We start from the raw sequence: 57,671 nt of genomic DNA on the forward strand, positions 1-57,671 counted from the left end.
GTCGGACATCAGGCGCTGCCTGGGATACCTACTGCGCAGCTGGTCGAGGATGTCGAAGATGATTTGCCAGTGAGTGCGGCGTTGCGGCGACATGCAGATCTGCCCCCCGACGATCTCGGTCTTGTATCCCTCGGGGATGGGCATCTTCTCCAGCCACCCGAACATCGTGTCGAGTGTGAGCTCGTCACTGCTTTCGGCCATCTCGATCCTGTCGTCAAGGACGGTCATCGTGGCGCTCCTCCCCGGCTGCCGCTCGGTCACGGTCAGCCGCGCAGTACAACGATACGCACAGTGACCGGGACACGGGTGGGCGTACATGTGTTCGGCAGTGAGACTGGACGCATGAGACTCTTCGCCGCCGTCCTGCCCCCCGAGGAAGTGATCCAGGAACTCGCCCTGGAAGTGGCCGCGCTGCGGAAGCTCCCCGGCGCGGACGGACTGCGCTGGACCGGCCGCCCGGGGTGGCACTTCACCCTCGCCTTCTACGGCGAGGTCGACGACGACGTCGTACCGGATCTGTCGGCCCGGCTGGAGCGCGCCGCGCACCGTACGCCGCCCTTCCGGCTGGCGCTGCGCGGCGGCGGCCAGTTCGGGCACGGGCGCGTCCTGTGGGCGGGCGCGGAGGGGGACCTGGCGACCGTGCGCCTGCTGGCCGACCGGAGCGAGGCGGCGGCGCGGAAGGCGGGGGTGGACATGGGGGAGCACCGCCGTTACAAGGCCCACCTCACGGTGGCCAGGAGCCGGTCGGCGGTGAACGTACGGGCGTATCTCGCGGCCCTCGCCGAGTTCACGAGCCGTACCTGGACCGTGGGCGAGCTGGTGCTGATGCGCAGCAATCTGCCGACGTCCGGGATCGCGGGTGAGCAGCCCCGTTACGAGGCGGTCGCCCGCTGGCCGCTCGGGGCGCCCGGTTAGGCTCGTACCCGTGGACCCGAAGACCCGGAACCGGATCATGGCCGGTGCGCTCGTGCTGATGTTCGTCGTCGTCGCCCTGGCCTCCGCGCTCGGCAGGTGAGCGCGGCGGCCCGCTCACGCGGTGCCGAAGACGCCGTCCGGATCGACGCGGCGGCGCAGTTCCGTCAGCCGGGCATGGGTCGGGGTGTCGTACGCCTCGGGCAGGCGGCCCCGGTCGTCCCGGTCGAGGAAATTGACGTACACCCCCTCGCCGTACGGCGTGAGGGCGGCGACGAAGTCCCGCGCCCAGGCCCGCTCGACGGCGCCGAGGGAGTCGTCCTGCCGGGGCAGCCACACCGCGTTGACGTTGAGGTGGTGGGGCACGGCCCGGTGGGCGAAGGAGGTGGCGGCGGGGTCGGTCTCGGCGACGGCGCCGCCGAGGTGGAAGAGGATCGCGTAGCTGCGCGTGGAACGGGCCCGGGCGGCGTGCTCGGTCATGGTGTCGATCACGTCGTCGTCCAGCTCCCGCAGTCCGGTCGACTTCCAGTAGTAGTGCCAGCCGGCCGGGACGACCGTGTCGAACATCGACTGGAGTGCCGTATAGGGGCGTCGGCGGACCAGGTCCAGCAGCGGGCGGCCCAGAGCGCGCAGCGGGGCCAGCAGTCGTTCCGCCGCGTCCCCGTCGGCCAGCGCCAGCATGGTGATCATGCAGACCGGGCGGCCGTGCGTCTCGACCGGCAGGAAGGGCGCGGCGGGCGCGCGGCGCAGCGTCACGACGGTGGCGACCTCGGGCGGTGCGCAGGCGGCGTGCTCCCGGTAGGCGCGCAGGACGGCGGGGGCGTCCTCGAGCGGCCACAGGACCGGCCCGGCGAGCACCTCCGGGCCCACCGGGTGGAGCCGGTACGTGAAGGAGGTGACCGCGCCCAGCCCGCCCCCGCCGCCCCGAAGTCCCCAGAACAGCTCCGGTTCGTCGTGCTCGTCGGCGGTCAGGGGCCGTCCGTCGGCGGTGATCAGCTCGGCCCGCGTGAGGTTGTCGACCGTCAGACCGTGGCGGCGCATCAGCCAGCCCAGACCGCCGCCCAGGGTGAGCCCCGAGATCCCGGTGTGGGAGACGACCCCTCCGGTCACCGCGAGCCCGAACGCCTGGGCGGCGGTGTCGAGTTCGCCCCAGAGCGTGCCGGGCCCGGCGGTCGCCGTGCGCCGGGCCGGGTCGACGCTCACGCTCTTCATCGCGGAGAGGTCGACGACCAGCCCGTCGTCGCACAGCGCGTTCCCGGCCACCCCGTGCCCGCCGCCCCGCACCGTGACGGCCAGCCCCCGCTCGCGGGCGAACCCGATGGCGGCGGCCACGTCGGAGGGGGAGAGACAGCGGGCGATGAAGCGTGGGCGGCGGTCGACGGCGCCGTTCCACACGGCGCGTACGGCGTCGTAGTCGGCGTCGCGCGGGGTGACGAGGCGGCCGCTGAAACCGGGGACGGTGGTGGAGCGGGTCCGTGTGCGCACCGTGCGCCAGGGCGGGTCGCGCCGCGGAGCCGTGGCGGACGGCACCGCCTCCGGGGGCAGCGGCTGCGGGCCGCCGGGCGCGCGGCGGTGTTCGGCCCGGCGCCGGGCCCGTGTCTGCGGGTAGGAGTTCCAGGTGGGCAGCGCCCGGCGCAGGTCGCGCGGGCCCTCGACCCGGATCGCGCCGGACTTGAGCGCCGTGGACCACTCGACCAGGCCGAGGTGCCAGCGCGCGAAGGCCAGCGGGTCGTCGACGGTGACCACCAGGTCGTCACCGAATCCGGGGTCGAACCCGCAGACCTCGCCCCGGCCCCGTTCCAGGAGCAGCCATACCCGGGTGAGGGCGCCGGGGGACCGGGAGCTGTGGGCCGCGCCTGAGCCGTCGGCCGCTCCGGAGCCGTCGGGCGCGAACTCGAACCGCACCACCACCCGCCGCTCGGGCAGCAGGTCGCGGCGCAGCGACGACTGGCACCAGGACCACACCACCAGGTCCGGATCGGCGTCCTCGGCGGTGACGTCCATCCAGCGCTCCGCCCAGTCACCGAGCGCCTGGAGCACCGGCCACAGCTCCCGGCCCGACGGGGTGGGCAGGTAGTACGAGCCCCGGCCGTCCGGCTTGGGGCGGACCGTGACGACGCCGGCGCGCTCCAGCTCCCGCAGCCGCCGGGCCAGCAGCGCGCGCGACAGGCCGGGGGCGCCGGCCGCGATCTCGTTGAAGGTACGGCAGCCCAGCAGCACGTTGCGCAGGATGATCGGCGTCCACCGCTCGGCGATGAGCCCGGAACCTCTCGCGATGGGGCAGAACTGCCCGTAGCTGCGCACGACACCAGTGTCGGGCCGGGGGTGCGCGACGACCAGTTCTGTTTGTGAACCGCGGGGGTTCACAGAGTGTCCTGGCCCGCTCCCGCCGCCCGGTCGACGCTCGAAGGGAAGCGGGGGAAGCGGGGGAAGCGGGACAGCGCGAAAGCGCGAATGCGGGAAAGGGGTGAACGACATGACCACACGCATCGAGGCCGCCTGGGAGAAGTCCACCACCGCCGAGAACTACGAGCGCCACCTCGTCCCGGTGCTCTTCGAGCCGTGGGCGCGGACGCTGGTCGACCTCGTCGGCCCACGGCCGGGTGAGCGGGTGCTCGACCTGGCCTGCGGGACGGGTGTGGTGGCCCGGAAGGCGGCTGCCGCGGTGGGGCCGACGGGCAGGGTGACGGGCGTCGACCTGAACGAGGACATGCTGACCCTGGCCCGCCGGCACACCCCGTCCGGCGGCGCTCCGATCACCTGGAAGCAGGCCGACGCGCTGGACACGGGCCTGCCCGGCGACGCCTTCGACATCGCGTTCTGCCAGCAGGGGCTGCAGTTCTTCCCCGACCGGCTGCTGGCCCTGCGTGAACTGCGCCGGGTGATGGCTCCCGGCGGCCGGGTCGCGCTCAGTGTCTGGTGCGACGACCGGTCACCGGGGTTCCACCCCTTCGAGTCCGCCTTCGAGGAGACGCTGACGACTCCCGGTCCGGCGGTACGGTTCCTGCACGCGATCTTCGACCTGGCCGACCCGGCGGAACTGCACCGCCTGCTCACCGAGGCGGGCTTCACCGACGTGCGGGTCACCCGGGTCACCCGCACGGTCCGCTGCACCTCGGCCCACGCCTGGGTCGAGGCCTTCCTGGACGCGGCGCCGCTCCCGTCCATCCCCGGGCCCGAACGGGACACCGTCGCCTCGAAGGTGACGGGGCGTCTGACGCCGTGCGTGGCCAACGGGTTGGCGTTCCCGGTGGCGGCGAACGTGGCGCTGGCGGAGCGCCGAGGATCTTGACGCTAACTGGAAGTTAGTGCTTTCCTGTGGGGAGCGTCAGCTTGAACTTTCAATATCTATCGAGAGTGAGCACCCGTGACCCCCACCACGCCTGCCCGCAGGGCGCTCGTAGCAGCCGTCCTGGTGTCCACGGCCCTCCTGGGCGCCGCCACCGTCCCCGCCGCCGCGGCACCTTCCGCATCCGCCGCGTCCGACTACGCCGGTTACGCCGGCTACGGCGATCACGCCCGCCTCGGCTACCAGAAGGCCGTCACTGAGCGCGTCCTCAAGGGCGTGTTCGAGCAGGGCGACACCGAGGTCGTCGACCGCTACGTCCGCCCCGACTACATCCAGCACAACCCGCTCGCGCCGGACGGGGCGGAGGCGCTGAAGAACCTGGGCGTCTCGATCCACCAGCAGTTCCCGGACGCCGAGTACGACATCGAGCGGGTCATCTCCGAGGGCGACCTGGTGCTGGTGCACTCGAACGTGGTGATGACTCCGGGCACGCGGGGCATGGCGGTCTTCGACATCTTCCGCTTCCAGGGCGGGAAGATCGCCGAGCACTGGGATGTGGGGCAGGCGGTCCCCGAGACTTCGGCCAACGGCAACGACATGTTCTCGACGGAGAGCTGGCCGCGGACCCAGCGGCCGGGGCCGGGGTGGCTGACGGCGTACAACAAGCGGCTCGTCACCGAGGCCTTCGACCAACTCCTCGTCCGCAAGGACCTGTCCGCGATCGACCGGTACTGGGGTCCCGAGTACCACCAGCACAACCCGGCCATCGCGGACGGCGTGGCGGGCGTGAAGGCCGGGCTGGGCGGGTACTTCGAGGCGTTCCCGCAGCTGACGGTCACGCCGAAGCGGGTGATCGCGCAGGGCGACCTGGTGGCGGTCCACAGCCACTATGTGAACGCGCCGGGGGAGCGGGGGCAGGCGATCGTGGATCTGTTCCGGGTGCGGGGCGGGAAGATCGTGGAGCACTGGGACGTGATCCAGGACGTGCCGGCCTCGTCGGCGAACGACAACACCATGTTCTAGTGCCACAAAAAAATGTGGGTGGATGTCGATCCAGGGAGGCTCTGTACGACGCACAGGTGAGAGAAGGACACCCACACGAGAGGCGAAGGCCATGCCCAAGGTCCGGGTACACAACGTGACGATCTCCCTCGACGGCTTCGCGGCCGGCCCGAACCAGCGGCTGGACGCTCCGTTCGGCGACGGCGTCGGCTGGGGCGACGACCTGCACAGCTGGTTCATCTCCGCGACGCAGGACGCGGCCGCGGGGAAGACCGGGATCGACGTCGACTACTTCGTCCGCGGCGATCAGAACATCGGCGCCACGATCATGGGGCGGAACATGTTCGGGCCGCAGCGCGGGCCGTGGCAGGACGAGTCCTGGCAGGGCTGGTGGGGCGACAACCCGCCCTACCACCACGACGTCTTCGTGCACACCCACCATCCGCGCCCGGCGCTGGAGATGGCCGGCGGAACCACCTTCCACTTCACCGACGAGCCGCTGGAGACGGTGCTCCGGCGCGCGTTCGACGCCGCGGACGGCAAGGACGTCCGGATCGGCGGCGGAGCGGCGGTCATCCAGCAGTATCTGCGCGCCGGGCTGATCGACGAACTCCACCTGGTGATCGCGCCGATGCTCATCGGGCGCGGGGAGCGGCTGCTCGACAACCTGGGCGACGGGATCGACGGCTACCGGGTGTCCGAACTGGTCGGCTCACCGAACGTCACACACGCGGTGCTGGTCCGCCGCTGAGAGCGCCGACGGGGAGTCAGGCCGCGTAGGGCTCGCCCAGGTCCCACGCCTGGTACATCGCCTCCGCGAACGCCTCCGCGATCCTGTGCTCGCCGCTCGCGTTCGGATGGGTGCCGTCGTAGGTGTCGAGATGGATGTCGTACGACGGTGGCGGCGACGCCAGGAGCAGGGGTGAGCGGGGCTCGTCCAGGTCCGCGACCGCCTTCGCCAGCAGTTCGTTGAAGCGGGCGACCTCGGCGGCGAAGGGCGCGTCCGACTCGGCGCGCACGTTCGGGACGACGGGGAGGACGACCATGCGGACGCGTGGGTTCGCCGCGCGGGCCTCGGCGACGAACTCCCGCACGTTCCCCGCCGTCTGCTCGGCGTTCGTGTAGAAGCCCAGGTCGATCAGGCCCAGCGACACCAGCAGCACGTCCGCCCGGCACGACCGCACCGCCTCGCCGATGAGCGGCGCCATGTGCAGCCAGCCCTCGCCCCAGCCGGCCAGATGGGCGCGGGGGAAGGCGGGGTCGGCGTACTCGTACGACGTGGGTGCGTCGGTCGCCTTGTCGTACAGCGTCTCGCGCGGGCCGACGAGCGCGAAGGGGCCGCCGTACGTCTCACGCAGGTGCCGCCACATGCGGTAGCGCCATGTGTGTTCGCCGGCGCTGCCGATGGTCATGGAGTCGCCGACGGGCATGAACCTGAGCATCCGCTCATGATGGACGATCGCTACCGGGCGGTAGGGGCGGGAGGGGTGTGAAGCGCGCCACGCTCCGAGAGGTCCACCCGCTCCGAGGGGCCGCCTCGCCGCCCGCCTCGCCGCCGAACCGCCGAATCGCCGGGCCGGATGGCAGTCTTGGGTCATGCGTCGACCGTTCGCCCTTATCGCCGGGATCCTGCTCGTGGGCACCTGTGCCCTGCCCGCCTCCGCCGCCGACGGCGACGAGGGCTTCACGATCAAGGACCCGCGCATCACGGAGTCCAGCGGCCTCGCCGCCTCACGTCAGCACCCGGGCATCTACTGGACGCACAACGACCAGGACAAGGGCGCCTACCTCTACGCCGTGGACAGCGGCACCGGCGAGACGGTCGCGACGATCACCATGACGGGCGTCGGCACCCCGCGGGACGTAGAGGCGATCTCCATGGGCCCGAACAACGAGCTGTGGGTCGGCGACATAGGCGACAACGACGGTGTGCAGTGGCCGTATGTGTGGATCTACCGCCTCCCCGAGCCCAAGAACCTCAAGGACCAGACGATCCGGGCCACGCAGTACGTGGTGAAGTACTCCGACGGCACCCGCGACGCCGAGTCGATGGCCGTGCACCCCAAGACCGGCCGGGTGTACCTCATCGACAAGCAGGAGGAGGGCGGCCACCTGTACGAGGGACCGGCCGAGCTCTCCCCCTCGGGCACCAACGTCTTCAAGCCCACGGTCCCCGTCGACCTGTGGGCCACCGACGCCGCCTTCTCCCCGGACGGCGACACGCTCGCCGTACGCGGCTACCTCGGCGGCATCGCGTACGACTGGAACGGCGGCGAACTCAAGCGCCTGGAGCGCATCAGCGTGACCCTCGGCACCCAGGGCGAGTCCGCCACCTACACCCCCGACGGCACCAAACTCCTGCTCGGCAGCGAGGGCGCCGACAGCGAGGTGGTGGCCAACGACGCCCCCGGCGCCGCGGGATCCTCCGACTCCTCCTCCGGCAACGGCAGTTCGGCCTCCTCCGACGACGACGACAACGGCCCCGCCGGCGACCTCAAGGTCGGCGCCGTGGCCGTGGTCGTCGCGTGCGTCGTCCTGTTCGGTCTGCGGCGGCTGTTCCGGCGGGGGTGAGGGGGCGGGCCCTGATAGCTTCACCGGTGCCCAGGACGCGATCTTGCACGAAGGTTCAACCGTCTCCCCATGGACAATCCACCCATAGCCCCCGAAGCCGCGCTGGTGCTCAGACACAACCGCACGCTGCTCCACCGGCACATAGCTACGCGCCTCACGCTGGCCGTCGCCCTCTTCGCCGTGCCGTATGTGGCGCACCTGGTCGGTTATGACGCCGCCCTGCCCGCGTTCGCCGTCCCGGCCGGTTTCTTCGTGCTGATCTTTCTCCTGCTCCGGTTGCGCCACGGGGCGCGGCTCAAGGTGTGCGAGAAGGTACTGCGCACCTACCCCATGGAGTACCGCACGCGGGTGTCCAAGAAGGGCTCGGAGTGGAAGTACCTCGGGGATGTGCACACCGTCCGGCTCTCGGTGCGCGGGCAGCACGGTGCCCCTTCGCTGCGCGCGGTCAACGCCTCGACGGTGCGCCGCTGGCCGGAGGAGGCCGAAGGGGGCGGCTGTTGGTTCGCCGGTGACCCGGCCTTCGGCGGCGTCATGATCGTGCCGGGGAGCAACGCCATGCTCTTCGTGCAGCCCGCGCCCTGGGCGAAGTACGAGCAGGAGCGCGCGCAGGCCGGTCCGCAGCGCAGGGCGCTTGCCGAACAGGCCGGAATCTCCCGGCTGCTGGAGAAGGAACCGAACATCATGGTGGGCGGATGAAGCGCGTCCTCGGGTGGGTGTGCGGTGTCGCTCTCGCCCTCGTCGGCACGTTCTGGCTCGTCACCGCCACCGCCGACCTCGCGCTGTCGGCCGGGATCTACGGCACAGCGGGCACGTACAAGGTGGAGCGCTGCTACGACACCGACCTCAGCGGCAAGAACTCCGACTACGACTGCCACGGGAACTTCACGCCGGACGGCGGCACCGCTGCCGGCGCGGAATACGTGCGCCTGGAGAGCACCGGACACGACTACCCCGACGGCTACGAGTTCGACGCACGGCAGGGCATCGAGCCGGACACGGTTCAGCGGTTCGGGTTCTGGGGCGTCGTGGGTGAGCTCTGGCAGGTCGCGGTCTGTGTGGTGGTCCTCGCGGTTCTCGCGTACCAGGCGATCAAGCCGCGCGGCCAGGCCGCCCGCCGCGAGTCCCACCGCCGGGAGCCGTCCCGGCGCCAGAAGGTGGCCGACCGAGTGGGCTACGCCGTCGTGGTCGCCCTCCCCGTGGCCGTCCTGAGCTGGATCGCCATGGTCGCCGAGCCGATGCCCTAGCCCACTTGGCCCTGTCCCTGAGCAGGACCCTCCAGCGGCCGTACCTCGTAGTGCAGCGTCGGTGTCCCCATCAGCCGGTGTGTCAGCGGCACCACCACGCCCTGCAGGACGGGGTGCTTGTGGCGCAGGAGCTTCGCCGCGTGCTGGTCCTCCGCGCTGCCGGGGGCCAGCAGGCGGGCCCGGGCGTGGATCTCCGGGCCGGTGGGGCGGCCGCGGAAGGTGGCGGGGGCGACCTCGATCTCGGGGTCGCGGCGGAGGCGTTTGACCTTGCCCGCCTTGCCCGGGGTGCGGAAGTACGCGTGGTCGCCGTCGACGGCGATGTTCACGGGGGTGCCGACGCCCGTGCCGTCCCTGCGGTGGCTGGTGAGCAGGACGGCCCACTGCTTGACGAAGCGGGCTAGCTCGGGGGCGGGCTCTGTGCGCGGAGTGTCCATGTCTCCATGGAGGCACCGTCCGCCCCGCTTGTCATCCCTCCCCGCCGCGCTCCTTGGCCCGTCGGGCGGCGAAGACCTCCAGCCCGTCCAGGATCCGCTGCAACCCGAACTCGAAGTGGTCGAAGTCGGGACCCCAGGTGTTCTCGTCGAGGGAGGCCATCAGGGGGTAGCGCCCGGACGCCAGGACCTTCTCCAGGACCGGGGCCTGCGCCGCCCAGAACTCCGTGTCCGTCAGGCCCGTCCGGCGCTCCGCCTCCCGCTGGTACAGCTGGGTGCGCGCCGCGCCGACCACATAGCCGTCGATCATGATGATCGCGGAGACCAGCTCGACGTCGCTCAGGCCCATCGGACGGATGAGTGAGAGCACCTTCTCCATGCCGTCCAGCGCGCTCGGACCGAGGATCGGGCGGGACTGGTTGACCTGGAGCAGCCAGGGGTGGCGGCGGTAGAGGTCGAGGCTCGCGCGGCCCATCGCCTCCAGCGCCGAGCGCCAGCCGCCGTCCCCGAGGTCGGCCGGGTTCTCGGAGGGGCGCTGCACGCGGTCCAGCATCAGGTCGAGCAACTCGGCCTTGCCCGGCAGATAGCGGTACAGCGACATCGTGCCGGTGCCCAGCTCGGCGGCGACCCGGCGCATGGACACCGACTCCAGGCCCTCGGCGTCCGCGACCCGGACGGCCGCCTCCACGATCTTGTCCAGGGTGAGCGTCGGCTTCGGCCCCCGGCTCGGCCGTCGGCCCGTGTCCCACAGCAGCTCCAGCGTGCGGACGATGTCGCCGCTGCCACTGGTCTCCGTACCGCCGGTGCCGCCCTTGCCGCTCGTCATGGGCCTCAGCTTAAGTCCTCGGGAAAAAACTGGGTACGGTGTACTCGCAATCGGGTACGCTGTACTCAGTTTATGGAGAGGGGGACCGTCCATGGGTGACGACGGATACGGCGACGGATGCGCGGTACGGGCCGAGGGACTGGAGAAGCGCTACGGCGACAAGCGCGCGCTCGACGGCTTCGACCTGACCGTCCGCGAGGGCACGGTGCACGGCCTGCTCGGGCCGAACGGCGCGGGCAAGACCACCGCCGTACGCATCCTGTCCACGCTGATCAGGCTGGACGGCGGCCGCGCCACGGTGGCCGGCCTGGACGTGGCCCGGCAGTCGCGCGAGGTGCGCGCGCGGATCGGCCTCACCGGGCAGTACGCCGCGGTGGACGAGGTGCTCACCGGCCGGCAGAACCTGGAGATGTTCGGCCGGCTCTTCCACCTCGGCGGCCGGCGGGCCAAGCTGCGCGCCATCGAGCTGCTGGAGCAGTTCGACCTGACCGACGCCGCGGACAAGGGAGTCGGCAAGTACAGCGGCGGCATGCGGCGCCGCCTCGACCTCGCCGCCTCGATGATCCTCGCCCCGGCCGTCCTCTTCCTGGACGAGCCGACGACGGGGCTCGACCCCCGCAGCAGGGGCGAAGTCTGGGAATCGGTACGGGCGTTGGTGGCGAGCGGCACGACCGTACTGCTGACGACCCAGTACCTGGAGGAGGCCGACAAGCTGGCCTCGCGCATCACCGTGATCGACCAGGGCCGGGCCATCGCCGACGACACCCCGGACGGGCTCAAGGGCCTCGTCGGCGGCGACCGTATCGAGGTCGTGGTCGCCGAGCGGTCCGACATCCCGCGCGTGGCGAAGGTCGTGGCCCGGGTCTCGGACGGCGAACCCGAGGCGGACGAGGAGGAGGCGCGGGTGCACGCCCCGGTCGTCGACCGGGTCTTCGCCCTGACGGAGGTCGCGCGCACGCTCCAGGACGAGGGCGTCCAGGTCGAGGACATCGGGTTGCGCAGGCCGAGCCTCGACGACGTGTTCCTGCGCCTGACCGGACACCGCACCGAGAAGACCGACCAGACCGAGAAGGGGGCCGTCGCATGACCGCCGTCGACCTGACCGTCCCGGCCGAGCGCAGCCGCCTGTACTGGACCCTCGCCGACGTCTGGAACGTCGTCCGCCGCGGTCTGACCCACTACCAGCGCCAACCGGTCAACATCGCCTGGCAGCTGGGCTTCCCGATCCTGTCCGTCCTGCTCTACGGCTATGTCTTCGGCAGCGCCATGAAGGTGCCCGGCGGCGGGGACTACACGCCCTACCTGATGCCGGGCATGTTCGTGATGACGATGGCGTTCGGCTTCATCAACACCGCCACGCTCGTCGTCTACGACTCGACGAAGGGCGTCATCGACCGTTTCCGCTCCATGCCGATGGCCTCGTCCGCGGTGGTCGCCGGGCGCGGCATCACCGATCTGCTCGCCGCCTGCGCGGAGTTGGCGATCATGATGCTGACCGCCCTCGCGATGGGCTGGCGGCCGGACGGCGGACTCGGCTTCCTCGGCGCCTTCGGTCTGCTGCTGTGGCTGCGGTTCGCGCTGATCTGGATCGGGGTGTGGCTGGGCCTGCTGGTCCCCAACCCGGAGGCCGCGGGCGGCCTGTTCGCCGTCGCCTTCCCACTCACGATGATCTCCAGCATCTTCGTCGCGCCGGTGCTGATGCCCGACTGGCTCGGCTGGGTGGCGGCCTGGAATCCGATCTCCTCCACGGCGGCGGCCACCCGCGAGCTGTTCGGAGTGCCGCCCGGGGCCCTGGCCGGGGACTCCTGGGTCGAGCAGCACGCACTGCTGATGGCGGGGGTGTGGCCGGTGATCCTGACGGCGATCTTCCTGCCGCTTGCGGTGCGCAGGTTCCAGAAGCTGAGCCGGTGACGTCGTAAAGCCGCCGTAGTTCTTGACGTGTTCATGTGACCCGACTTCCATGGAGGTGCGGGAGGTGGGAGCGCTCCCATCGGTTCCGGGCCCGCGCCTCCGAGAGGAAGCAGCGACATGTTCCGCAGCTTGCGAAGAGCGCTGTGCGCGGTGGCGGCGCTCCTGTTACCGCTGGCCGGGGTCGGCGCACAGCCGGCCCACGCCGCCGAGCCCGGCGCCGCACCGGCCGTTGAGGCGGGCGCCGGCTACTGGCACACGAGCGGCCGGCAGATCCTGGACGCGGCCGGGCAACCGGTCCGTATCGCCGGGATCAACTGGTTCGGCTTCGAGACCGGCAACCACGTCGTCCACGGCCTGTGGACGCGCGACTACAAGAGCATGCTCGACCAGATCGACTCGCTGGGCTACAACACCCTCCGCGTCCCCTTCAGCGACGACATCCTCAAGCCCGGCACCATGCCGGACAGCATCAACTTCGCCGACGGCAAGAACGCCGATCTGCGAGGGCTGACGTCCTTGCAGGTGATGGACAAGATCGTGGCGTACGCCGGTCAGGTCGGTCTGAAGATCGTCCTGGACCGGCACCGGCCGGACGCGGCCGGGCAGTCGGCGCTCTGGTACACGGCATCGGTGCCGGAATCGACGTGGATCGCCAACCTCAAGGCGCTGGCGGGCCGTTACGAGGGCGACAGCACCGTAGTGGGCATCGACCTGCACAACGAGCCGCACGATCCGGCCTGCTGGGGCTGCGGCGACACCACCCGCGACTGGCGCCTCGCCGCGCAACGCGCCGGGAACGCCGTCCTGTCCGTCAACCCCGACCTGCTGATCATGGTCGAGGGCGTCCAGTCGTACGACGGCGCCAACGGCTGGTGGGGCGGCAACCTCATGGGCGTCGCCCAGTACCCGGTCCAGCTCGACGTCCCGAACCGGCTGGTCTACTCCGCCCACGACTACGCGACCAGCGTGGCCCAGCAGCCCTGGTTCAGCGATCCGTCGTTCCCCGACAACATGCCGGGTGTCTGGGACAGGTACTGGGGTTACATCTTCAAGCAGAACATCGCGCCGGTCTGGCTCGGCGAGTTCGGTACGACACTCCAGTCGACGGTGGACCAGAGGTGGCTGGCCGCGCTCGTGAGCTACCTGCGGTCCACGTCGACGTACGGCGCGGACTCCTTCCACTGGACGTTCTGGTCCTGGAACCCCAACTCCGGTGACACGGGCGGGATCCTGAAGGACGACTGGACGACCGTGGACACCGTGAAGGACGGGTACCTGGCGAGCATCAAGGCGCCGGGCTTCCCCGGGGGCGGGGGCGGCGACCCGGACCCCGACCCGGGCGGCGGCACGGCGGCCTGCAGCGCCGCCTACACCGTCGGCGGCGACTGGGGCGGCGGCTTCAACGCCGAGGTGAAGGTGACCAACACGGGGACGGCGCCGATCAACTCCTGGAAGGTGACCTGGACGTGGTCCGGGTCCCAGCAGGTGACGTCCATGTGGAACGCGTCGTACACGCAGAGCGGGGGGACGGTGACCGCGTCCAACGCTGCGCACAACGGGTCGGTGCCGGTGGGTGGTTCCGCGACCTTCGGGTTCGGGGGCGCGCCTGGGGGTGGGGGTGTGCCGGGTGTGAGCTGTACGGCCGGCTAGGGGGTGTTTGGAAGGTCCAGTGCGGTGCCCGCGCCCGCCGCGGCGAGGGTGCGTGCCGGGCGTCGCGGGTGCCGTGCGGGACTCTCACAACACCCCCTGGTGCCGTGGTGGTGTCGGCCGGCCGTCTCCCGGGATCAGTGCGCCAGCGCGATGCCGAAGGCGTCGCCGTCGCTGCCCGCGGTGAAACCGAGGTCGGCTTCGGCGAGGGCCGTGGCCGATTCCAGGGTGCCGGGCCTGACCTTGAGCACGGTGACCGTGCCGGCCGCGTTGCCCGGGGCGCCGACCAGCGGTTCGACGCGGCCGTTGCCGTCGGTGTCCAGGGCGCCGACCGTCCAGCCGAAGTGGTCGGCGGCGGCCACGGCGCCCGGAACTCCCGCGGTGTCCTGGTCGATCCACAGCACGCCCTTGGTGGTGATGCCGCCGGTGGCGTTGCCGAAGAGGATCATGGCGGCGCCGGAGCCGGTGGCCGAGCCGGCGGCCTCGTTGCGCATGCCGATGACGAGGTCGTCCACGCCGTCGCCGTCGAAGTCGCCCGCGGCGAGTGAGGAGGCGAAGGAGTCCTCGGACTCGGGTCCGCCGGAGACGCCGGGCGAGGACTGGTCGAAGAGCTTCACGCGGCTGGTGGCGGACAGTCCCTGGGAGCCGCCGTAGAGGACGGCGAGCCGTCCGGCGGCACCCTTGGCGCCGACCTGCTGGTCGGAGACGCCGACGGCGACGTCGGCGTATCCGTCGTCGTTGAAGTGGCCGACGGCCAGCGCGCTGCCCGCGAACTCGCCGATGCCGGTGACGTTTCCGGAGTCGACGTATCCGCCGGATGCAGGGGCTCCGCTCTTGATGGGCCCGTACAGAATGTGCAGTGAGCCGCGGTCCGAACTGCCCGAGATCTGTTCGCCGATGGTGGCGGAGATCAGGTCGCCGACACCGTCGCCGTTGACGTCCGCGACGGCGAGCTGCTCGCCGAAGCGGTCCTCGGCCTCGGGGACGCCGGGGACGTTGGCGGTGGTCTGGTCGATCTGGACGGTGTCTGCGGCGTTGAGTCCGCTGGACGTGCCCAGCATGATCTTGACGGTGCCGGCGTTCGACGCGCCGTCGGCGCTGTCGAGGGGCTGGCCGACGGCGAGGTCGCAGTAGCCGTCGCCGTTGACATCGCCGGCGGCCAGCGAGTGGGCGAGGATCTCGTCCTTGGCGACGGAGCCGGGGTAGCCGGTGGTGTCCTCGGTGAAGACCTCGCTCGGCGAGTTGTAGATCCCGCCGGAGCTGCCGTAGTGCACGCTCAGCAGGCCGGCGCCCTCGGTGGTGCCGACGGCCTCCAGGGGGACGGAGACCGCCAGGTCGGCGTAGCCGTTGCTGTCGAAGTCGCAACTCGCCACCGACTGGCCGAAGCTGTCGTCCGCCTCCGGGTCGCCGGAGACGCCCGGGGACGCCTGGTCGATGCGGACCGCGCTGCTCGCCGGGCCGGTCGAGGTGCCGTTGGCGATGATGACCGATCCCGCGCGCGCGTGACCGCCGACGGTGTTCCCGGGCAGGCCGACGGTGAGGTCCGGCTTGCCGTCGCCGTTGAAGTCGTACGGCGCGGCAGCCCCGCCGGATCCGGCGACGAGCGCGACCGTGGCCGCCGCACCCGCGCACACGAGCAGGGCGACGGCCGTGTGCCATGCCCTGGGCCGACGTCTGGTTGCCTTCTCTTCGGCCATGACTGCCCTTCACTTCTCTGCGGCCGTACGGGAGTCCCCGTGACGGGAAATCGCTGTGGAGACCCGTGACCGGAGGGTGCGGACCACTGTCACGGAGACCCGGCCGCGCGGTCGACGACGCAGGTTATCCCGGCTTTCATCTCGACTTGATCACGGCTGGAAGCATGCCGGACGAGCCGATCTGGTGCTGGCCGAAAACGTTTGTGCCTGATCAGAGGGGGCAGTCACCTGTCTGGAGATCCCGTGACCACCGTGTGCGGGGCGGACGTAGCGGGTGATCTCGTTATAAATCCGTTGTCATGGGCATAGTCAGGGCGCTTCTGATCATCTACCGTGTACGCCGCTCGGGTGCGTCTGCCCTCCGGTACCGACCGCATCCGGCTCCCCTGCTCCCGGCCGATCGTCTCCACGCGGGCGATCGGCCTTGTGGTTTGAAGGAGTGCCGTGCCCAGCCCCTCTCGCCGCCGCTCGCTCGCGGGTGTCCGGCGCCATCGCGCCGGACGTCCCGCGCGTGCCGTCGCCCTGACGTCCGGCAGTGTGCTGCTGGCACTGTGCGCCACCTTGTTGCCGTCGCCCGTGCTGACGCCGTTCGCCCAGGCCGCCCCGGGCGTGTCCGGGGACGACAGCGCCCCGCCCGAGCAGCGCACCGGCACCGCGGCGGGCCGGGGCCACGAGGTGGGCGCCGGGCGCACCGACGCCACCGGAAGAGACACGCTGGACGCCGAGGACCTGAAGGCGGCCAAGGGCGCGCTGCGGCTGCACGAGTCCGGCCCCGGGTTCACTCCCGTCGAGCCGAAGGTGAAGACCCAGAAGCTCGAACCCACCACCACGGGCGGCTCGGACGGCTCCACGGGCTTCGACGCGGGGCGCAGCGTCGAGCTGTCCGGGGAACGGACCGCGAACTCCAAGGAGTTCCGCAACCCCGACGGCACCCGCACCACCCGCGTCTACACCGAGCCGGTGCACTACCGGGACGACTCCGGGACCTGGAAGGAGATCGACACCTCCCTGGTCCCGGCCGCCAGGGCCGAGGGCACGCCGGAGGAGGCGGGCGGCGACCGGCTCGCCGCCAGCGCCGACGACACCGGACTCACCCTGGCCACCCGTGGTGACGACGCCGCGCTGGCCGAGCTGAAGGTCGACGACGGCCGGCACAAGGTCGGCTTCGGACTGGCGGGCGCCTCCGGCAGCACCGCCGAGGTGCACGACGACGCCGCGCTCTACGAGGACATCCGGCCCGACTCGGACGTGGTGCTGGAGGCGGCGCACGGGGCCGTCAAGGAGACGATCGTCCTCAACTCGCCCGACGCGCCGCGGGACTGGACCTTCCCGCTCGACCTCGACGGGCTCACCCCGTCGCTCGACGAGCACGGGGCCGTGCTGCTGAAGGACGCCCGGGGCAAGGCCCAGGCCGTCATCCCGAAGGGGTGGATGGAGGACTCCGGCCACGACCCGGAGACCGGCGGCCCGGCCCTCTCCGGGGACGTCGACTACCGCCTGGTGAAGCGCGACGGCCGCTGGTCGCTGAAGGTCGAGCTGGACGACGCCTGGCTGGACGCGCCGCAGCGCGTCTACCCCGTGCGGGTCGACCCCAGCGTCGACGACATCGACACCAACGGCGACTCCTTCGTCCAGGACACCTGGCCGGACGGCAACTTCGCCGGTGACGACGAGCTGAAGATCGGCAGCTACGACGGCGGCACCAACCGGGCGATCAGCTACATGCGGTTCGACAACGTCACCAGCCAGCTGAAGAATCGTTACGTCCTCAACGCCGACCTCGGCCTGTACAACGTCTGGTCCTCCAGCTGCACCGCGAAGGAGATGACGGTCAACCAGGTCACCGGCTCGTGGAGTTCCACCACGGTCACCTGGAACAACCGTCCGCCGAGCGCCGCCAACGTGATCGCCTCCGACTCCTTCGCCTACGGCGAGAACTGCGGCGGCTCCAAGTGGCGCGTCATCGACCTGGGCAAGAAGGGCACCGACCTCGTCGAGGGCTGGGTCAACGGCTCGGTCACCAACCACGGCCTGGCGATGTGGGCCGACTTCGCCTCCTCCGGCCCCTGGAAGCGCTTCGGCAGCGCCAACTCCGCCAACAAGCCCTACCTGGCCATCACACACAGCGCATACGGCGCCCAGTACAGCGTCGGCTCACAGACCGCCCCCCTGACCGGTGGCCAGAGCGGCGAGGTCACCGTCAACGTCAAGAACCTCGGCGACTTCACCTGGGAGCCGCTCGGCTGGAACGAGGTCCGCCTCGGCGCCCGGGTCCGCGACTACGCCACCGGCGCGCTGAAGAGCCAGGTCGCCTTCACCCGTCTCAACGAGCGGCTGACGCCCGGTGACGACACGACCCTCAGCGCCCGCATACCCGCGCTGCCACCGGGCCAGTACAAAATCAACTTCGACATGCAGCGGCTGCGGGACCAGAAGTGGTTCTCCAGCGAGGACGTCCCCGTCGCCACGGTCACCGTCACCTCGCAGGACGTCGGCCCGCGCATCACCGACGTCTACCCGAACCCGGGCGGTCAGGTCGGCAGCCTGACCCCGGCGCTGTACATGTCCGCAGAGTCCATCGACGACTACCCGGCGGGTGCCGCCCTCAACTACTACTTCGAGGTCTGCGAGGGCACCGCCGGCACCCCGACCGGCTGTGTCAACTCCGGCTGGCTGACCAAGCGCACCTGGAACGTCCCGGCCGGCAAGCTGACCTGGGGCAAGCAGTACATCTGGCGCGTCAAGGCACGCGAGAACGGCCTGGCGACCCCGCTGAGCCCCTTCTACACCTTCACCACCGCCGTCGAGCAGCCCGCGATCACCTCGCACCTGGGCGGGCAGGGCCTGTCCGGTTCAGGCCGTGAGGTCGACCCGGGCATCGGCAACTACACCACCACCGACACCGACGCCACGGTCGCCACGGCCGGCCCCGGCCTGACCGTCACGCGCACCTACAACAGCCGCGACCCGCGCTCCGACAACGCCTTCGGCGCCGGCTGGTCCACCCGCTACGACATGCGGATCGAGCCCGACGCCGACGGCACCGGCAACGTCGTGGCCACCCTTCCGACGGGCCGTCAGGTCCGCTTCGGCAAGAACCCCGACGGCAGCTACGCGCCCCCGTACGGCAGCTTCTCCACCCTCACCGCCGTCACCGGCGGCGGCTGGAAGCTGACCGACAAGGAGCAGACGACCTACGCCTTCGACGACGGCGGCCGGCTCACCGGGGTCACCGACTACCGGGGCCGCGAACAGACCCTCACCTACAACACCTCCGGCGAGCTGACCACCGTCACCGTCACCGGCGGCCGCGCTCTGCACCTGACCTGGTCGGGCGGCCACGTCGCCACCGTCACCACCGACGCCCCCGCCGCCGGCGCCGACCCGCTGACCTGGTCGTACACCTACGACGGGGACAAGCTCACGCTGGTCTGCGGCCCGGAGGACAGCCTCGGCGCCTGCACCGCGTACGGCTACGGCGACGGCTCCCACCACCGCACGGTCGTCCGTGACGCCGGGCCGTTCTCCTACTGGCGCCTGGACGAGCAGGACGGCGCCACCGACGCCGCCAGCGACCTGCCGCTGGACCGCGACGCACACGCCGGCACCTACCGGGACGTCCAGCTCGGCACCGCCGGCGCCCTCGCGGGCAGCGCGGACACGGCGGCCACCTTCAACGGCAGCACCTCCTATGTGCGGCTGCCGGACCAGCTGGTCACCGACACCCCGTATCTGACCGCCGAGCTGTGGTTCCGCACCACCGGCAGCGGTGTGCTCCTCAGCTACCAGAACCACACCCTGGAGGAGGCCACCACCGGCAAGTACACCCCGGCCCTGTACGTGGGCACGGACGGCAAGCTGCGCGGCGAGTTCTGGAACGGCGCCGCCGCACCGATCACCTCCGGCTCCGCCGTCAACGACGGCACCTGGCACCACGCGGCCCTGGCCGCCGCCGGCAACACCCAGACGCTGTACCTGGACGGTGCGAAGGTCGGCAGCCTGACCGGCGACATCACCCAGGACGACCAGCGCTTCGTCTACCTGGGCGCCGGCTACTGGAACAACTGGCCCGCCACCACCGGCACCATCGGCCACTTCACCGGCGACATCGACGAGGCCGCGGTCTACAGCCGCCCCCTCGGCGCCCGCACCGTCGCCGAGCACCACGCCGCAGCCCGGGTCGCCCAGCAGCTCACCAAGGTGACCCTGCCCAGCGGCCGGGTGCATGCCCAGGTGGCGTACGACACCGTGCACGACCGGGTGTCGTCCTACACCGACGCCGGCGGCGGCACCTACGCCCTGTCGGCGCTGAAGGTCACCGGCACCGAGGCCAAGCCCGCCACCGACGACGCTCCGGCCGTCGCCGGGACCACCACCCTCACCGCCACGGTCACCGACCCCGACCAGCGCAAGTCCAGCTACACCTACGACCCGTTGCAGGGCAACCGGCTGATCGAGCAGACCGACGCGCTCGGCAACACCGCGCACTTCGCGTACGACACCGGCGGCTTCCTGGCGGCCACCACCGGCCCCGACGGCTCGGTCACCCGCCTCGGCCACGACGAGCGCGGCAACAAGATCTCGCAGACCACGTGCCGCGACACCGCTGACGAGAACACCTGCCGCACCTCGTACTACAGCTACCACCTGAACACCGCCGACCCGCTCGACCCGCGCAACGACCAACTCACCGCCGTACGCGACGCCCGTTCGTCGAGCGCGAGCGACGACACGTACCGGACGAGCTACGGCTACAACGCCTACGGCGACCGGACGTCCACCACGACCCCGGCCACCGCGGACTTCCCCTCCGGCCGCACCGAGTCGTTCACCTTCACCGACGGCACGGAGACCGCGGTCGGCGGCGGCACGGTCCCGGCGGGCCTGCTCGCCACCAGCACCGACATGCGCGGCAAGGTGACCACGCGGCAGTACACGGCGGCCGGCGACCTCGCCAAGGTGACCGACCCGGCCGGTGTCGTCACCGAGTACACCTACGACGCGCTCGGCCGGGAGACCGGCAACAAGGTGATCTCGGACGCGCACCCCGACGGCGTGGCGTCGGCCACGACGTACGACGGCGAGTCCCGCCCGGTCACGGTGACCGGTCCGGCCATGGCCAACGCGGTCACGGGCACCGATCACCAGGCGCGCACCACGTACACCTACGACGAGGACGGTCGCGTCCTGACCGAGTCCGTCGCCGACCTCCTCGGCGGCGACCAAACGCGCACCACCACCCGCACGTACGACACCCACGGCCGCCTCGCCACCCGCACCGACCCCGAGGGCAACCAGGAGACGTACGCCTACGACGTCTACGGCCACCAGACCAGCCGCACCCTGCCCGGCCAGGGAACCTTCCGGTACGCCTACACGGCCCTGGGCAGACTGGCGACGGTCACCCTCACCGGCTACACCGGCGACCCGAACAACCCGGCCGCGGCGAAGGACGTGGTGCTGGACTCCTACGCGTACGACCCGGCCGGCCGCCTGGCCGAGCACACCGACGCGATGGGCCGCACCACCCGCACCACCTACTACGACGACGGGCTGGAGGCGCAGCGGATCCTGGCCGGCTTCCACAACCCGGACGGCACCACCCGCGACCTCGTCCTCAGCGACCGCGCCTACGACGCGGCGGGCCACCTGACCCGCGAGACCACCGGCAACGGCAAGGTCACCACCGCCTACGAGATCGACGCGGCCGGCCGCACCACCGCCGAGGTCCTCGACCCGTCGGGCCTGGCACACCGCACCGCCTTCACGTACGACGCCGACGGCGCGGTGCGCTCCGAGACCCGCACCGGCGCGGGCGGCACCCGCGCCGAGAAGGTCACCTACGAGCGGCACGTCACGGGCGCGGTCACCCGGCAGACGGTCGAGAACGGCACCGACGACCTCGTCACGACCTACACGGTCGACGACCGGGGCCTGGTGGTCGCGGAGACCTCCCCGCGCGGCAACGCGACGGGCGCCGACCCGGCGGCGTACACCACCGACCACACCTACGACGCGCTCGGCCGCCTCACCGAGACGCGGCTGCCCCCGGTGACCGCCGAGACCCGGCAGTCGGCGGCGGCCACCGTCCGCCCGACGAGCACCGTCGGCTACAACGCCTTCGGCGAGGTGACCGACGCCCGCGACCCGAACGGCAACGTCGCGCACACCGCGTACGACCGACTGGGCCGGGTGACGGACACGACCCTGCCCGACTACACCCCGCCCGGCGCGACAACCCCGCTGACCAGCACGGTCTCCCGCAGCTACGACGCGGCGGGCAACCTGGCCGGCGAGACCGACGCCCTCGGCAACGTCACGACGTACACCTACGACCAGCTCGGCAACCTCGCCAAGGTGACGCAGCCGGCCCCGCAGGACGGCGCCGCCGCCCCGGTGTCCACGTTCACCTACGACCTGCTCGGCGAACAGCTGTCGGCCACCGACCCGACGGGCGCCCGCACCGAGGCGACGTACGACGACCTCGGCCGCCAGATCACGGCCACCGTCATCGAACGCCGCCCGGCACAGGGCGTGTTCACGACGACACTGCGCTACGACGACGCCGGCAACCTGCTGTCCACGAACAGCCCGACCGGCCTCACCACGTCCGGGACCTACAACGCGGCGGGCGCCCCGCTCACCGCCACGGACACCGCGGGCGGGGTGACGGCGTACCGCTACGGCCCCACGGGCCTGCCCGAGTCGGTGACGACCCCGCAGGGCCGCACCAGCCGCACGACGTACGACCTGGCGGGCCGGGCGACGGCGACGAGCGACGAGGACAGCGCCGGTACGGTCCTGCGCGCCGCGGACTCGACGTTCGACGCGGACGGCAACCCGGTCGCGGTCACGGACGCGCTCGGCCACACGGCCACCCAGACGTTCGACGCGCTGGGCCGTCTGACGAAGCTGGCCGAGCCGGTCGACGCCGACACCTCGATCACCACCACGTACGGCTACGACGCCGCGGGCCACCGCACGCGGCTGACGGACGGACGGGGGAACACCACCTGGTACGACTTCACGTCGCACGGCCTGCTGGAGTCGGTGGTGGAGCCCTCCACCACGGCCCACCCGGACCCGGCGGACCGCACCTGGACCACGGTGTACGACAAGGCCGGCCGGCCGGTGAAGGAGCTCCAGCCGGGCGGCGTGACGGTCGAACGCAGCTTCGACGCGCTGGGCCGTCTGGCGCGGAACGCGGGCGCGGGCGCCGAGGCGGCCACGACCCCGGACACCTTCGGCTATGACGCGGTGGGCCGGCTGACCTCGGCGAGCGCTCCGGGCGGCACCGACACGTTCACCTACGACGACCGCGGCAACCTGCTGTCGGCGGGCGGCCCGTCCGGCACCGCCACCTTCACCTACGACGAGGAGAGCAGGCTCACCGCCCGCACGGACGCGGCCGGCCAGGCCACCTTCGGCTACGACACGGCGGGCCGGCTGAGGACGGCGGCGGACCCGCTGACGCGGACCACGCTGACGTACGGCTACGACACGGCCTCGCGCCTGACGTCGATGGCGTACGGCGGCGCGGGCGCGACCCGCACCCTGGGCTACGACGTCCTGGACCGTCCCACGTCGGACGAGGTGAAGTCCCCCTCCGGGACGACCACGGCGTCGGCGGCCTACACCTACGACAAGGCGTCCCGCCTCGCCGAGAAGACGACGACGGGCACGGCCGGCGCGGGCACCCAGTCCTACGGATACGACTGGGCGGGCCGCCTGACCAGCTGGACCGGCGTCGACGGCACGGTCACGTCGTACACCTGGGACGAGGCGGGCAACCGCACCGGCGCGGGCGGTGCGACGGCCGTCTACGACGAACGCAACCGGCTGCTGTCGGCCGGGGGCACCACCTACACGTACTCGGCGCGCGGCACCCGCACCGGCAGCACGGACGCGAGCGGCACCCACACCGCGGCCTTCGACGCGCTCGGGAGGATGGTGTCGGCGGACGGCACGACGTACGCGTACGACGCGCTGGGCCGCCTGGTCCAGCAGGGTGCCGACACGCTCACGTACGCCGACCAGTCGAACAACCCGGTCGCGACGGCCGCGGGCCTGGTCTTCCGGGACCCCGCGGGCGAGGCGCTGTCCTCGGCGGCCGGCGACGGCACCGACGCGCGCGGGCTGCTGTCGGACGTGGTGCACGACGATGTGACGGGCGCCCTCGATACGGCGACCGGTGCGCTGGGCGCATCGACGTCCTACTCCCCGTTCGGCGAGATCACGGCTCAGTCGGGCACCGCCGGACCGCTCGGCTACCAGGGCGAGTACACCGACCCGGCCACCGGCCGGGTGAACATGCACGCCCGCTGGTACGACCCGGCGACGGGCGGCTTCTCCGCGCGGGACTCCTGGACGCTGAACCCGGTGCCGTCGATCAACGCGAACCGGTACGGGTACGGCAACGGCGATCCGCTGCGCAACACCGACCCGAGCGGACACGACGTCTGTCTGTTCGGCGGCTGCATCGACACCGACTGGGTCGACAAGGGCATCCGGGAGGCCGAGAGGTACGCCAACAAGGGGTACAACGCGGCCAAGAAGGGCGCCCGCTGGGTCGTCAGGAACCCCGGCAAGTCGCTGCGCTTCCTCGGCAAGAGGGCGCTCGGCCCGATCGGCTGGGCGTGGGACGCCTACGACCTGTACAAGCAGCTGAGCAACCAGCAGACCCGCTTCGAGACGCTGCCCTACGCCACCCCCATCCCCTCGAACCCGAACAACTACAGGACCGGCCCCTACCGTGGCCGCGTCATCACCACGTCCTCCGGTTACGGCGGTGGCGGTGGCGGCGGTGGTGGCGGCGCCGCCGGCCCGTGCGCGTTCCGCTGCGTCGACGTGGGCCCGCCGCCGCCCCCGCCCCCGCCGCCGTGGGCCGAGCTGATCAAGCAGGCCCTGACGACCAAGACGGCACGCCCGACCTCGGGCAACCAGGTCGACAAGGAGCACCAGAAGTACGTCGACGACGCCTTCACCCGGGTGCAGAAGGACCTGAAGCTCTCGGAAGACGAGCTGCGCGGCTTCTTCAAGATGTTCCCGCGTCCGGCGGAGGGCTCGTCCTACCAGGAGGAGTTCGCCAACTTCGTCAAGAACTGGCAGGACCAGGAGGAGAACTGCACCTCGGGGAACCAGAGCTCGATCTACTACCATCCGCTCGACGACCTGGACCGGGCCAGGGGCGCGGTCGGGTGCCTGCAGAAGGACGCCATCAAGCTGACGGGGCGCGGTGCCGAGCCCGACGACAAGGACACCGACCTGGTCGGCAGTGACACCCGCCGCGACGGCAAGCACGATCCGGCCGGATACCAGAAGGGCAAGGGTCTCGCCAGGGGCCACCTGATCGGTCGGCAGCTCGGCGGCAGTGGGACGGAGATGCGCAATCTCGTCCCGCAGTACACGATCCCGAACTCCGTCATCCAGAAGGGCTTCGAGGACCGCATCGCCAAACGCATCGCCGGCGGCGAACGGGTCTACTACCTCGCTGTTCCGCTGTACGACGGCGATTCCGTGATCCCGTACGAGACCCGGCTGTACGCGATCGGCAATCAGGGCACGAACGACTCGCTCGTCGTGAAGAACACGCCGACGGGGAGGTAGACGGCGGCCGGGGAGGGGCAACCCCTCCCCGGCCGCTCAACGCACCAGCGGGAACCGGTCCCTGACCGCGGCGAGCAGCCGGCGGTGGCTCGCGGTCCAGTCGGGCGGGGTCACCACGGGCACCGTGACGAAGACCTGCGAGCCGGTGACGTCGTAGACGCTCACCTCCGTGCATCCGCTCTCGGTCTTCTCCGTGGGGTCGATCATGATCCGCGGGGAGCGTCCGCTCTCCAGCCAGGTCGCCTTCCGCCCGGCGTCGGCGGAGTCCAGCACCTCGGCCCAGCCGTCGAGGTCGTACGCGTTGAGATACAGCTCGACGCGACCACTGACGAACCCGGTGTCGACCAGGATCTCGGCCTGGAGGGCGTCGTAGTCGTCGGAACCCGAGAGACTCAGGCCATCGATGACGCGCACCGAGACGCTCTGCTCCTCGTCCGAAAGGTGAATCAGCTCGACAGGGCTGGAATCGGGCATGGCGTACTACCTCTTTCGATGACACGGGCGAGTGAGCGTCCGGAAGTCTACGGACGGCAAAGGGCGCCCGGTGTTCGCCGGGCGCCCTTCACCGTCGTGCACGAGACGACTACAGCTTCTCGATCACGTGGTCGACGCACTTCGTCAGCGCCTCGATGTCCGCCGGGTCGATCGCCGGGAACATCGCCACGCGCAGCTGGTTGCGGCCGAGCTTGCGGTAGGGCTCGGTGTCGACGATGCCGTTGGCGCGCAGGACCTTGGCGACGGCGGCCGCGTCGACCTCGTCCGTGAAGTCGATCGTGCCGATGACCTGCGAGCGCTTGGCCGGGTCGGTGACGAACGGGTTGGCGTACTTGATGTCCTCGGCCCAGCCGTACAGCGTGCGGGCGGAGGTGGCGGTGCGGCGGACCGCCCAGTCGAGGCCGCCCTGGCCGTTGATCCACTCGAGCTGCTGGTTCAGGAGGAAGAGGGTGGCGAGGGCCGGGGTGTTGTACGTCTGGTTCTTGCGGGAGTTGTCGATCGCCGTGGGGAGGCTGAAGAACTCCGGGACATGGCGGCCGCTCGCGTGGATGCGCTCGGCGCGCTCGATCGCGGCCGGGGAGAAGACGCCGATCCACAGGCCGCCGTCGGAGGCGAAGGACTTCTGCGGGGCGAAGTAGTAGACGTCGGTCTCGGCGACGTCCACCGGGAGGCCGCCGGCGCCCGAGGTGGCGTCGACCAGGACCAGCGCGCCCTCGTCGGCGCCGGCCACGCGCCGGATGGGCATGGCCACACCGGTCGAGGTCTCGTTGTGGGTGAAGGCGTACACGTCCACGCCCGCCTGCGCGACCGGCTCCGGGTGCGTGCCCGGGTCGGCGGTGATGACGTCCGGCTCGGCGAGCCACGGGGCGAGCTTGGCGGCCTTGGCGAACTTGGAGCTGAACTCGCCGAAGGTGAGGTGCTGCGACCTGTTCTCGATCAGGCCGTGCGTCGCGATGTCCCAGAACGCGGTCGAGCCGCCGTTGCCGAGGATGACCTCGTAGCCGTCGGGGAGCTGGAACAGCTCTCGGATGCCCTCGCGCACCTGGCCGACCAGGTTCTTCACCGGGGCCTGGCGGTGGGAGGTGCCCATGAGAGAGGTACCGGTCGCGGCCAGCGCGTCCAGCGCTTCCGTCCGCACCTTGGAGGGGCCCGCGCCGAAACGTCCGTCGGCGGGCTTGATGTCAGCGGGAATCTGGATCTCAGCCACGAAGGGGAGCGTAGCCGTTTCGGGAAACCTGGGCGAAACGTCGTCCGTCGGATGAGACGGCGTTGTGGTGTTTGATGTGGTACTCGGGCTCGCGCCTCTGCCGCGCGGCGTCGTACTGCTCGGGTGTTGCCCCGGCCCATCGCATCGACATCACAACAGACATGACGAACCCGTCCTCCTCGCTGTGACCCTCCATACGGCCACAGGTCTGTGCTGTTACAGGTGACGCTAGGCAACTGGGGGTCGGAAGCGCGCGCTGTGACGGCCGGGCGGGTGATCAGCCGCCCTCAGTGTCGGTCAGCGCGGCGACGGGCCGGGCCAGACGGCCGAGGCGTCGTCGCGGTGCGGGGCGGGGAGGTGGATCGGGCGGACGGGGAGGGGGCGGTGGTGGCCCTCGGTTGTGGCCGTCCAGGGGGTGGGGCGGCCGGAGTAGCACAGGGTGGTGAGGACGAAGACGCCGTCGGCATAGACCTCGACGTACTCGCCGATGGTCAGGATGCGCAACGAGGTGGCGGGTTCCGGCAGGAGGGTTTCGCCGAGGCGGCCGCCGTCGGGGCCGGTGACCCAGAGGTTCTTGCCGTCGCAGCCGACCGTGAGCGCGGGGCGGGCCGTGTCGGAGACATGCGTGCGCAGGGTGATCTCGGTGCGGCCGGAGATGTCGACGTCGCCGACGGCGTGCAGGGGGGCGTCGTAGGTCGCCTCGCCGAGCCAGGGGTCCAGGCCCGGCCACCATTCCAGGCGGGGTGCCGAATCCTCCGGCACGACAAGGGACTTGGGCTGGGCGAGCATGCCGCGGCAGCGGTCGCCGGTGTCGGTGAGGCCGACGCGGCGCGGGGTGGTGTGCAGCACGACGCGGGAGCCGTCGGGGGCGGCGATGACGCGGGGGGCGTAGGAGCCCGTCGGGCCCAGGGGACCGCGGCGGGTCCACGGGCCGCGCAGGCGCGGGGCGGTCCACGCCTCGAAGCCCCGCGTGGCGCCGATGGAGCCGAGCAGCAGCCAGCCGCCGTCGTCGAGGCGCTCCAGGACCGGGCACTCCAACTCGTCGACGTCGCCGGGGGAGACGAGCGGCGGATGGACGGTCCAGTGCTCCAGGTCGTCGGAGGTGGCCAGCGCGACGCAGCCGCTCACCTCGACGGGCAACGAGGCATCGCTGGCGCAGACCACCATGACCCAGCCCTCCGACTCGTCGTCGCGTACGACGAAGGGATCCCGCCAGCCCATGCGCTCACCCGTGCGGTACCAGCGCGCGTCGGCCTCGACGACCGGTTCCGTGCCGTGGCGGCGCCAGCCGGTGCCGTCGGTGCGGTCGGAGTGGGCGAGGCCGACCGACTGGAGCGGCCAGCCGCCGGGGGTCAGCCCGCGGACGCCCGTGTAGAACATCGCCATGCCGGCGCCGTGCGGGAAGGCGTGCATCGTCCACACCGCCTGCTGGTCGAAGCGGCCCGGCAGACCGTTGCCGAAGGCCGTGCCCCGTGGCTCCCAGTGGACCAGGTCGGTGGAGGTGGCCCGGCCGTACGACGTCTCCATGCGCAGGTGGTCGAACTCCGTCGTCCACGGGCCCTGAAGGTGCAGCACGGTGTACGTGCCGTCCGCGTCGCGCAGGAGGTCGAAGTCGTTCACGCAGAGGCCGGGCGGGGCGTATCGCATGGACAGGTCCTGTCTGCTGGGAGCGGCACTCAAGCGTGGTACGCAAGCGGTACTCAAGCGTGTGCGCTGTGTTCTGGCTGGTGAGCGTTTCCTCTGAGAGTCAGCCGAAGTAAATATGAACGCAAACGCTTGCGCAACCGGGTGGGCGGGTTTACGGTCTCGTCACTCGCCCTCACGCCGACGTGAAATCCGAACCCTCCACGGGACCCCTCACGCGGCGTGCACCCGATCAAGGAGCGTCCCGTGACGGTCAGCATCACCGATGTCGCCGAGGCCACCGGCGTCTCGGCGTCCACCGTGTCCCGCGCCCTGCGCGGCCGCCCCGGAGTGTCGGAGGAGATGCGGGCACGGATCGTCGCGGCCGCCGCCGAGCTGGGCTACACCGCCTCGCGCTCGGCCTCCAGCCTGGCCAGCGGGCGCACCTACACCATCGGCGTCGTCGTCCCGTACGTCGGCCGCTGGTTCTTCGGCACCGTGCTGGACGCCGCCGAGAAGGCCTTCAGCGCCGCCGGCTACGACGTCCTGCTGTACAACCTCGGCTCACCGGAGGCACGCAAGCGCTTCTTCACCAAGCTGCCGATCCGCAAGCGGGTCGACGCCGTGCTCTCCCTGCTGATCCCGGACCCGGAGGAGGCCGCCGCCCTGCTCTCCCTCGGCGTCCCGCTGGCGACCACGGTCGGCGGCGCCCGGCCCGGCTTCATGGTGGTCGGCATCGACGACCGCGGCGGGGCGGAGAGCGCCGTACGGCATCTGGTGAACCTCGGCCACCGGCGGATCGGCATGATCTCCGGGGCCAGCGAGCCGCTGCACTGGACGACGCCGATCGACCGCCGGCAGGGCTACCTGGACGTGCTGGCCGACGCCGGCATCGAACACGACCCCGCCCTGGAGGCGGACGGCGGCTACACGGTCGAGGGCGGCGAGCGGGCCATGACCGAGCTGCTGGCCCTGCGCCATCCGCCGACCGCCGTGTTCGCCCAGTCCGACGAGATGGCGATGGGCGCGCTGCGCGCCCTGCGCCGGCACCGGCTGAGGGTTCCGGAGGACGTGTCCGTCGTCGGCTTCGACGATCACGAACTGTCCGAGGTGGTCGGGCTGACCACCGTGGCCCAGCCGGTCGCGGCCCAGGGCCAGGAGGCCGCCCGGCTGCTGCTGGCGCGGCTCGACGGCCCGGACGCCGGGCCGCGCCGCCCCGTCGAGATGCCCATCCGTTTCATCCTCCGGGAGACGACCGCTCCGCCGAACCCCGGCCGACAGCGCTGATCCCGTACCCCGTACCCCGCATCCCGTACCCCGCACCCCTTCGCCCCCAGGCCCCCACACACCTCGCACCCACCGCACACCCGCACGGAGGCACAACCATGATCACCGGCCCCAGAAGGTACCGTCGCACGGGCCTGACAGCCCTGGCCCTCCTTCCCCTGGCCGCGCTGGCCGCCTGTGGCGGAGGCGGCGGCACCGACACCTCCGCCGAGGAGGGCAGCGGCAAGGGCACCATCAGCGTCTGGGCCCACCAGGGCCAGGCGAGCGAGGCGACCGCGCTGCAGAACGCGGTGAAGTCCTTCAACTCCTCGCAGAGCGACATCAAGGCCGAGCTGAAGCTGATCCCCGACAACGACTACACCAAGACCATCACGGCCACCGACGCCTCCGAGCTGCCGGACGTGCTGGAGTTCGACGGCCCGACGATGGCGAACTTCGTCTACAACAGCAAGCTCGCCCCGCTCGACGACTACCTCTCCGCCAAGACCCTCGACAACGCCACCGACGCCATCAAGGCGCAGGGCGAGATCGACGGCAAGCACTACGGCCTGGGCATGTTCGACTCCGGTCTCGGCATGTACGCCAACAAGAAGCTGCTGGACGCGGCCGGCGTGAAGTACCCGACGAGCCTCGACGACGCCTGGACGGCCGCAGAGTTCGACAAGGCCCTCAAGGCGCTGAAGGCCAAGGACTCCGACGGCAAGGTCCTCGACATCCAGGAGGGCAACGGCCTGGCCACCGAGTGGGGCACCTACGGCTTCTCCCCGATCGTCTGGTCGGCCGGCGGCGCCCTGCTCAAGGACGGCAAGGCCGCGGGCGCCCTCGACAGCCCCGAGGTCGTCTCGGCGCTGAAGACCTTCCAGTCCTGGAAGCCGTACGTCGACCCCAACACCGACGGCAACGCCTTCGCCAAGAGCAAGGTGGCGCTGAGCTGGGTCGGCCACTGGATGTACCCCGCGTACAGCGAGGCCCTCGGCGACGACCTCGTCGTCCTGCCGCTGCCGGACTTCGGCAACGGCACCAAGACCGGGCAGGGTTCGTGGGCCTGGGGCATCGGCGCGGGCAGCAAGAACGGCAAGGCCGCGGGCGCCTTCCTGGACTACCTCATGAACGACACCAACGTCGGCGCCATGACGAAGGCCAACGGCGCGGTGCCCGCCACCGAGTCGGCGCTCGCCAAGAGCGAGCTGTACAAGCAGGGCGGCCCGCTCCAGCTCTTCGCCGACCAGCTCGCCAAGGCGTGCGGGGACAGCGACATCAGCAAGTCCTGTGTCGCCGTCACCCGCCCGGTGACCGCCGGATACCCCACGGTCACCGCCAAGTTCAGCGAGGCCCTGAACTCCATCTACGGCGGCGGTGACCCGAAGGAAGCCCTGGAGAAGGCCGCCCGCGCCATCGACCGGGACTTCACCGACAACGCCGGCTACGAGATCCCGTAACCCGTAACCCGCAGGACGCATCGGCCGGGCGGGCACGGTCGGCAACGTAGCGACGCAGACGAAGCGACGCATGCGTACCGACGTAGACGTGGCGACGTCACCGACCGCGCCCGCCCCCGCCGGAAAGAGGACCCTCCCGTGAAAACCGTGGAACCCGCGCACGCCGCGGCCCCCGGCGGGGCGCAGACCGCCTCGTCCGCGCCCTCCGCGAAGCCCTCGCGCCCGTCGCGCGGGAACCGCGACTGGCTGCACGGACTGCTGATGTCCGCCCCGGCCGTCGGCGGGCTGATCGCCTTCGTCGGCATCCCCTTCGGCTACGCCGTGGTGCTCTCCTTCTACAACGTCCGCCTCGGCTCGCCGCTGGAGCCCACCTTCTTCGGCGTGGAGCACTACCGGCGGCTGTTCACCGACCCCGACCTGTCCGGCCCGTTCCTGCGTGCGCTGCTGAACAACCTGACCTTCGCCGCGGTCGTCGTACCGCTGCAGACGGGGCTGGCGCTGGCACTGGCGATCCTCCTCAACCGCAAGCTGAAGGCCATCGGCCTGTTCCGGTCCCTCTTCTTCATGCCGGTCGTCTTCCCGATGGCGCTGGTCGCCGTGATCTGGCGGCTGATCCTCGCCCGCAGCGAGCAGGGCATGCTCAACTCCCTGCTGGACGCGGTGAGCTTCGGCAACTGGGGCGCCTTCGACTGGCTCGGTGACGGCGTCACCGCGATGGGCTCGATCATCGTGCTGTCGGTGTGGCAGGGCGTCGGCTTCCAGATGGTCATCCTGCTGGCCGGCCTCCAGCAGATCCCGGGCGAGCTCTACGAGGCGTCCCAGCTGGACCGGGCGTCGCGCTGGCAGCAGTTCCGGCACGTCACCCTGCCCGGCATCCGCGGCACCCTCGTTTTCGTCGCGATGCTCACCTCGGTGCTGTCCTTCCGGGTCTTCGACCAGGTGTACATCCTCATCCGCGGCGGCGGCCTGGACGAGGACGCCACCCGCACGGTGATGTACCAGGCCGTCACCACGGCCTTCGACCAGAACAACATCGGCCAGGCCGCGGCCATCACGGTGGTGTTCTTCCTGATCGTCGTCGCCCTGACGATCGTCCAGCGCCGCGTCGTCCGGCCCGACAACGAGGACTGACCCCACCATGGCCATGACCCGTACGCCCGTACGCCGCGTCGTCGACTACACCGTCCTCGGCGTCCTGGCGTTCATCTTCGCCCTCCCCGCCCTCTACCTCTTCCTCGGCAGCCTCAAGCCGTCCGACGAGGTGCTGAACGGCCTGACCGGCTTCCTGCCCACCGACCTGTCCTTCGACAACTACGCCGCCGTCTTCGACAGCCTCAGCTCCGACAGCACCGGCTACTTCTGGCAGTTCATGGGCGTGTCGGTGCTGCTGTCGTTCGTGGTGGTGACGGGCGGGCTGATCGTCAACTCGATGGCGGCGTACGGGCTGACGCGGCTGAAGTGGCGGGGCCAGAACGCGGTGTTCACGCTCGTCCTGCTGCTGATGCTGATCCCGTTCGAGTCGGTGGCGGTGCCGCTGTTCTACATGTTCAACGGCCAGCGCAACACCCTGTTCATCCAGGCGCTGCCGTTCGTCGCCAACGCCTTCGCCATCTACCAGTTCCACACGTTCTTCCGGAAGATCCCGCCGAGCATCGAGGAGGCGGCCCGGCTGGACGGCGCGGGTCCCTGGCGCACCTTCTTCGCGATCATCGTGCCGATGTCCAAGCCGGTGTTCGCCTCGGTCGCGATCCTCACCTTCCTCATCCAGTGGGGCTCCTTCCTGTGGCCGGTGCTGATGGTGTCCGACCCGTCGGTGCGTCCCCTCCCGCTGGAGATGAGCGTCTTCCAGGGGCAGCAGCCCCCGGACTGGGGCCAGATCCTCGCCTTCGGCGTGCTGCTGGTGCTGCCCGTGCTGATCGTCTTCGCGTTCTTCCAGCGGTGGTTCGTGGAGGGGGTGGCCAGTTCCGCCGTGAAGGGCTGAGGCACGGGGGCGTCGCCCCGGCCCGTCACTGTCAGTGGTCGGGGGCATGCTGGATGTATGACGGATCTCGAAGCGCAGTTGCGTGCCGTTGTCCGGGGTGACGTGGGGTTCGACGTCACCTCTCGGGCGCTGACGACCATGGACGCGTCCAACTACCGGCGCGTCCCGCTGGGCGTGGTCGCGCCGCGTGACGCCGACGACGTGGCGGCGGCGCTCGCGGTGTGCCGGGAGCGCGGGGTGCCGGTGGTCGCCCGCGGTGGCGGCACCTCCATCGCCGGACAGGCCACCGGCACCGGTGTCGTCCTGGACTTCACCCGGCACATGAACCGGCTGCTGTCGCTCGACCCCGGGACCCGCACCGCCGTCGTCCAGCCCGGCCTCGTCCTGGACCGCCTCCAGGAGGCCGCCGCCCCGCACGGGCTCCGCTTCGGACCCGACCCCTCCACCCACAGCCGCTGCACCCTCGGCGGAATGATCGGCAATAACTCCTGCGGCTCGCACTCGGTGGCCTGGGGCACGACCGCGGACAGCGTGCGGGAGCTGGAGGTGATCGGCGGACGCGGGCAGCGGCTGCGGCTCGGGCAGGGGTGGGCCGGTGCGCCGGAGGGGCTGCGGGCGCTGGCTGAGGGGGAGTTGGCCCGGCTGCGGACCGGGTTTCCCGAGCTGCCCCGCCGTATCTCCGGGTATGCGCTGGATGCCCTGCTGCCCGAGAACGGCGCCGACGTCGCCCGCTCCTTCTGCGGCAGCGAGGGCACCCTCGGCATCCTCACCGAGGCGGTCGTACGCCTCGTGGAGGCGCCACGCGCGCGTGCGCTCGCCGTGCTGGGATACGGCGACGAGAGCGCGGCCGCGGAGGCCGCTGCCGGGCTGCTGCCGTACGGGCCGCTGACCGTGGAGGGCATGGCGGCCGACCTGGTGCCCTCGGCGCACACCCTGCCCAGGGGCGGGGCCTGGCTGTTCGTGGAGACGGGCGGCGACTCGGAGGCGGAGGCACACGCGCGCGCGGAGGCGATCGTGCGGGCCGCCGATGTCGTGGACTCGATCGTCGTCACCGATCCAGGCCGGCAGCGGGCCCTGTGGCGTATCCGGGAGGACGCCAGTGGTACGGCGACCCGGATGCCGGACGGCAGCGAGGCCTGGCCGGGTTGGGAGGACTGTGCCGTGCCACCACACCGCCTCGGCGCGTATCTGCGGGACTTCCGCGCGCTGCTGGCCGCGCACGGGCTGCGCGGGACGCCGTACGGGCACTTCGGGGACGGCTGCATCCACGTCCGGATCGACTTCGACCTGCTGACACAGGCGGGCGTCGGCCGCTTCCGGCGGTTCTCGGAGGAGCTCGCCGAGGTCGTCGTGGCGCACGGGGGCTCGCTGTCCGGGGAGCACGGGGACGGGCAGGCGCGGGCCGAGCTGCTGCCGAGGATGTACGGGGCTCAGATGGTCGCCCTCTTCGAGCGGGCGAAGGGCGTGTGGGACCCGGACGACCTGCTGAACCCCGGGATGCTGGTGCGCCCCGCCCCTCTCGACGCCAACCTCCGTTTCTCCGTCCTGCCCCGCGAGCCTGTGGACGTGGCCTTCGGCTACCCGGCCGACGGCGGGGACTTCTCGGCCGCCGTACGGCGCTGCGTCGGGGTCGCCAAGTGCCGTACGACCTCGGCGACCGGCCCCGCCGTGATGTGCCCGTCCTTCCGGGTGACCGGCGAGGAGGAGCACTCCACGCGCGGGCGTGCCCGGCTGCTGCACGAGATGCTCGCCGGGGAACTGGTCACCGACGGGTGGCGTTCCACCGAGGTGCGGGACGCGCTGGATCTGTGCCTGGCCTGCAAGGGCTGCCGGTCCGACTGTCCGGTCGAGGTCGACATGGCCACGTACAAGGCGGAGTTCCTGCACCACCACTACGAGGGACGGCGGCGCCCGGCCGCGCACCACAGCATGGGGCGGTTGCCGCGGTGGCTGCGCGCGGTGGCACGCACGCGTACGGCGCCGTTGGCCAACGCCCTCGCCGCCGTACGGCCGTTGGCGTGGGCGGCGAAACGGGTCGGTGGGATCGCTCCGGAGCGGGAGATCCCGCGGCTGGCGACACGGACCTTCAGCCGCTGGTGGGAGCGGCGGGACAAGGCGGCCGTGGGCGATGCTGAGCTGGTCATCCTGTGGCCGGACACCTTCACCGAGCACCTCTCGCCGTCCGTGGGCCGGGCGGCCGTACGCGTGCTGGAGGCGGCCGGACTACGGGTGGCGCTGCCGCCGACGGTGCGCCTGCGCAAGGCGCCGGGGGGTGCGGGAGTGGCGGTGGCCATGGACCCGAAGTCCCTCCTGCGCGGCCGGGAGCGCGTCTGCTGCGGACTGACGTACGTCTCCACCGGGCAGCTCGACCGGGCCCGGGCGGTGCTGCGGCGCACGCTCGACCTGATGGAGCCGGTGCTGGAGACGGCAGCCCCGGTCGTCGTGCTGGAGCCGAGCTGTGCCGCGGCGCTGCGCTCGGACCTGCCGGAACTCCTGCACGACGATCCGCGGGCCCGCCGCCTGGCCGACCGCGTCCTGACCTTCGCGGAGGCGCTGGAGCGGCTGGCTCCGGACTGGACGCCGCCCCGCGTGGACCGGCCGGCGGTCGGGCAGACCCACTGCCATCAGCACGCGGTCCTGGGCGACTCGGCCGACCGGCGGCTGCGCGAGGCCGCCGGTCTGGCCGGGGAGCTGAGCGGCGGCTGCTGCGGTCTCGCGGGCAACTTCGGATTCGAGAAGGGTCACTTCGAGGTGTCGGCGGCGTGTGCCGAGGAGCAGTTGCTGCCGGCCGTGCGGGAGGCGGGGGAGGGGGCCGTGGTGCTGGCGGACGGGTTCTCGTGCCGGACACAGTTGGAGCAGCTCGCCGGGGTGCGGGGGCGGCATCTGGCGGAGGTTCTGGCGGAGGGGCTGTGTGGCGATGCGATGGGCGACCTGTGAATCGACTCGACCTGCGTTGCCTGCCGATCAGTCACGAAGCCCTGAAAGCTACCCAACCCGCCGGTCACTTTTCACCCGGGGACGGAGACAGGACTCCGGGGTCGTCAGGGGGTGCCGGGCTCGTGCGGGATGTGTCGCCGACCGGCTCTGCGGCCGAGCGGCGGAACATGGCGCGATAGTCCCGCGGTCGCCGGCCCGTGTGCCGGGCGAAGACGGCACTGAACGTGCTCGCGTCGGCGTACCCGAGGTCGGCCGCGATGCGTGCGACCGTCCTGTCGGTGGTTTCCAGCAGATGCCGGGCCCGGCGGACCCGAGCGGACTGCAGGTACGCGAGGGGGGTCTGGCCTGCCTCCTCACCGAAGCGACGGAGCATCGTCCGCGTGCTCACGTGAAATGCCGCGGCGAGGGCGGAGAGGTCGTAGCGGGACCCCAGATTCCGGTCGAGCCACCGCTTCACACCACGGGAGAACTCGCGGCCTGCGACGGGCAGCAGCGCCGGGTCGACGTACGGAGTCTGGGTGGTACGGGCGTCGTCGACCAGCGCCACGCGCGCGGTGCCGCGGGCGACGCCGTGGCCGTCCTGCTCGCGGATGAGCTGGAGTGCGAAGTCGTACATGGCACTGAAGGCGGCCGTGGTCGTCACCCCGCGGTCAGTTACGACCAGGCGCTCGGGGCATACCTTCACGTCGGGGTACCGGCGGGCGAGGCGATCCGCGAACAACCAGGAGGTCGTCGCCTCGCGCCCGTCGAGCAGGCCGGCCTCGGCAGTGAGGAAGGCGCCGACGCAGATCGACACGACGGCGGCTCCGGAGACTGCCTGCGAGCGAATGGCTGCCACCTCGGGCCGCAGGTTCGCCAGTGCCGCGTCGAGATCGAGCGCGGGCGAGAGCTCGAAGCCCGGCACGATCAGCACGTCCACCGGGCGCATGGCCGAGACGCCGACAGTCAGACCACCGGACGTGATCACCCGCCGCCTGGGCGAGACCACGGACGCTTCGTACGAGGGTCGTGCCACCCCCTGCGCCGCAGCGACGTGACGGGCCATCACCAGCAGGTCCGGGACTCCGAACACCTCCGAGCCGAAACACCCGGGGTAGGCCAGCACTCCCAGTCGCAGTGAACTCACCTGTCCCCCCGGCACGAGCGGGTGGCGATTTCGCCGCAGTATCTGGCGATGTCGCCGTTTCTGAGGGAGACAGTCTCCTGCCACGCTGCCCCTCATGACAACCACGCACCTGCGACACGACGACCCCCTGGACGACTTCTCGCACCGCGTCATCGACATCGACACGGTCGGCAAGACCGTGCACGTCACCGGATCGGGACCGGCCGTCGTCCTGCTGCCCGAGATGCCGGGGATCAGCCCTGACGTCGCACGCCTGGCGCGCTGGCTGCGCGATGCCGGCTTCCGCGTGTATCTGCCCTCCCTGTTCGGCGTCGACGGCGCCTACCCGACCGCCGACGCGGGCCAAGCCGTCGTCCGGCGTGCCTGCGTCAGCGCCGAGTTCCGTGCGTTCGCCGGCGGCGGCACCAGCCCCGTCGTGGCGTGGCTGCGCGGGCTCGCACGCGTGGCGCACGCGGAGTGCGGCGGGCCGGGCGTCGGCGCGGTCGGGCTGTGCTTCACCGGCAACTTCGCCCTGACCATGACGCTCGAACCCGCCGTCATCGCCCCCGTCGTCAACCATCCCTCACTCCCCCTCGACGACCCGGCAGGCCTGGAGATCGCGGCCGATGACGCCGCCCGCGTGGCCGAGCGCATCCGACGCGACGGCCTCAAGGTGCTCGCCTACCGCTTCGAGAACGACAGGTGGTGCACCGGCCGGCGGTTCGCGGCCTACCGGACTCTGCTCGGCGACGCGTTCGACGGCCGTGTGCTCGCGGACGAAGTGGCGAACACGAACCCGCCGCCCTTCTTCCGCGACATCGTCGGCTGCGCCCACAGCGTCACCACGGCCCATCTCGTCGACGAGCAGGGTCACCCGACCACGCGCGCCCGCGACGAGATCATCGCCTTCCTCGCCGAACGGCTGGGGACGACCACGCCCGACACCGGAGCCGACGGGCCGAACTGATGCAAGCGCCCCGACAGGGTCAGGCCGTCCAGGGCCGGAGTCATTGGCGAGATCTGTGGATCGATGGCCATGCGCGGGGATTGACTTTGGTGTCGTTGTGACCGCGCAGGGGTTTCAGGTGAGGCTGTCAAGGAAGCCCGAGAGAGCGGTGTGCAGGATTCCAGGCTGTTCCAGGTGCAGGTCGTGGCCGGTGCCGGGGATGCTCATGGCCATGGTGGCGGGTCGCCGGCGGAGCATTTCGTCGGCTTCTTGTGCGGGGATGAAGCTGGACTGGGCCAGGACGACCAGGGTGGGGCATGCGACGTGCCTCCACTCGTGCCAGTAAGAACGCTGGGCGTTCTCCGCCAGCGAGCGGACCATCACGTCCCGGTCGAAGCGAGGCCACCATCCGCCGTCGCGTTCTTCCAGTCCGGCCGCCCAGCCCGCGCCGACCGGTCCGCCGCCGAGGAACGCGGCCGCAGCCTCGCGCGAGGGAAACGGTGTCTGCCACGAGTCGAGCCATCCGCCGATGTCCCCGGGGCCGTTCGGGTTCGGACCGCCGGAGCCGGCCTCGACGAGCACGAGCGCGCGGACGAGCCCGGGATGCGCGGCGGCGGTGAGCATGGCCGTGTGCCCGCCCAGCGACTGGCCGACCAGGACGGGCCGCTGCAGCGCCAGCTGATCGACAACGGCGATGACGTCGGCGACGTAGGCGGCGCGGGATACGTCACGCGGGTGGCGCTCACTCGCGCCGTGCCCGCGCTGGTCGACCGCGACGACCCGATATCTGGAACTCAACCTCCGTGCCAGCACGTCCCATTCACCCGCGTGACCGGCCAGGCCGTGCAGCAACACGATGGGCTGTCCCGGCCCACCCCAGTCCCGGCAGGCAAGCCGCACGCCGTCTCGTACCACCCCGTGTTCAGACCATGCCACGTCGGCGCCCCCAGTCGATCGGCTGGCCCTGATCATGCCGCAACCGCCTCGGGGCGCCAGGGCGGCGGTGCGGGAAGAACAGGCGCTGCGCACATAGTGAAGAGGGACCGGAAGTCCGGCCCCTCTTCAATCGCGTTCAGTCCAACCGCTGCCCGCGGCTTTCGGCCACGCGGAGAGCATCGTGCAGAGCCTCGGTCAACCGTTCGGCGAGGAAGCGGAGTTCGCCGTGCGGTGCGTCCGACAACATCTCATGGGCGTGGGTGAGGAGTTGTGTGCCCATGTCGAGCTGGATGGACTCTGTGGCGTCAGCGAGGCGGGACACGGGGCCGCCGTGGTCGTCGGTGATCAGGTAACACGGTTTGCCCTCGGGGCCGGACCAGGGCAGCAGTCGGGGCGGATGCGTCACGCGACCTCCATCCCGTGAACCCAGTACGGCCCGGGCATGTCCAACCCGAGGGTCGCCATGGCCAGTTCCCGTCGCCGCTGGCGTTGTTCGTGGGCGGCGAGATAGGGGCGTACGGACCTGGTGGCGGCGCCGTCGAGCGGGGCGGTGGCGTGGGGGCCGTATGGGCTGCGGTGGGTGGGGAGGGTGGGTGCGGTTCGCGTTGGGGGAGGGGGTGCGGGTGTTGGGTGGCTCGGGTGGGCGCGGTGTTTGCCTCGTCCGGTGAGTAGGAGGCTCACCCAAGTGATGAGACGGCCGATAAGGTCGCTCATGTCATCAGCTCCTGTCTGGTTTGGCTGGTGGCCATGCCCCCGGACGGCTCCACCCGTCGCGGGGGTCTCTGCGAGCATGCTTGTTCGTGGTCTACCGCAGTCTACTGCGGTCGCACGGTATACCGCAGAGTTTTAGCGTCAACTGCATGAGCCCCGAGCTTGACCGAACCCGGCCCGTCTGGCGCCAGGTCGCCGCAGCCATCGTCACCCGCATTGCCGAGGGGCAGTACCCAGTAGGTGCTCGTGTGCCCTCGGTCGTAGAGCTGTCGACCGAGTTCGGTATCGCGGCATCGACTGCGCAGAAGGCGCTGACCCATCTCAAGACGGAGGGGCTCATCCGGGCCGAGGTCGGCCTCGGCTCCTTCGTAGCCAAGCTCCCCGAGAAACCCTCCGAAGCAGGCGACGCATAGCGTGCCCGGCCGGCTTCCGGTGGATGAGCAACTCGACACCCTGCGCGCGATGCTGTCGCGCAACGACGTCCTGATGGAGGTACTGACCCGGACCGCGAGGCTGGAGCTTCCCGGCTGGTACGTGACAGCCGGGTGTCTCTTCCAGACCGTCTGGAACGTGGTCACGGATCGTCCGCCGACCCACGGCATCAGGGACTACGACGTCTTCTACTTCGACGGCGCCGATCTGTCGTGGGAGGCGGAGGACGAGGTGATCCAAGCCGGGCGGGAGGTCTTCGCCGGCCTGCCCGCGGAGGTCGAGATCCGCAACGAGGCTCGCGTTCACCTCTGGTACGAGGACAAGTTCGGGGTCCCCTGCCCGCCGTACGCATCCTCCGAGGCGGCGATCGACAGCTTCGCGGCGACGACGTGCTGTCTCGGCATACGCCTGGAGGCGGAGGGACGGTGGCGGGTGTACGCGCCGCACGGTCTGGCGGACGTGTTCAACCTCGTCGTCCGTCCTAACCCGGTGCTCGCCCCGCCGTCGGTGTATGAGGAGAAGGCGGCACGGTGGCTGGAGCACTGGCCCGAGCTGACGGTACTGGACTGGCCGCGGCCGAGATGAGGGGTGGCAGGTCGCCTCGTAGGGTGGCAGACGAGCTATCCGAGGAGCCCTGACCATGCCCCTGCGCGTCCAGTCCATCTCCCGCGAGCAGCACCTGGCCTTCGTGGCGGGCCGGGCCTCCGCCAGCCATATGCAGGTGCCGTCCTGGGGCGAGGTGAAGCCGGACTGGCGGGCGGAGAGCCTGGGCTGGTTCGACCCGGAGGGGCGGCTGGTGGGGGCGGGGCTCGTGCTCTACCGTCCGCTGCCGAAGCTGAAGCGGTACCTGGCCTATCTGCCCGAGGGGCCGGTGATCGACTGGCACGCGCCCGATCTCGTGGAGCGCTGGCTGGAGCCGATGCTCGCCCACCTCAAGGGCGAGGGCGCCTTCTCCGTGAAGATGGGCCCGCCCGTCGTCGCGCGGCGCTGGAGCCCCGAGGCGGTGAAGGCGGCCATCGCCGACCCGGCCGCGCGGAGGCTGCTGGACGCGGAGCCGACGTCGTGCGAACAGTCGGCCCTCGACATCGCCGACCGGCTGCGGCGGTCCGGCTGGCGGCAGACCGAGCCGGGCGGCGAGGAGGGCTTCGCGGCCGGGCAGCCGCGGTACGTCTGCCAGGTGCCGTTCGCCGGCCGGACGCCGGCCGACATCCACCGCGGCCTCAACCAGCAGTGGCGGCGCAACATCAAGAAGGCCGACAAGGCGGGCGTCAAGATCGTGCAGGGCGGCTACGACGACCTGCCCGTCTTCTACGAGCTCTACGCCGAGACCGCCGAACGGGACCGTTTCGTCCCCCGCCCGCTGCCCTACTTCCAGCGCATGTGGACCGCGCTCACCGCCGAGCACCCCGACCGCATGCGGCTCTACCTCGCCCACCACGACGGCGACACCCTCGCCGCCGCCACCATGCTCACCGTCGGCGAACACGTCTGGTACTCCTACGGCGCCTCCACCAGCCGCAAGCGCGAGGTCCAGCCCAACAACGCCATGCAGTGGCGGATGATGTGCGACGCCCATGAACTCGGCGCCGCCGTCTACGACTTCCGCGGCATCACCGACACCCTGGAGGAGTCCAACCACCTCCTGGGCCTGCTGCGGTTCAAGGTGGGCGCCGGGGGCGAGGCGGTCGAGTACCTGGGGGAGTGGGACTTCCCGCTCAACCGGCTGCTGCACAGGGCGTTGGACCTGTACATGGCGCGGCGGTAGTCGCAGCCCTCCGCCCACCCGTCCACACTCTGGGACAGTGGCATAACGGGTTCACGCACCTGACAGGGTCCATTACCCTGGACTCGAAAGTGCAGCACGCTGAACGAACCCGCGCCGAGCCCCCTGGAACGCCCGTGAGCACCCCTGACGCCGCCACCACACCGAGCGCACCGACCCGTGCCCGGACCGTCCCCGAGCCGACGGCCGGTGTCCCGCGCCGCTGGGGCTCGATCGGTCCGGTGGGCCTGGTGCTCGCCGGGGGGATCTCGGTGCAGTTCGGCGGCGCCCTCGCGGTGAGCCTGATGCCCCGGGCCGGCGCGCTCGGTGTGGTGGCGCTGCGGCTGCTGGTGGCGGCGGTCGTGCTGCTGGTGGTCTGCCGGCCCCGGCTGCGCGGACACTCCCGCGTCGACTGGGGCACGGTGGTCGTCTTCGGTATCACCATGGCCGCGATGAACGGCCTCTTCTACCAGTCGGTCGCCCGCATCCCGCTGGGCCCCGCGGTCACCCTGGAGGTCCTCGGCCCGCTCGCCCTGTCCGTCCTGACGTCGCGCCGCGCGGTCAACTTCCTCTGGGCCGGACTCGCCCTCGCCGGGGTCTTCCTCCTCAGCGGCGGAGGCTTCGACAGCCTCGACCCCCTGGGTGTCGCCTTTGCCCTGGGTGCCGGCGCCATGTGGGCGGCCTACATAGTCTTCAGCGCCCGCACGGGCCGACGTTTCCCCCAGGCCGACGGGCTCGCCCTCGCGATGGCGGTGGGGGCCGTACTGTTCCTGCCCCTGGGGATCGCCGAATCGGGTCCGAAGCTCACCGACCCGGTGACCATCGCCCTCGGCGCGGCCGTGGCGATCCTCTCCTCGGTCCTTCCCTACACCCTCGAACTCCTCGCCCTGCGCCGCCTGCCCGCGCCGACCTTCGCCATCCTGATGAGCCTGGAGCCGGCCATCGCCGCCACCGCCGGCTTCCTCGTCCTCGACCAGGCCCTCTCCGCCATGCAGGCCCTGGCCATCGCCCTGGTCATCGCGGCGAGCATGGGGGCGGTGCGGACGCAGGTGGGGCGGGGGAGGGCGAAGTCCGCGCGGGTCGGGAGCGGCTGAGGTCCACCGCGGTTCGGGGGCACCCGAAGGGCTCAGCGGGGTTCGCCGTCCCGGACATGAAACAGCCCTCGATTAATGCAAGCACGCTTGCTTGTTTTAGCCCGCACTGCCATGCTCCTCACCACGCCGCACCACCCCCCGCACCACCCCGCACACCGCCGTGCCCCGAGGGGAGCGCACCGTGTCCGATCCGATGCTCGTGTTCGACGATCTGCGCGAGGAGAGCGAGGAACTCGACCGGCTGGTGGCCGAGCTGAGCCCCGGGCAGTGGGCGCTCGCCACCCCGGCCCCCGGCTGGAGCGTCGCCCATCAGATCGCACACCTCGCCTGGACGGACCACTCGGCGCTGCTGGCGGTGACCGACGTGGACGCGTTCCACACACTGGTGGAGAAGGCGCTGGTGGCACCGGGGTCCTTCGTCGACGACGGGGCGGCGGAGGGGGCCCAGCTGGCGCCCGCCGAGTTGCTGAAGGAGTGGCGCGAGGGCAGGGCGGCCCTCGACACGGCGCTGCGCGCGGCGCCGCGCGGCGCCAGGTTCCCCTGGTACGGCCCGCCCATGTCCGCCGCCTCCATGGCCACGGCCCGACTTATGGAGACCTGGGCCCACGGCCTGGACGTCTCCGATGCACTCGGTGTGGTGCGCACACCCACCGACCGGCTCAGGCATGTGGTGTGGATCGGGGTACGGACGCGGGACTTCGCCTTCGGCGTGCATGGACTCCCGGCGCCGATCGACGACTTCCGCATCGAACTCGTGGCGCCCTCCGGTGAGATATGGGCCTACGGCCCCGAAGACGCCCCGCAGCGCGTCACCGGCCCGGCGCTCGACTTCTGCCTCCTGGTCACCCAGCGCGCCCACCGCTCCGACCTGGCCCTGCGCGCCGAAGGCCCCGACGCCGACCGCTGGTTCGACATCGCCCAGGTCTTCGCGGGCCCACCCGGCGAGGGCCGGGCGCCGAAGGGAGCCGCCCGGTGACCGGGCGTCCGCTGCGGATCGGCAACGCCTCCGGCTTCTACGGCGACCGGTTCGACGCCATGCGCGAGATGCTCACCGGCGGCGAGCTGGACGTCCTCACCGGCGACTACCTCGCCGAGCTGACCATGCTGATCCTCGGCCGGGACCGGCTGAAGGACCCCGGCGCCGGATACGCCCGCACCTTCCTGCGGCAACTGGAGGAGTGCCTGGGGCTCGCGCACGAGCGGGGCGTCCGGATCGTCGCCAACGCGGGCGGCCTCAACCCGGCGGGGCTGGCGGACGCCGTACGGAAGTTGGCGGACCGGCTCGGCGTCCCCGTGCGTGTCGCGCACGTCGAGGGCGACGACCTCAGGACCCGGTATCCGGACAGCCTCGCCGCCCACGCCTACCTGGGCGGCTTCGGTATCGCCGCCTGCCTGCGGGAGGGCGCCGACCTCGTCGTCACCGGGCGGGTGACCGACGCCGCCCTGGTCACCGGGCCCGCCGCCGCCCACTTCGGATGGGGGCCCGGCGACCATGACCGGCTCGCGGGCGCTGTGGTCGCCGGACATGTGCTGGAGTGCGGGGCGCAGGCGACCGGCGGCAACTACGCGTTCTTCGCGGAGGGCGACGTCCGCCGCCCCGGCTTCCCGCTCGCCGAGCTGCGCGAGGACGGCAGCTGCGTCATCACCAAGCACCCCGGCACCGGCGGCTTCGTCGACGTCGGCACGGTCACGGCCCAACTGCTGTACGAGACGGCCGGCGCCCGGTACGCGGGCCCCGACGTCACTGCCCGCCTGGACACCGTACGGCTCACCCAGGACGGCCCCGACCGCGTCCGCGTCGAGGGCGTACGGGGACAGGCCCCGCCCGCGACCCTCAAGGTCGGCGTCAACCGCCTCGGCGGCTTCCGGGGCGAGGTCGCCTTCGTGCTCACCGGCCTCGACATCGAGGCCAAGGCGGCTCTGGTGCGCGAGCAGATGACGGAAGCGCTCGCCAGGACACCGCCCGCCGAGACCCGTTGGGACCTGGTGCGCACCGACCGGCCCGACGCGCCGACCGAGGAGACGGCGAGCGCGCTGCTGCGGCTCGTGGTGCGCGACCCGGACCAGGAGACCGTCGGGCGGGCGCTGAGCGGGGCCGCCGTGGAGCTGGCGCTCGCCAGTTACCCCGGCTTCCATGTGCTGGCACCACCTGGAAAGGGCTCGCCCTATGGGGTCTTCGACGATGTGTACGTCCCCCATGGTGCCGTCGACCATATGGCCGTCCTCCAAGACGGACGCCGGGTTCCCGTGCCACCGGCCCACGACACCGCCGTACCGGACGACCCGCCCGAGCCACCCCTGCCCCGGCCCCTGCCCCCCGGCCCCACCCGGCACGCCCCCCTCGGCCTCGTCGCCGGCGCCCGCAGCGGCGACAAGGGCGGAAACGCCAACGTCGGCGTCTGGGTGCGCACGGACGACGCCTGGCGCTGGCTCGCGCACGAACTCACCGCCGACCGGTTCCGGGAACTGATCCCCGAGAGCGGCCCGCTGAAGGTCACCCGGCATCCGCTGCCCAACCTCCGTGCCCTCAACTTCGTCGTCGAGGGCATCCTCGGCGAGGGCGTCGCCGCCCAGCACCGCTTCGACCCGCAGGCCAAGGCCCTCGGCGAATGGCTGCGCAGCCGCCACCTCGACATCCCGGAGATCCTCCTGTGACCGTCCTCGCCTCGTCCCTGGACCCGACGAGCCCCGCATACGCGGCCAACCGCGAGGCCATGCTCGGCAAGCTCGCCGACCTCGACACCGAGCACGCCAAGGCGCTCGCCGGCGGCGGCCCCAAGTACGTCGAACGGCACCGCGGGCGCGGCAAGCTCCTCGCCCGTGAGCGCATCGAGCTGCTCCTCGACCCGGACACACCGTTCCTGGAGCTGTCTCCGCTGGCCGCCTGGGGCAGCGACCACACGGTCGGCGCCTCGCTCGTCACCGGCATCGGGGTCGTCGAGGGCGTGGAGTGCCTGATCACCGCCAACGACCCGACCGTGCGCGGCGGCGCGAGCAACCCCTGGTCGCTGAAGAAGGCCCTGCGCGCCAACGACATCGCCCTCGCCAACCGGCTGCCCTGCGTCAACCTCGTCGAGTCGGGCGGCGCCGACCTGCCCTCCCAGAAGGAGATCTTCATCCCCGGCGGCGCCGTCTTCCGGGACCTGACACGGCTGTCGGCGGCCGGCATCCCCACCGTCGCGGTCGTCTTCGGCAACTCGACGGCGGGCGGCGCCTACGTCCCCGGCATGTCCGACCACGTGATCATGGTCAAGGAGCGCGCCAAGGTGTTCCTCGGCGGCCCGCCCCTGGTGAAGATGGCCACCGGCGAGGAGAGCGACGACGAGTCGCTGGGCGGCGCCGAGATGCACGCGCGCGTGTCGGGTCTCGCCGACTACTTCGCCGTCGACGAACCGGACGCCCTGCGCCAGGCACGGCGCGTCGTCGCCCGCCTCAACCACCGCAAGGCGTACGCCGATCCGGGCCCGGCCGCGCCGCCCGAGTACGACCCGGACGAACTCCTCGGCATCGTCCCCGGCGATCTGCGCACCCCCTTCGACCCGCGCGAGGTCATCGCCCGGATCGTGGACGCCTCCGACTTCGACGAGTTCAAGCCGATGTACGGCACGAGCCTGACGACGGGCTGGGCGGCCCTGCACGGCTATCCGGTCGGCGTGCTGGCGAACGCCCAGGGGGTCTTGTTCAGCGAGGAGTCGCAAAAGGCGGCCCAGTTCATCCAGCTCGCCAACCAGCGCGACATCCCCCTCCTCTTCCTGCACAACACCACCGGCTACATGGTCGGCAGCCAGTACGAGCAGGGCGGCATCATCAAGCACGGCGCGATGATGATCAACGCGGTCAGCAACAGCCGCGTGCCCCATCTCTCCGTCCTCATGGGCGCGTCCTACGGCGCCGGCCACTACGGCATGTGCGGCCGCGCCTACGACCCCCGCTTCCTGTTCGCCTGGCCCAGCGCCAAGTCGGCCGTCATGGGCCCCCAGCAGCTCGCCGGCGTGCTCTCGATCGTCGCCCGCCAGTCGGCCGCCGCGAAGGGACAGCCCTACGACGAGGAGGGCGACGCGGCCCTTCGCGCCATGGTGGAGCAGCAGATCGAGTCGGAGTCGCTGCCCATGTTCCTGTCCGGGCGGCTTTACGACGACGGCGTCATAGATCCGCGCGACACCCGCACGGTCCTCGGCATGTGTCTGTCCGCCATCCACACCGCGCCGTACGAGGGCGCGCGCGGTGGCTTCGGCGTCTTCCGGATGTGAGGGAACACCGGTGATCACTTCTGTGCTCGTGGCCAACCGGGGCGAGATCGCCTGCCGGGTCTTCCGCACCTGTCGTGAGTGGGGCATCCGGACCGTCGCCGTGCATTCCGACGCCGACGACAACGCCCTGCACACGCGCGTGGCCGACACGGCGGTACGGCTGCCCGGAGCGGCGCCCTCCGACACGTATCTGCGCGGCGACCTGATCGTGAAGGCGGCGCTCGCGACCGGCGCGGACGCGGTGCACCCCGGCTACGGCTTCCTCTCCGAGAACCCCGACTTCGCACGCGCCGTCCTCGACGCGGGCCTGCTGTGGATCGGCCCGCCCCCGGAGGCGATCGAGGCGATGGCCTCCAAGACGCGCGCGAAGGAACTGATGGGGCTGGCCCCCCTGGACGAGGTCACCGAGGCGGACCTGCCGGTACTGGTGAAGGCGGCCGCGGGCGGCGGCGGACGCGGCATGCGCGTCGTACGGCGACTGGCCGACCTGGACGCCGCACTCGAGGCCGCGCGCGCCGAGGCCCACAGCGCCTTCGGCGACGGCGAGGTCTTCGTCGAGCCCTACATCGAGAACGGCCGCCACGTCGAGGTGCAGATCCTCGCCGACACCCACGGCACGGTATGGACGCTCGGCACCCGCGACTGCTCCCTCCAGCGGCGCCACCAGAAGGTGATCGAGGAAGCCCCGGCACCCGGCCTGACACCCGAACTGACGGACTCCCTGTACGAGATGGCCGTACGCGCCGCGCGCGCCGTCGGCTATGTCGGCGCCGGCACCGTCGAGTTCCTCGTCGCCGGCGACAAGGCGCACTTCCTGGAGATGAACACCCGCCTCCAGGTCGAGCACCCCGTGACGGAAGCCGTCTTCGGCCTCGACCTGGTCGCGGAACAGCTCCGCGTCGCCGAAGGCCACGCCCTGCCCGACGACCCGCCACACGCGCGTGGCCACGCGATCGAGGCCCGCCTCTACGCCGAGGACCCCGCCCAAGGCTGGGCCCCGCAGACCGGCACCCTGCACCGCCTCGCCGTACCCGACAGCGTCCGCCTGGACACCGGCTTCACCGACGGCGACACCATCGGCGTCCACTACGACCCGATGCTCGCCAAGCTCGTCGCGTACGCCCCCACCCGCACCGCGGCGATCCGCAAGCTCGCGGGCGCCCTGGAACACGCCACGATCCACGGCCCCCGCACCAACCGGGACCTCCTCGTGCGCTCCCTGCGCCACGAGGAGTTCACGAGTGCCGCGATGGACACCGGCTTCTACGCCCGCCACCTCACCGCTCTCACCACCCCGGTCCCCGACCCGCACGCCCCCCTGGCCGCCGCCCTCGCCGACACCCACGGCCGCTCCCGCTTCGGCGGCTGGCGCAACGTCCCCTCCCAGCCGCAGGTCAAGCGGTACGCGGTCGCAGACGAGGAGATCGAGGTCCGCTACCGGTACACGCGGGCGGGCCTGGAGGCGGACGGGGTGCGCGTCGTCCACGCCGACGCGGGTCGCGTCGTCCTCGAAGTGGACGGCGTACGACGGAACTTCGAGGTCGCCAGATACGGCGACGAGATCCACGTGAACGCCACGCGCCTCACCGCGCTACCCCGCTTCCCGGACCCGAAAGCCCAGCACGCACCGGGCTCGCTGCTCGCGCCGATGCCGGGGACGGTCGTACGCGTCGCCGAGGGCTTGACCGTAGGAGCGCCTGTGCGGGCCGGACAACCCCTGCTGTGGCTGGAGGCGATGAAGATGGAGCACAAGATCGCGGCGCCGGTCACAGGCACGCTCACGGCTTTGCATGCCGTACCTGGCCAGCAGGTGACGCTCGGCTCATTGCTGGCGGTGGTGCAAGAACCCTAGGGGCGCGGGGCTGTATCGATTTGCGGCTCCGCCGCGTGAGCGCGACCAGCCACAACGAATCCGCACCCGGAAGGAGTCCCATGCCCCCCAGCCTCGAACCCGAAGAACACAAAGCCCTACGATCCGCGGTAGCCGCCCTCGGCAAACGCCACGGCCGCACCTACGACCGAGAAGCCCTCTGGTCGGAGGCAGCCAAACTCGGCTACCTCGGCGTCAACCTCCCGGAGGCATACGGCGGTGGAGGCGGCGGCATCGCCGAACTCTCCATCGTCCTCGAAGAACTCGGCTCCGCGGGCTGCCCGCTCCTGATGATGGTCGTCTCACCCGCCATCTGCGGCACGGTGATCGCCCGCTTCGGCACAGAGGAACAGAAACAGAACTGGCTCCCCGGCCTCGCCGACGGCACCCGCACCATGGCCTTCGGCATCACCGAGCCCGACGCCGGCTCCAACAGCCACCGCATCACGACCACGGCTCGCCGAGACGGAGCCGACTGGCTGCTCACCGGCCGCAAGGTCTTCATCTCCGGCGTGGACATAGCCGACGCCACCCTCATCGTCGGCCGCACCGAGGACGCCCGCACCGGCAACCTCAAACCCTGCCTGTTCATCGTCCCGCGCGACGCCGAAGGCTTCACCCGCCGCCGCATCGACATGGAGCTCGCCGCCGCCGAGAAGCAGTTCGAGCTGACCCTCGACGACGTACGGCTCCCCGCCGACGCGCTCGTCGGCGACGAGGACGCCGGCCTGCTCCAGCTCTTCGCCGGCCTCAACCCCGAACGGATCATGACGGCCGCCTTCGCGATCGGCATGGGACGGTACGCCCTCGCGCGCGCCGTCGAGTACGCGCGCGACCGCACCGTGTGGAAGGCCCCCATCGGCGCCCACCAGGCCATCGCACACCCCCTCGCCCAGGCGCACATCGACCTCGAACTGGCTCGCCTGATGATGCAGAAGGCGGCCTACCTGTACGACGCGGGCGACGACGCGCCCGCGGGTGAGGCGGCCAACATGGCGAAATACGCGGCAGGAGAGGCCTGCGTCAAAGCCGTCGACCAGGCCGTGCACACCCTCGGCGGCAACGGCCTCACGCGCGAATTCGGGCTCGCCTCGTTGATAACCGCCGCACGCGTGGCTCGTATTGCTCCGGTGAGCCGGGAGATGATTCTCAACTACGTCTCCCACCAGACCCTGGGCCTGCCCAAGTCGTACTGACCGGCACCGCGCTGTGCCCGTCGCGAGGAGGAACGATGTTCCGCAGCGAGTACGCAGACGTCCCGCCCGTAGAACTCCCCATCCACGAGGCCGTGCTCGGCCGCGCCGCCGAGTTCGGCGAGCTGCCCGCCCTCATCGACGGCACGGACGGCACCACCCTCACCTACGAACAGCTCGACCGCTTCCACCGGCGCATCGCCGCCGCCCTGGCCGAGACCGGCGTGCGCAAGGGAGACGTACTCGCCCTGCACAGCCCCAACACCGTGGCCTTCCCCACGGCGTTCTACGCCGCCACGCGCGCGGGCGCCTCCGTCACCACCGTGCACCCGCTCGCCACACCCGAGGAGTTCGCCAAACAGCTCAAGGACTCGGCGGCCCGCTGGATCGTCACCGTCTCCCCACTTCTGGAGACAGCCCGCCGGGCCGCCGAACTCGCCGGCGGGGTCCAGGAGATCCTCGTGTGCGACAGCGCGCCCGGCCACCGCTCGCTGATCGACATGCTGGCCTCCGCGGCCCCCGAGCCCCAGGTCGACATCGACCCCGTGACGGACGTCGCCGCCCTGCCGTACTCCTCGGGCACCACCGGCGTCCCCAAGGGCGTGATGCTCACCCACCGCCAGATCGCCACCAACCTCGCCCAGCTCGAACCCGCGATCTCCGCGGGCCCCGGCGACCGCATCCTCGCCGTCCTGCCGTTCTTCCACATCTACGGCCTCACGGCCCTGATGAACGCGCCCCTGAGGGTGGGCGCCACGGTCGTCGTCCTGCCCCGCTTCGACCTGGAGACCTTCCTCGCGGCCATCCAGAACCACCGCATCACCGGCCTGTACGTGGCCCCGCCCATCGTCCTGGCCCTCGCCAAGCACCCCCTGGTCGCGCAGTACGACCTGTCGTCCCTCAAGTACGTCATCAGCGCCGCCGCACCCCTGGACGCCAACCTCGCGGCCGCCTGCTCACAGCGCCTCGGCCTGCCGCCGGTCGGCCAGGCCTACGGCATGACGGAACTGTCCCCCGGCACCCATGTCGTCCCGCTCACCGCCATGAACGACGCGCCCGCCGGAACCGTCGGCCGGCTCATCGCCGGCACCGAGATGCGCATCGTCTCCCTCGACGACCCCGACAAGGACCTCGGCACCGGAGAGTCCGGCGAGATCCTCATCCGCGGCCCCCAGGTCATGAAGGGCTACCTCGGCCGCCCCGACGCCACCGCCGCGATGATCGACACCGACGGCTGGCTGCACACCGGCGACGTCGGCCACGTGGACGAGGGAGGCTGGCTGTTCGTCGTCGACCGCGTCAAGGAGCTCATCAAGTACAAGGGCTTCCAGGTGGCCCCCGCCGAACTGGAGGCCCTCCTGCTCACCCACCCCGCGATCGCCGACGCGGCCGTGATCGGCGTCCACAACGACGAGGGCAACGAGGTCCCGCGCGCCTACGTGGTCCGCCAGCCCACCGCCGCCGACCTCTCCGAAGGAGAGGTCATGATGTACGTCGCCGAACGCGTCGCCCCCTACAAGCGCATCCGCCAGGTCACCTTCATCGACGGCGTCCCCAGGGCCGCCTCCGGCAAGATCCTGCGCAGGGAACTCAGGGAGCACACATGACGTTGATCGGACGTACACGCGCGCGCGGCGTGGAAACCATCGGCCTCGACTCCCCGGACACCCGCAACGCACTCTCGGCGGCCCTGGTGGGCGAACTGGCCGACGCGCTGACGGACTGCGCCAAGGACCCCGACGTACGCGCGATCGTCCTCACCCACACCGGCAACACGTTCTGCGCCGGCGCGGACCTGCGCGACCCCCCGCACCCGGACGCCCTGGTGACCCTGCTGCGGCAGATCGTGGAACTGCGCAAACCCGTCGTGGCCCGAGTCACCGGCCACGTCCGCGCCGGCGGCCTCGGCCTCCTCGCGGCCTGCGACATGGCGGCGGCGTCGACAGCGGCCACCTTCGCCTTCACCGAGGTGCACATAGGCGTGGCCCCCGCCGTGATCAGCCTCCCGATCCTCCCGCGCACCGACCCCCGCGCCCTGGCCCGCTACTACCTCACCGGCGAACGCTTCACCGCACCCGAGGCGGCCCGCATCGGCCTGCTCACCACGGCCGGCGACGACGTCGACGAGACCCTGGCCCCCATCCTGGACGGCCTGCGCCGCTCCTCACCCCGGGCCCTGGCCGAGACCAAGGCACTGCTCACGGCTAAGGTGCTGGAAGCCTTCGACCGGGACGCGGCCGACCTGACCGCACTCTCGGCCCGGCTGTTCTCCTCCGCCGACGCTCGCGAGGGGATGACGGCCTTCCTCGAAAGACGGGATCCGCAATGGGCGGTGTGAGCACAGTCGGCGACCGGGTGGACCGCGTCCCCAAGCAGGACCGCAGCCGCGCCACCCGGCAACGGCTCCTGGAGGCCGCCGTGGCCTGCCTCGCCGAACACGGCTGGGCGGGCTCCACGGTCTCCGTCGTCGCCGAACGCGCCGGCGTCTCCCGAGGCGCCGCCCAACACCACTTCCCCACCCGCGAGGACCTCTTCACGGCGGCCGTCGAATACGTCGCCGAAGAACGCTCGACAGCGCTGCGCGACCTGTTCCCCGACGGCGCGGCAGACGACCGGCACGCGGTCGTCTCCGCCCTCGTCGACCTCTACACGGGCCCACTGTTCCGCGCGGCCCTCCACCTGTGGGTGGCCGCGTCGAACGAGGACCAGCTGCGCCCCCGCGTGACGGAACTCGAAGCCCGGGTCGGCCGCGAGACCCACCGCATAGCGGTGGACCTCCTCGACGCCGACGAAACCCGCCCCGGCGTACGGGAAACGGTCCAGGGCCTGCTCGACATGGCCCGCGGCCTGGGCCTCGCCAACCTCCTCACCGACGACACCGCCCGCCGGGAGCGGGTGGTGGCGCAGTGGACGGGGTTGTTGGGGGAGGTGCTGGGCTGAGAGGCCGCGGGGCGCGCAGGCACGTGCGTGCCGCTCACGGACTGAGCCGCTCCACCCGCCAGCCCCCGTCCTGCTCCTCCACATACCGCAGCCGGTCGTGCAGGCGGTTCTCCCGGCCCTGCCAGAACTCCACCGTCTGCGGGGCCACCCGGAAGCCGCCCCAGTTCGGCGGTACCGGGACCTGCTCGCCCTCGGGATAGCGGGCGGCCAGCTCGGCGTACGAGACGTCGAGTTCCGCGCGGGAGGGGATGGGCGACGACTGGGCGCTGGCCCAGGCGCCGAGCTGGGAGCCGTGCGGGCGGGTGCGGAAGTAGGCGGCGGTTTCGTCGCGTCCGGTGCGTCGGGCGACGCCCGTGACGATGACCTGGCGGGCCATGGGGTGCCAGGGGAAGAGCAGGCAGACGTACGGGTTCTCGGCGAGGTCGCGGGCCTTGCGGGAGCCGTAGTTGGTGTAGAAGACGAAGCCCTGCTCGTCGAAGTGCTTCAGCAGAACCGTGCGGGAGCCGGGCCGGCCCTCGGCGTCCGCGGTGGAGACGATCATCGCGTTCGGCTCGAAGAGGTGCGCCTCCTCGGCGGCCTGCTTGAACCAGCGCGCGAACTGCGCCACCGGGGTGGCTGCCAGGTCGGTCTCGGCGAGGCCCTCGGCCCGGTAGTGCTTGCGCATGGCGGCGGGGTCGGGGACGGGCTCGGCGGGATCGATGGCGACGGCGTCTCGGTCGGTCACGCGGTCATCTTGCCGTATCCGAAGCGGCGCCGTCGGGCACGGTGTCCTTCGTCACTGCATGGCACTGAGTGCCGCGAGGGCTCCCCAAAGGTGGCACTCAGGGATATCGTTCTGTTGCCTTCCGGTTGGATGACCGCCGGCCGCACGGGGCATCACAGGGGTACGCCCGGACTGCGAGTCCGCTGAGCCCGTGACCGTGGATCCACCGGCGTACGCCCCACCTCTGTCGACTGACCTGTGGTCGTTCCACCCACAACCCCATCCGTCGCACACATCACGAGGAGCCGCCTGATGTCCGATTTCGTACCCGGGCTCGAGGGAGTCGTCGCGTTCGAGACGGAGATCGCCGAACCGGACAAGGAGGGCGGCGCTCTTCGGTACCGGGGCGTCGACATCGAGGACCTGGTCGGCCATGTCTCCTTCGGCAACGTCTGGGGACTGCTCGTCGACGGCGCCTTCCGTCCCGGACTGCCGCCCGCCGAGCCCTTCCCGATCCCCGTGCACTCCGGTGACATCCGCGTCGACGTCCAGTCCGCACTCGCCATGCTGGCGCCCGTGTGGGGCCTGAAACCGCTGCTGGACATCGACGAGCAGCAGGCCCGCGAGGACCTGGCGCGGGCCGCAGTCATGGCCCTGTCCTACGTCGCCCAGTCGGCGCGCGGGCAGGGCCTGCCCATGGTGCCCCAGCGCGAGATCGACAAGGCCCAGTCCGTCGTCGAGCGCTTCATGATCCGCTGGCGCGGCGAGCCCGACCCCAAGCACGTCGCCGCCGTGGACGCCTACTGGACGTCCGCCGCCGAGCACGGCATGAACGCCTCCACCTTCACGGCCCGCGTCATCGCCTCCACCGGCGCCGATGTGGCCGCGGCGCTCTCCGGGGCCGTAGGAGCCATGTCCGGTCCGCTGCACGGCGGCGCGCCCTCCCGTGTGCTGCACATGATCGAGGAGATCGAGCGCACCGGCGACGCCGAGGCGTATGTGAAGCAGACCCTCGACAACGGCGAGCGCCTGATGGGCTTCGGCCACCGCGTCTACCGTGCCGAGGACCCGCGCGCCCGTGTCCTGCGGCGCACCGCCCGGGAGCTGGGCGCGCCCCGTTTCGAGGTCGCCGAGGCCCTGGAGAAGGCGGCGCTGGCGGAGCTGCACAGCCGCCGCCCGGACCGGGTGCTGGCCACGAACGTCGAGTTCTGGGCCGCCATCGTCCTGGACTTCGCGGAGGTCCCGGCGCACATGTTCACGTCCATGTTCACCTGTGCCCGTACGGCGGGCTGGTCGGCGCACATCCTGGAACAGAAGCGCACCGGCCGCCTCGTGCGCCCCTCCGCGCGTTACGTCGGCCCGGGCCCGCGCGACCCGCGCGAGATCGAGGGCTACGCGGACATCGCGCACTGATCACCCGACACCTCCGGCGGGCCGGTCATCACGCGGGGCCGAACAGCTCCGCGTGATGCCGCTCGACGGCCGGCGCGCACCCCTGCCGGTCGGGCCGCCGATACCGGCATACGGAACGTGACTGATCCACTGCGCCAGTATGCTGGGGCGGCTGCGGCACTCCCTCCATCACCCGTTCCCACGTGGTGAGTCACGGCCTGCGGCGATCGAGACGTCCGACGGCTTGGGGGATGGGGAACAGGTGCTGATAGCGGGCCGCTACCGGCTGGGCGAGTCGATCGGGCGCGGCGGGATGGGGGAGGTGTGGCGGGCCTACGACACGACGCTCGCGCGGCATGTGGCCGTCAAGCTGCTGCTGCCGCAGGACTCCGATCCCACGGCCACCTCCCGGTTCCGGCTGGAGGCGCAGACCGCGGCGCGGATCGGCCATCCGAACGTGGTGGGCGTCCGGGACTTCGGCGAGTACGACAACCGGCTCTTCCTGGTGATGGAACTCGTCGAGGGCGACAGCCTGGCCCGGCTGCTGGCGGTGTCCGGCGCGCAGCCCGCCGAACGTGTGGCCCGGATCGCCGCCCAGGCCGCGGCGGGACTGGCCGCCGCGCACCGGCAGGGCATCGTCCACCGGGACATCAAGCCGGGCAACCTGCTGCTGGACACCGACGGCACCCTGAAGATCGGTGACTTCGGGATCGCCCGCTTCATGGACGACCCCGGCGCGGCGCTCACCGCCACCGGGCAGATCGTCGGCACGAGCCTCTACCTCGCCCCCGAGCGCGCCCTGGGCCAGCCTGCGGGCCCGGCCTCCGATGTCTACGCGCTGGGCTGCGTGCTCTACCAGCTGCTCACCGGGCGCCCGCCCTTCCAGGCCGACAGCGCCGTCGCGATCCTTCACCAGCACCTCGACGCCGCTCCCGTGCCGCCCCGCGAGCTGGGCGTCGCCGGCCTGCCGCCCGCCTTCGAGAACTACCTCCTCGGCCTGCTCGCCAAGGAGCCCGAGCAGCGTCCCACCGCCCAGCAGGCGGCGGACTGGTTCGCCGCCGGCGGCTGGCAGGGCCACCCCCAGCCGCTGCCCGAGGCGGCTGCGCCGTCCGCGCCGTCCGCGCGGTCCACGGCCGCGATGGCCGCCGCTCCCGGGCCGAACCGGATGGGCGGGACCAGCAGCCCGACGACCTACATGCTGCCCTCGGCCCAGTCGTCCCCGCCGGATCGCGGCGGACCGGGCCGGGCCGCCGCCCGCTCCCACTCCCGGTCGAGGTCCCGCTCCCGGAACGGGCCCCGGCGCGTGCTGGTCACCGCCGCCGCGGCGGCGCTCTTCGTGGCCGCGATGCTTCTCGGGATGCTGTGGTTCTCGCCGGACAACACCGCCGCGGAGGGCACGAAGACCGATACTCCGCCCAGCCCGAGCGCTTCCCCTTCCCCCTCGGACGCGAGTCCGTCGCCGGTCACCGCGCCGAGCCCGGTGGTGGAGACGACCGCCGGTCGCGAGAAGACGCGGGAGCAGGAGCGACGGGAACAGAAGGAGCGCGACGCGGAGAATCTGGACCAGCAAAGCCAGCCCGCCTCGCAGCAGGACGACAGCGACAACGACGACGAGAGCGACGATGACGACTGAGAACTGACGGCTGATCGCGGCCTCCGGCTGTCCTCCGTCGGCCCCCTAGCTAGTGCAGACGACAATGCAGACGACCCGCGAGTTCGGGTCCCTCCGCCTTGCGGCGGGGGAGCCGGCCGGACGTGCCGGCGAGCTCGCGGGTCGGGTGACTGCGTTGGATTGGCCGGCTGCGTGTTTCGCGCACACGCTGGTCCGGCACCGCACTGGGTGGGTGACGGGCCGCTAGCCCGCAGCCACCTCTTCCGTCCGGTATGCATACATCTGCCGAACCACCTCCCTTCCGAAGTACCAGCAACCCTAAGAACCGGTCGGTCACGGATCAACGGGTTTTTCGAGAAATTGACGGTGGCGATTCTGATCGCGTGCTGTAGCCGTATCCGTCGCCCCGTTGCAGGAGCTCCAGATTCCAGTGGGAGACGTTGATCCTGCCCAGGGGCGTCGCGAGGCTGTGCTGTCCTCTGGCTCGCACTGAGATGCGGCCGGTCCAGGTCCCTGCCCACTTGCCTGTGGGCATGACGGCGCGCACGAGATCTCCGGTGACGTATCCGAAGTGCAGCTTGGTGCGGGCGCGCCGCAGGCGGGGGAATCCGTAGCGGTCC

General features: G+C 71.4%; 45 protein-coding genes (2 of these 45 running past the window's edge). 31 read left to right on the forward strand and 14 right to left on the reverse strand.

Features of this window, described 5'->3' with window-relative positions; translation table 11 throughout:
• Nucleotides 1–228 carry the 5' end (the start) of a Uma2 family endonuclease gene (locus IM697_RS03810; protein WP_194044666.1) on the reverse strand. It extends 360 nt beyond the left edge of the window, so only the first 228 of its 588 coding nucleotides appear in the window; its start codon is at nt 226–228; its stop codon lies off the left edge, out of view.
• A 114-nt stretch (nt 229–342) separates the two neighbouring features.
• Here IM697_RS03810 and thpR point away from each other — a divergent pair, with 114 nt between their 5' ends.
• Nucleotides 343–915 carry an RNA 2',3'-cyclic phosphodiesterase gene (gene thpR / locus IM697_RS03815; protein ID WP_194044668.1) on the forward strand — a complete coding sequence of 191 codons (573 nt, stop codon included), beginning with the start codon at nt 343–345 and terminating at the stop codon, nt 913–915.
• Nucleotides 916–1,029: 114 nt separating this feature from the next.
• Here the strand turns inward: thpR and IM697_RS03825 are convergent, their stop codons facing one another.
• Nucleotides 1,030–3,216: an FAD-binding protein gene (locus IM697_RS03825; protein ID WP_194044670.1), complete on the reverse strand. Its 2,187-nt coding sequence runs from the start codon at nt 3,214–3,216 to the stop codon at nt 1,030–1,032.
• Nucleotides 3,217–3,388: 172 nt separating this feature from the next.
• On the opposite strand from IM697_RS03825, the gene IM697_RS03830 reads away from it, so the two are divergent.
• The 3 genes from IM697_RS03830 to IM697_RS03840 all read left to right on the forward strand — a co-directional run bounded on the left by IM697_RS03830 (nt 3,389) and on the right by IM697_RS03840 (nt 5,954).
• Complete coding sequence (locus IM697_RS03830) at nt 3,389–4,204, forward strand: class I SAM-dependent methyltransferase (protein WP_194044672.1); 816 nt, start codon at nt 3,389–3,391, stop codon at nt 4,202–4,204.
• Between the two features lie 75 nt (nt 4,205–4,279).
• Nucleotides 4,280–5,224: a nuclear transport factor 2 family protein gene (locus IM697_RS03835; RefSeq protein ID WP_194044674.1), complete on the forward strand. Its 945-nt coding sequence runs from the start codon at nt 4,280–4,282 to the stop codon at nt 5,222–5,224.
• A gap of 91 nt (nt 5,225–5,315) precedes the next feature.
• Nucleotides 5,316–5,954 (forward strand): dihydrofolate reductase family protein, encoded by a 639-nt coding sequence (locus IM697_RS03840; RefSeq protein ID WP_194044676.1) that lies wholly within the window; start codon nt 5,316–5,318, stop codon nt 5,952–5,954.
• A gap of 16 nt (nt 5,955–5,970) precedes the next feature.
• Here IM697_RS03840 and IM697_RS03845 read toward each other — a convergent pair whose 3' ends face one another.
• A complete protein-coding gene (locus IM697_RS03845) occupies nt 5,971–6,645 on the reverse strand; it encodes an SGNH/GDSL hydrolase family protein (RefSeq protein ID WP_194044678.1) in 675 nt (224 codons plus the stop codon).
• A 154-nt stretch (nt 6,646–6,799) separates the two neighbouring features.
• On the opposite strand from IM697_RS03845, the gene IM697_RS03850 reads away from it, so the two are divergent.
• The 3 genes from IM697_RS03850 to IM697_RS03860 all read left to right on the forward strand — a co-directional run bounded on the left by IM697_RS03850 (nt 6,800) and on the right by IM697_RS03860 (nt 9,018).
• Entirely contained in the window at nt 6,800–7,774 is a 975-nt protein-coding gene (locus IM697_RS03850; protein ID WP_194044680.1) for a WD40 repeat domain-containing protein, read from the forward strand.
• A 69-nt stretch (nt 7,775–7,843) separates the two neighbouring features.
• Entirely contained in the window at nt 7,844–8,470 is a 627-nt protein-coding gene (locus IM697_RS03855; protein WP_194044681.1) for a hypothetical protein, read from the forward strand.
• Nucleotides 8,467–9,018, forward strand: a complete 552-nt coding sequence (locus IM697_RS03860) for a hypothetical protein (RefSeq protein ID WP_194044682.1) — start codon at nt 8,467–8,469, stop codon at nt 9,016–9,018. The genes IM697_RS03855 and IM697_RS03860 overlap by 4 nt, the downstream gene beginning before the upstream one ends.
• Here the strand turns inward: IM697_RS03860 and IM697_RS03865 are convergent.
• Nucleotides 9,015–9,452: a PPOX class F420-dependent oxidoreductase gene (locus tag IM697_RS03865; protein ID WP_194044684.1), complete on the reverse strand. Its 438-nt coding sequence runs from the start codon at nt 9,450–9,452 to the stop codon at nt 9,015–9,017. The two genes, IM697_RS03860 and IM697_RS03865, sit on opposite strands and share 4 nt — an antisense overlap.
• Before the next feature lie 31 nt (nt 9,453–9,483).
• Nucleotides 9,484–10,275, reverse strand: coding sequence for a TetR/AcrR family transcriptional regulator (locus IM697_RS03870; protein WP_194044686.1), 792 nt, complete (start codon nt 10,273–10,275; stop codon nt 9,484–9,486).
• A 91-nt stretch (nt 10,276–10,366) separates the two neighbouring features.
• Here IM697_RS03870 and IM697_RS03875 point away from each other — a divergent pair, with 91 nt between their 5' ends.
• The 3 genes from IM697_RS03875 to IM697_RS03885 all read left to right on the forward strand — a co-directional run bounded on the left by IM697_RS03875 (nt 10,367) and on the right by IM697_RS03885 (nt 13,836).
• Nucleotides 10,367–11,362, forward strand: a complete 996-nt coding sequence (locus IM697_RS03875; RefSeq protein ID WP_194044693.1) for an ATP-binding cassette domain-containing protein — start codon at nt 10,367–10,369, stop codon at nt 11,360–11,362.
• Entirely contained in the window at nt 11,359–12,186 is an 828-nt protein-coding gene (locus IM697_RS03880; protein ID WP_194044694.1) for an ABC transporter permease, read from the forward strand. Before IM697_RS03875 ends, IM697_RS03880 begins: the two co-directional genes overlap by 4 nt.
• Nucleotides 12,187–12,303: 117 nt before the next feature.
• Nucleotides 12,304–13,836: a cellulase family glycosylhydrolase gene (locus IM697_RS03885; RefSeq protein ID WP_194044695.1), complete on the forward strand. Its 1,533-nt coding sequence runs from the start codon at nt 12,304–12,306 to the stop codon at nt 13,834–13,836.
• A gap of 134 nt (nt 13,837–13,970) precedes the next feature.
• On the opposite strand, the gene IM697_RS03890 is transcribed toward IM697_RS03885, so the two are convergent.
• Complete coding sequence (locus IM697_RS03890; RefSeq protein WP_194044696.1) at nt 13,971–15,530, reverse strand: FG-GAP repeat protein; 1,560 nt, start codon at nt 15,528–15,530, stop codon at nt 13,971–13,973.
• Between the two features lie 444 nt (nt 15,531–15,974).
• On the opposite strand from IM697_RS03890, the gene IM697_RS03895 reads away from it, so the two are divergent.
• On the forward strand, nt 15,975–25,136 hold the full coding sequence (locus IM697_RS03895) for a DNRLRE domain-containing protein (RefSeq protein WP_194044699.1): 9,162 nt from the start codon (nt 15,975–15,977) through the stop codon (nt 25,134–25,136).
• 36 nt (nt 25,137–25,172) lie between these two features.
• On the opposite strand, the gene IM697_RS03900 is transcribed toward IM697_RS03895, so the two are convergent.
• The 3 genes from IM697_RS03900 to IM697_RS03910 all read right to left on the reverse strand — a co-directional run bounded on the left by IM697_RS03900 (nt 25,173) and on the right by IM697_RS03910 (nt 28,485).
• Nucleotides 25,173–25,610: a DUF5959 family protein gene (locus tag IM697_RS03900; protein WP_194044701.1), complete on the reverse strand. Its 438-nt coding sequence runs from the start codon at nt 25,608–25,610 to the stop codon at nt 25,173–25,175.
• 109 nt (nt 25,611–25,719) lie between these two features.
• Entirely contained in the window at nt 25,720–26,838 is a 1,119-nt protein-coding gene (gene serC, locus IM697_RS03905) for a phosphoserine transaminase (RefSeq protein WP_194044709.1), read from the reverse strand.
• Between the two features lie 297 nt (nt 26,839–27,135).
• Nucleotides 27,136–28,485: a glycoside hydrolase family protein gene (locus IM697_RS03910; RefSeq protein WP_194044711.1), complete on the reverse strand. Its 1,350-nt coding sequence runs from the start codon at nt 28,483–28,485 to the stop codon at nt 27,136–27,138.
• Between the two features lie 243 nt (nt 28,486–28,728).
• Between IM697_RS03910 and IM697_RS03915 the strand changes: the two genes are divergently transcribed.
• The 5 genes from IM697_RS03915 to IM697_RS03935 all read left to right on the forward strand — a co-directional run bounded on the left by IM697_RS03915 (nt 28,729) and on the right by IM697_RS03935 (nt 36,105).
• Nucleotides 28,729–29,748 (forward strand): LacI family DNA-binding transcriptional regulator, encoded by a 1,020-nt coding sequence (locus tag IM697_RS03915; RefSeq protein ID WP_194044713.1) that lies wholly within the window; start codon nt 28,729–28,731, stop codon nt 29,746–29,748.
• Between the two features lie 98 nt (nt 29,749–29,846).
• The gene (locus IM697_RS03920) at nt 29,847–31,187 is read left to right on the forward strand and encodes an ABC transporter substrate-binding protein (protein WP_194044715.1); all 1,341 of its coding nucleotides are present in this window, start codon (nt 29,847–29,849) and stop codon (nt 31,185–31,187) included.
• Between the two features lie 138 nt (nt 31,188–31,325).
• Entirely contained in the window at nt 31,326–32,318 is a 993-nt protein-coding gene (locus IM697_RS03925; RefSeq protein WP_194044717.1) for a carbohydrate ABC transporter permease, read from the forward strand.
• Nucleotides 32,319–32,325: 7 nt separating this feature from the next.
• Nucleotides 32,326–33,168: a carbohydrate ABC transporter permease gene (locus IM697_RS03930; RefSeq protein WP_194044730.1), complete on the forward strand. Its 843-nt coding sequence runs from the start codon at nt 32,326–32,328 to the stop codon at nt 33,166–33,168.
• Nucleotides 33,169–33,225: 57 nt separating this feature from the next.
• Nucleotides 33,226–36,105 (forward strand): FAD-binding and (Fe-S)-binding domain-containing protein, encoded by a 2,880-nt coding sequence (locus IM697_RS03935; protein WP_194044732.1) that lies wholly within the window; start codon nt 33,226–33,228, stop codon nt 36,103–36,105.
• A gap of 64 nt (nt 36,106–36,169) precedes the next feature.
• On the opposite strand, the gene IM697_RS03940 is transcribed toward IM697_RS03935, so the two are convergent.
• Nucleotides 36,170–37,231: a GlxA family transcriptional regulator gene (locus tag IM697_RS03940; protein ID WP_228044490.1), complete on the reverse strand. Its 1,062-nt coding sequence runs from the start codon at nt 37,229–37,231 to the stop codon at nt 36,170–36,172.
• A 94-nt stretch (nt 37,232–37,325) separates the two neighbouring features.
• On the opposite strand from IM697_RS03940, the gene IM697_RS03945 reads away from it, so the two are divergent.
• Nucleotides 37,326–38,177 carry a dienelactone hydrolase family protein gene (locus tag IM697_RS03945; RefSeq protein ID WP_194044736.1) on the forward strand — a complete coding sequence of 284 codons (852 nt, stop codon included), beginning with the start codon at nt 37,326–37,328 and terminating at the stop codon, nt 38,175–38,177.
• A gap of 114 nt (nt 38,178–38,291) precedes the next feature.
• Here the strand turns inward: IM697_RS03945 and IM697_RS03950 are convergent, their stop codons facing one another.
• Nucleotides 38,292–39,092, reverse strand: a complete 801-nt coding sequence (locus tag IM697_RS03950; protein WP_194049574.1) for an alpha/beta fold hydrolase — start codon at nt 39,090–39,092, stop codon at nt 38,292–38,294.
• 136 nt (nt 39,093–39,228) lie between these two features.
• Nucleotides 39,229–39,498, reverse strand: a complete 270-nt coding sequence (locus IM697_RS03955) for a hypothetical protein (protein ID WP_322734547.1) — start codon at nt 39,496–39,498, stop codon at nt 39,229–39,231.
• A 454-nt stretch (nt 39,499–39,952) separates the two neighbouring features.
• Between IM697_RS03955 and IM697_RS03960 the strand changes: the two genes are divergently transcribed.
• The 12 genes from IM697_RS03960 (at nt 39,953) to IM697_RS04015 (ending at nt 53,344) form a co-directional block, all read left to right on the forward strand.
• A complete protein-coding gene (locus IM697_RS03960) occupies nt 39,953–40,216 on the forward strand; it encodes a GntR family transcriptional regulator (RefSeq protein ID WP_194044737.1) in 264 nt (87 codons plus the stop codon).
• A 1-nt stretch (nt 40,217) separates the two neighbouring features.
• Nucleotides 40,218–40,820 (forward strand): nucleotidyltransferase family protein, encoded by a 603-nt coding sequence (locus tag IM697_RS03965; protein WP_194044738.1) that lies wholly within the window; start codon nt 40,218–40,220, stop codon nt 40,818–40,820.
• A gap of 55 nt (nt 40,821–40,875) precedes the next feature.
• Nucleotides 40,876–42,000 carry a lipid II:glycine glycyltransferase FemX gene (locus IM697_RS03970; RefSeq protein ID WP_194044740.1) on the forward strand — a complete coding sequence of 375 codons (1,125 nt, stop codon included), beginning with the start codon at nt 40,876–40,878 and terminating at the stop codon, nt 41,998–42,000.
• A gap of 134 nt (nt 42,001–42,134) precedes the next feature.
• Complete coding sequence (locus IM697_RS03975) at nt 42,135–43,091, forward strand: EamA family transporter (protein WP_194044741.1); 957 nt, start codon at nt 42,135–42,137, stop codon at nt 43,089–43,091.
• A gap of 181 nt (nt 43,092–43,272) precedes the next feature.
• Nucleotides 43,273–44,067, forward strand: a complete 795-nt coding sequence (locus IM697_RS03980) for a TIGR03084 family metal-binding protein (RefSeq protein WP_194044742.1) — start codon at nt 43,273–43,275, stop codon at nt 44,065–44,067.
• Nucleotides 44,064–45,746 carry an acyclic terpene utilization AtuA family protein gene (locus IM697_RS03985; protein WP_194044743.1) on the forward strand — a complete coding sequence of 561 codons (1,683 nt, stop codon included), beginning with the start codon at nt 44,064–44,066 and terminating at the stop codon, nt 45,744–45,746. The genes IM697_RS03980 and IM697_RS03985 overlap by 4 nt, the downstream gene beginning before the upstream one ends.
• On the forward strand, nt 45,743–47,341 hold the full coding sequence (locus tag IM697_RS03990; protein WP_194044744.1) for an acyl-CoA carboxylase subunit beta: 1,599 nt from the start codon (nt 45,743–45,745) through the stop codon (nt 47,339–47,341). The genes IM697_RS03985 and IM697_RS03990 overlap by 4 nt, the downstream gene beginning before the upstream one ends.
• Before the next feature lie 10 nt (nt 47,342–47,351).
• Nucleotides 47,352–49,193 (forward strand): acetyl/propionyl/methylcrotonyl-CoA carboxylase subunit alpha, encoded by a 1,842-nt coding sequence (locus IM697_RS03995; protein ID WP_194044745.1) that lies wholly within the window; start codon nt 47,352–47,354, stop codon nt 49,191–49,193.
• 80 nt (nt 49,194–49,273) lie between these two features.
• Nucleotides 49,274–50,407: an acyl-CoA dehydrogenase family protein gene (locus IM697_RS04000; RefSeq protein WP_194044747.1), complete on the forward strand. Its 1,134-nt coding sequence runs from the start codon at nt 49,274–49,276 to the stop codon at nt 50,405–50,407.
• A gap of 35 nt (nt 50,408–50,442) precedes the next feature.
• Nucleotides 50,443–52,011, forward strand: a complete 1,569-nt coding sequence (locus tag IM697_RS04005) for a 4-coumarate--CoA ligase family protein (RefSeq protein WP_194044749.1) — start codon at nt 50,443–50,445, stop codon at nt 52,009–52,011.
• The gene (locus IM697_RS04010) at nt 52,008–52,742 is read left to right on the forward strand and encodes an enoyl-CoA hydratase family protein (RefSeq protein WP_194044751.1); all 735 of its coding nucleotides are present in this window, start codon (nt 52,008–52,010) and stop codon (nt 52,740–52,742) included. The genes IM697_RS04005 and IM697_RS04010 overlap by 4 nt, the downstream gene beginning before the upstream one ends.
• Nucleotides 52,730–53,344: a TetR/AcrR family transcriptional regulator gene (locus IM697_RS04015; RefSeq protein ID WP_194044753.1), complete on the forward strand. Its 615-nt coding sequence runs from the start codon at nt 52,730–52,732 to the stop codon at nt 53,342–53,344. Before IM697_RS04010 ends, IM697_RS04015 begins: the two co-directional genes overlap by 13 nt.
• Nucleotides 53,345–53,378: 34 nt before the next feature.
• Here the strand turns inward: IM697_RS04015 and pdxH are convergent, their stop codons facing one another.
• Entirely contained in the window at nt 53,379–54,068 is a 690-nt protein-coding gene (pdxH, locus tag IM697_RS04020; RefSeq protein ID WP_407699602.1) for a pyridoxamine 5'-phosphate oxidase, read from the reverse strand.
• 291 nt (nt 54,069–54,359) lie between these two features.
• On the opposite strand from pdxH, the gene IM697_RS04025 reads away from it, so the two are divergent.
• Both IM697_RS04025 and IM697_RS04030 read left to right on the forward strand, forming a co-directional pair.
• Nucleotides 54,360–55,460: a citrate synthase 2 gene (locus tag IM697_RS04025; protein ID WP_194044755.1), complete on the forward strand. Its 1,101-nt coding sequence runs from the start codon at nt 54,360–54,362 to the stop codon at nt 55,458–55,460.
• Between the two features lie 241 nt (nt 55,461–55,701).
• Nucleotides 55,702–57,072 carry a serine/threonine-protein kinase gene (locus tag IM697_RS04030; RefSeq protein WP_194049577.1) on the forward strand — a complete coding sequence of 457 codons (1,371 nt, stop codon included), beginning with the start codon at nt 55,702–55,704 and terminating at the stop codon, nt 57,070–57,072.
• Nucleotides 57,073–57,391: 319 nt separating this feature from the next.
• On the opposite strand, the gene iscB is transcribed toward IM697_RS04030, so the two are convergent.
• On the reverse strand, nt 57,392–57,671 hold the 3' portion of the coding sequence (iscB, locus tag IM697_RS04035; RefSeq protein WP_265582700.1) for an RNA-guided endonuclease IscB. It continues 1,076 nt past the right edge of the window; 280 of the gene's 1,356 nt are visible here — the last part of the coding sequence; its start codon lies beyond the right edge, outside the window — the gene reads right to left on this strand; the stop codon is at nt 57,392–57,394.

It is taken from the genome of Streptomyces ferrugineus, from assembly GCF_015160855.1.
GTDB lineage: Bacteria > Actinomycetota > Actinomycetes > Streptomycetales > Streptomycetaceae > Streptomyces > Streptomyces ferrugineus.

What these genes read in the sequence shown, in the direction of transcription:
- thpR (WP_194044668.1), top strand. Translation starts at nt 343, where the DNA reads ATGAGACTCTTCGCCGCCGTCCTGCCCCCCGAGGAAGTGATCCAGGAA.
- IM697_RS03830 (WP_194044672.1), top strand. Translation starts at nt 3,389, where the DNA reads ATGACCACACGCATCGAGGCCGCCTGGGAGAAGTCCACCACCGCCGAG.
- IM697_RS03840 (WP_194044676.1), top strand. Translation starts at nt 5,316, where the DNA reads ATGCCCAAGGTCCGGGTACACAACGTGACGATCTCCCTCGACGGCTTC.
- IM697_RS03845 (WP_194044678.1), bottom strand. Translation starts at nt 6,645, where the DNA reads ATGCTCAGGTTCATGCCCGTCGGCGACTCCATGACCATCGGCAGCGCC.
- IM697_RS03850 (WP_194044680.1), top strand. Translation starts at nt 6,800, where the DNA reads ATGCGTCGACCGTTCGCCCTTATCGCCGGGATCCTGCTCGTGGGCACC.
- IM697_RS03855 (WP_194044681.1), top strand. Translation starts at nt 7,844, where the DNA reads ATGGACAATCCACCCATAGCCCCCGAAGCCGCGCTGGTGCTCAGACAC.
- IM697_RS03860 (WP_194044682.1), top strand. Translation starts at nt 8,467, where the DNA reads ATGAAGCGCGTCCTCGGGTGGGTGTGCGGTGTCGCTCTCGCCCTCGTC.
- IM697_RS03865 (WP_194044684.1), bottom strand. Translation starts at nt 9,452, where the DNA reads ATGGACACTCCGCGCACAGAGCCCGCCCCCGAGCTAGCCCGCTTCGTC.
- IM697_RS03870 (WP_194044686.1), bottom strand. Translation starts at nt 10,275, where the DNA reads ATGACGAGCGGCAAGGGCGGCACCGGCGGTACGGAGACCAGTGGCAGC.
- IM697_RS03875 (WP_194044693.1), top strand. Translation starts at nt 10,367, where the DNA reads ATGGGTGACGACGGATACGGCGACGGATGCGCGGTACGGGCCGAGGGA.
- IM697_RS03880 (WP_194044694.1), top strand. Translation starts at nt 11,359, where the DNA reads ATGACCGCCGTCGACCTGACCGTCCCGGCCGAGCGCAGCCGCCTGTAC.
- IM697_RS03885 (WP_194044695.1), top strand. Translation starts at nt 12,304, where the DNA reads ATGTTCCGCAGCTTGCGAAGAGCGCTGTGCGCGGTGGCGGCGCTCCTG.
- IM697_RS03890 (WP_194044696.1), bottom strand. Translation starts at nt 15,530, where the DNA reads ATGGCCGAAGAGAAGGCAACCAGACGTCGGCCCAGGGCATGGCACACG.
- IM697_RS03900 (WP_194044701.1), bottom strand. Translation starts at nt 25,610, where the DNA reads ATGCCCGATTCCAGCCCTGTCGAGCTGATTCACCTTTCGGACGAGGAG.
- IM697_RS03910 (WP_194044711.1), bottom strand. Translation starts at nt 28,485, where the DNA reads ATGCGATACGCCCCGCCCGGCCTCTGCGTGAACGACTTCGACCTCCTG.
- IM697_RS03920 (WP_194044715.1), top strand. Translation starts at nt 29,847, where the DNA reads ATGATCACCGGCCCCAGAAGGTACCGTCGCACGGGCCTGACAGCCCTG.
- IM697_RS03930 (WP_194044730.1), top strand. Translation starts at nt 32,326, where the DNA reads ATGGCCATGACCCGTACGCCCGTACGCCGCGTCGTCGACTACACCGTC.
- IM697_RS03935 (WP_194044732.1), top strand. Translation starts at nt 33,226, where the DNA reads ATGACGGATCTCGAAGCGCAGTTGCGTGCCGTTGTCCGGGGTGACGTG.
- IM697_RS03945 (WP_194044736.1), top strand. Translation starts at nt 37,326, where the DNA reads ATGACAACCACGCACCTGCGACACGACGACCCCCTGGACGACTTCTCG.
- IM697_RS03960 (WP_194044737.1), top strand. Translation starts at nt 39,953, where the DNA reads ATGAGCCCCGAGCTTGACCGAACCCGGCCCGTCTGGCGCCAGGTCGCC.
- IM697_RS03970 (WP_194044740.1), top strand. Translation starts at nt 40,876, where the DNA reads ATGCCCCTGCGCGTCCAGTCCATCTCCCGCGAGCAGCACCTGGCCTTC.
- IM697_RS04000 (WP_194044747.1), top strand. Translation starts at nt 49,274, where the DNA reads ATGCCCCCCAGCCTCGAACCCGAAGAACACAAAGCCCTACGATCCGCG.
- IM697_RS04005 (WP_194044749.1), top strand. Translation starts at nt 50,443, where the DNA reads ATGTTCCGCAGCGAGTACGCAGACGTCCCGCCCGTAGAACTCCCCATC.
- IM697_RS04010 (WP_194044751.1), top strand. Translation starts at nt 52,008, where the DNA reads ATGACGTTGATCGGACGTACACGCGCGCGCGGCGTGGAAACCATCGGC.
- IM697_RS04015 (WP_194044753.1), top strand. Translation starts at nt 52,730, where the DNA reads ATGGGCGGTGTGAGCACAGTCGGCGACCGGGTGGACCGCGTCCCCAAG.
- IM697_RS04025 (WP_194044755.1), top strand. Translation starts at nt 54,360, where the DNA reads ATGTCCGATTTCGTACCCGGGCTCGAGGGAGTCGTCGCGTTCGAGACG.